Raw genomic sequence first — 51,164 nt, 5'->3', positions numbered from 1 at the left:
GGTCAAGCGGTCAAGACACCACCCTTTCACGGTGGTAACAGGGGTTCGATTCCCCTAGGGGTCACCATTTTTTATTTGGGCGCATAGCTCAGCTGGGAGAGCACCTGCCTTACAAGCAGGGGGTCACAGGTTCGATCCCTGTTGTGCCCACCAAATAAATATGGCTCAGTAGCTCAGTTGGTTAGAGTGCCGGCCTGTCACGCCGGAGGTCGAGGGTTCGAGCCCCTTCTGAGTCGCCACAAAAAAGCTTTAGATTTTTCTAAAGCTTTTTTTATTTATAATTAGATATGGTGATACGGCAATACAGTAATAATTATCTAATTAGATAATTATTTGATAAAATCAAATAAAGATTTATAAATACAAGAAAGCTAGAATTATAATAGATTATAGCTTCTTGTATCTATCGTAATTCTAGCTTCTATTTTTCTTTAAATTAATTTGTACTCTAATATCATCTCCATAAAATTTATGAAGTTTAAAATTTCCTATAAGCCTAGAACCTATTCTTTCAGTATAGGTTTTTGTTATATCAGTTAAGGTAAGATTTGTTGATATTATCATCTTTTTCTTCCTTAATAGTTTGACATTTAATAAGTTAAATAACTCGGCTATAGAGAATTCTGTTATTTGTTCAGTTCCTAAATCATCTATAATAAGCAAATCACAGTTAATAAGCAATTCTTCTAAGATTTTATTATTATCAAATCTAACTTCCCTAAGATTTTTGATAAGCTCATCAGCTGTTCTATAAACAACTAAAACTCCACTATCTAAAAGTTCTCTTGCTATACAGTTGGTTAAGTACGTTTTGCCTGTACCTGGATCTCCATAAAACAATAGATTTTCATTATGATGTTTAAAAGAGGGCATATACCTGCTTATTATATCTTGAAATATACTTTCCATATTTTTTCTAGGCGAAAATTTTTCATCGCCAACTCTATGGGAGGAAAATAAAGATAAATCGAAGTTATCAAAATTATTATTTCTAACAGTATCAGATAACTCGGAGTTTTTATAATATACTTCAATAAGTTTACGTTTATAGCATTCGCATTGTTCAATTCCTATATAACCGGTATCTTTACATTTACTACATGTATAACGTATATTTAAGTAATTTTGAGGATAACCGTTTTGAACAAGCATTTCATATTTTTTAGCTCTTAAATCCATTATTTTATTCTTTAAGTTTGTAATTACTGGAGCTATATCATCATGATTTTTTAAAATATTCATAGAAAGACTCAAAGATAGTTTTCCTATTTCTTGGTCTATAGCTATAATTTCTGGATGAAGCTCTTGAATTTCTTTTTTTCTAGTTTTAAGGGCATTAGATTCTCTTTCTCTTATTAACTCATAGAGAGATAAAACTTCTGACCTGTATCCTTTAATCATCATTATCCCATCCTAATAATTTTTTTTCTAAGGAATCATAATCATAATTTCTTCCTTGAAAATTATCAAACCTAAGCTTAGGTTTTTCATTTTTTTGAGTATACTTGGTTTTATTTGAGTTAGTAGCCTTATAGTTAGCCTCACTCTGTTCTATGTCTTTAAGGGTTTTAAGATTACTTCCATACCATTTAGATAATATCCCATCAATATATTTAAAATCAGAGCGTCCTAATCTATCAAAACAAATTTGTACAGCTTTATATATAACTTCTAGAGAATAATTGTATTTAGTAATCCACTTATCTAAAAGCTCCTCTTGAGGTTTCATGATATCTGTATTTTTAATTCCCAAATAAGAAAGAATACTTCTTATTTTTACCCATTTGTCCTCGGATTTAGTTATATAGCTTTGAGCTGCTTCTATAGTTTTAATATTGTTATCATTCCAAGCAAGAGCAACTTTTTCAATATACCTGGAATCTTTTTTTCCTTTAGATACACAGTATTCAATTAGAAGCAAAATAAGTTCTGATGAAAAACCAAAATCTTTTTGCCAACCTAAATAAGAAGACATTTCTTTAGGAGACAGAGGTCTTCCTATAAGTTTTTCTATATCCTTAAGCATATCTTTAGTTCCACTAGAATTTAAAGCTTCTAATAGACTGAGCTTAGGATTTGTTTCTTCTATTTCCTCTGATAAAGTAGAAAACTCAATACTGTAGTTACCCATTTTGTCTATAGGAACTATTTTTAGTAATCCTTCATCTTGCCAATAATAAAAAGCATTCATAATATCTGACTCTAAAAGATTAAGTTTAGAGGCTATTATAGAAGAACTTACTCCAAGCTCTCCAGATAAAATATATTTAAGCATTAATATATAAACTTTAACAAATTCTCCTCGCGCTTTTGGCATATGTTTTTCAATAAAAATATTACTAATAGGAGTAAAGGTAACAGGTGAATTTTTTAGCATAAAAGTACTCATATATTTATTTACACCTTCCCCATAAATTTAATAACACTCATAAGTGTAAAATCATTATAACAAAGCAGAAAACATCTAACAACTTAATTCAGTATAAAAAAATGTATAGTATTTTTAATTTCGGGAATAGTAGTATTTGTATTTCAAAATTAAAGTAAATGAGGAAATTGCATGGAAGATAGTCTGAAAAATTGTAATAAGGAAAATATTATACTGAAAAGGGTTGTGATATATATATGTTTTATTGTAATTATGCTCACAACATCTATAGGAATAATCACATATAGAGCATATAGTAAAAATAATTTAAATTATTCTGCATATATAAATAACAGACTTATAGGATATGTAGATAATAAAAAAGATTTTAAAGAGTCTATTAAAAGTATAGCTAATGGGCTTGTAGATCAATACCCAACCATTAATATAAAAAAATATAAGTTAAGTTTCAAAAAAGTTAAAAAAAGTGATACTACAATAACTAATGATATAGAAGTTAAAAAAAATGCACTTAAGAGTCTAGAAGGTACAGTTAATACCAATAGATTAATTATAAATGGTATTGAATTTGGATATATATCATCGGAAGAAGAAAAAAAGAGTGCACTAAATTCATTAGTGGGAAAATACTTAAAAGATATAAATGTTGATAAAGACAATGTTTTATCTGTAAATATAAATGGAAGCATAGAACTTAAAAAAGAGACGATTAATATATCTTCTTTAGATCCATTAGAAATTATTGTTGAAAGACTATATGAAACAAATAAAGGAGATAAACCTATTTTAAATATAGATATAACACTAAATGAAACTGTTAAAGAAGCTATAATGCCAAAAACAACAATATTATCTACAAACGAAATATATTTAGGACAAAGTAAAAATCAAGAAGGCCTACCAGGAGAGAAAGAAGTATTAAAGGAGGTAACATATTCAAATGGTAAGAAGCTAAATGAGAAAAACATATCTGAAAAAGTTATAGTGGAGCCTAAAGATAACATAGTTTATAAAGGTGTAAAAGATCCTATTGCTGGTGGAGTAGCATTCTTAGAGAATCCATCCAGAGGGAGTATTACATCAAACTATGGAGCTAGATGGGGAAAGGTACATAAAGGAATAGATATTGCAGGAAACATAGGGGAACCTATAAAAGCTGCTTTGGATGGAAAAGTAATAGAAGCATATTATAGTAGTTCTTATGGTAATGTTATTACCATAGAGCATGGAAATGGAATACAAACTTTATATGCTCATTGTAGTAAATTATTAGCTAAAGAAGGTCAAGAGGTAAAAAGAGGGGATATCATAGCGAAGATTGGTAACACTGGAAGAAGCACAGGTCCACATTTGCACTTTGAATTAAAGGTAAATGGTAGTGCTATAAATCCTATAAAGTACATAGATTAAAAAAATCCACCGACATCATCGGTGGATTTTTTAATTCATTATCTTAGATAAGTTAATGTACCCTTCACCTCCAAGAGGTTTATCATAAGGGAGTTCTTCGCAAGATAGTTTTAGGAGTGATAATAAGTCACTAAAAGAGAGGTTTGGATTGTTTTCAAATATAAGCGCACAAACTCCGGTAATATAAGCACAAGAGCAAGAAGTTCCGCTAAATGTTAAGTATGACTTTTCAAGTTTAGGTGGATAGATCTTTATTCCAGATTTTTCTGGTATATAAGAGACTTCAGTATTTAAAGATAAAATATCTTTAGCAGCCGCCGATAAATCAGGCTTAAGTGTTTTTCCTATAAAACCACAGGAAGAATAGGTATAAGGTTTTAAATCTTTTGTGGTATCTATCCCACCGACCGTTATACAATTATCTAGTCTACTAAAACCAATTATACTTTGAGTAATATTGGGTAGGCTTCCAGAAGGAACTATAGGAACTATATTATTGTTAATACATCTTGAGAAAAATTTCGAAAATAAGTCTAAAATTAAGGGGTTGTTCCCTAAGTATTCAAATGGTAGAGATAATAGTTTTATGTTAGTTTCAGATTTCTTATTAATAACATCATCTATAGCCAATAGTATATCAGAAATATAACCTTTCCCTTTTGCATCAAATGATTTATAAACATAAAGTGATGAATTTTCTGCTATGCCTTTAAAAATGTTTTTAGACATATATCCGCTACCACTTATTATTCCAGCTACCATAGTTCCATGCCCATTGTCATCATAAGCATAATTATAGTTATTTATAAAATCCTTAAACCCCGAAATCTTATTCCAAGGAAGCGTTAGGTCTGTATGAGGATAAACCCCTGTATCTATAACACCAATAGATACACCCCTTCCAGTTAATCTATATTTATCTGGAAAGTTTACTCTATTGGCAGTAGAAACGGACATACCACCACATATATGACAAAACTCATCAAAATGTATAGATGATACTTCAGGAAATTCAAGAAGTCTATCGAGACCTCTTTTATTAACTTCAGCAAAGATAAGTTTTTCAGAAGAAATTGAGCCTATATGAATACATTTATAACTATTAAGTTTCTTTTCGATATCTTTTAAAAAGTTTTTGCACTTTATTATGACTCTGAAGCTTTTATATAAAGGTGAAGTATAAACTTGTTTAAGTTGAGGATCTAATTTGTTCTTTAAAGAAAACATTAATAACTCCTTTAAATTAATACACTATATAGTATATTTATATTCCACCAAATTAGATACTATAAATAAAAAGCAGCCTAAGCTGCTTTAAAATTTTGAGACTTCTCCAATATGAAGTACATTAATAGTATTATCATTTAGTGATTTTAAAGAGGTAATAGTCTCATCAAAATTTTCTAAAGATAAAATAAAAGTTTTATAGTGTATAGGAATCATTAATGGACAATCCATCATTTTAAACATTTTATAACTCTCTTCAGGATTACAATGCATTTTAGAAAATCTCTCTGGTTTATAGCACCCCACAGGTAATAGTGCAACATCAGAAGAAATTCCTTTAAAAGCCTCTGTATAGGCGGTATCTCCTGCAAAAAAAACTTTTTTAGTTTTACCACTAATTAAAAATGAATGGCTTTCATTATCTATTCCAAGATAATATCTTCTTCCATCATGATTAGCTTCAAAAGATTTTATAGTTAAATAAGAATCTTTATATGTTTCATTATGGCGAATTACATGAACATTTTTATAACCCAAAAGACTTATTAATCTTTTATAACCTTTTGGAACTATTATTACAGCATCTTTATTAAGTTTTTTTAAAGATGAGAAATTCAAATGATCCATATGACCATGTGATAAAAGAATGTAATCAAATTTTAAATTAGTAATATCCATAGGAATTTCTGCCTGTCGTTTAAAGTATCCCAAATTTTTAGTGATAACTGGATCAGTTAAAATGAGCTTTCCTTCAATATTTATAATTGTAGTTGCATGACCATACCAATATATAGAATTTTCTTCGATTTCTTGACTGTTGGTAAGATACGGTTTAGTTCTGTATGTTTTTATATTATTTAAAGTGAGTGCGGTAAGAAATTTAATATTTTTTAAAGTATCCATCTATAACCCCTTAATTAAAATTTCCATTTAAAAATAACTATACCTATAATCATTAGAATAATGCCTATTATCTCATTAACTCCAAATGTTATCTTGTCAGTATCAAATAAACCAAATGCATCTATAAGAGCGGCGGCTGTTAATTGAGCAACTAATATAATGGCAATTGAGCAGGTAGTACCTAAACTTTTAATTCCCATCATAACCGTGAAGATAATTACTACACCTAAAATTCCACCTAAAAGATATATTTTTTTAGCTGTGGTTATATCTTTAAAACTTCCTTTACCAAAAAAATATGTGATTATTAAAGTAACAATAAAAGCACTTCCTTGAACAAAGGTATTAGTTTCCCAAAGACCTATTTTTTCGGAAAGTTTTGTATTAAATACTCCTTGAAAAGACATAGCTACTCCAGCAAGTATAGAAATTAAAACACCTATCATAATATCACCTCTAGAGTAGTATTTCTCAAAATAAAAATTAATATAATTAAAGCTAAGAGAAATTAAAAAGTATCTTTTCTCTTAGCCGTTAACTTTAATTCTATTTAGAAGAAATAAATGAGTGCATTTTTGAGTGATATTTATCATCAATAATACTTTCAGAATAACCTAAGCTGATTCCTAGACTCATAAAATCTTCAAACAATGTTTGATAGTGATCCTTTGAGGGAGAAATAATTATGTCATTTAAATCTATAAATAGATTTAAAAACTGGTCACTTAAGCAATCATCATTAGGGTTTAAATCAACTTCTTTTAAGTCAGAATAATTTTTATCCAATCCTATAGTTAATATGTGACTTAAGCAATCAATATACTTTGTCATAATAGCGTCCTTAGAAGGGGAATTATCCTCTTCCTCCCAGTATCTAAAACACTTAGTTTCATTTGCTAGATCACTTAATTTAACATGAAGAGATAACAGTTTTCTAGCAGTTAACTTATAATCATTAAGAGTTTTATCCATAACTAATAGTTTATTTGCTTCATCTTGTACTTTAAAAAAGTTTTGTAAATTCATTCTATAAATCCCCCTATTCCATTTAGGAACTATGTCTTTTATATTGTACAAAAAGTTTTTGATATTGAAAAGACTGGGTAAACGAATTCAAAGATTTTTCTATAAAAAATTTATGAATATTCTCATAATTAAAATTTAAAAGGTTTTTAATTCATAAGATTTAATAACCATTTCCTTTTTATTATTTATAGGTTTCCATAGTTCAACCTTTGATATTTTAGCTAAATTATAAAATCCTTCAGTTTTAGCAGTACTGCAAGCAATTTCATATTCATTCTTTTTCCACTCTCTTTGGGCAAAGTTAGTATTAGCTAAGGAGACATGTAAATCCCAGTTATCTATGTTATCTCTAACACGGAAGCCATGTAGTTTAAGAGTATCGTTGACATTTCTAGTTATCTTTTTTATATAACCTTTACTTTCAACCTTAAGATTCACAGATTTATATGGTTCATTAAAACAAAGAATATCTTTAAGCTCAACTTTAAATCTTTTATAAGGCTTAAAAATCTTCGATAGAACAATATCTAATTTTTCTATGTCTGGATCTTCTATTACTTCTAAGGTTATGTGTAATTTAGGTAAATTTCTATATAATTTATATTTTTTTGATAAATTTTTTTGTATAGGCTCTATTTGTTTATAAGAGTCATCATCAAATAATGCAACTAAGTAATATCTCATATTTAACCTCACCAATTGGAATAAATTTAACTATTATTTTAGATTATACCATATTTGAATAATCAAAACACTAGTATAAATTATTTTGTAATGCCAATACTAATTTTGTGTGAAAGGAGGTAGATTGTAATGGATCAAAAGAATAAGAGTATAGGTTGTAATGTTTCTGAATGTAAATTTCATGCTAGAAGTGAGGAGTTTTGTACTTTAGACAAAATAATGGTGGTAAAGCATGATCATAAAGCTGAAACAGTTGAATGTACAGATTGTGGAAGTTTTGAAAAAGGAATGTACTAATAAAATGAAGTCGAACTATTAAGTTCGACTTCATTTTATTATAAGATTAAAACCATATGAATCAAATATTTATGCTAGAAGTACAAAAGCAATAAATTACTAATAAAAACAGTTAAAAAAATATTTAAATATTTATGCTTTATGTTATAATGGGAACTATGGATAGAATGAATAAAATGATTTAATGTTATAATATGGATAAATATTTTTTGTTTGGGAACTTTAATATATATAAATAAATTGGTAAGGGTGAAAACGGATGGAAAAATTAGTTATCGATGGAGGCAAAATCTTAAGAGGCGAAGTTGATATTAATGGCGCTAAAAATGCAGCAGTAGCAATTTTGCCAGCGGCAGTACTAGCTAGTAATGGAAAATGTTTGATTGAAAATATTCCTGATATTGAAGACGTACATTGTTTAGAAAGAATATTAACTGACTTAGGTTGTAAAATAAATAAAATTGATAGAAATACATTAGAAGTTGATGCAACAACTATACAAAGAGTTGATGCTTGTACTGAAGATGTTAGAAGAATGAGAGCTTCTTATTATTTTATAGGGGCTTTATTGTCGAGATTTAAAGAAGCAAGAGTAGAGCTTCCAGGGGGTTGCCCTATAGGTGTAAGACCTATAGATCAGCATATTAAAGGTTTTGAAGCACTTGGAGCAAAGGTAAGCATAGAGCATGGAGCTGTAAGAGTTCAAGCGGAAGAATTAAAAGGTGCAAATATATTTTTTGATGTTGTAAGTGTTGGAGCAACTATAAATGTTATGATAGCAGCTACTTTAGCAGAGGGAACTACAAGTCTTGAGAATGTTGCTAAAGAACCACATGTTGTTGATGTGGCAAACTTCTTAAATTCAATGGGTGCAGATATTAAAGGTGCGGGAACTGATATTATAAGAATTAAAGGGGTTGAATCTTTAAAGGGTTGTAATTACAGTGTAATTCCAGATCAAATAGAAGCATCAACATTCATGATTGCAGCAGCAGCAACAAAAGGAAATATTTTAATTAAAAATGTAATACCAAAACATTTAGAATCTATTTCTGCAAAACTTATAGAAATGGGAGTAAAGATTGAAGAGGGAGATGACACTGTTAGAGTATATGTAGATGAACCTTTAAAAGGAGTTAATATAAAAACTGCTCCTTACCCAGGATTCCCTACAGATATACAACAACCTATGTCAACTTTATTAAGTTCTGTTTCAGGAAGAAGTATAATAACTGAAACTATATGGGAAAGCAGACATAAGCATATAGATGAATTGAAGAAAATGGGTGCAGATATTAAAGTAGAAGGAAGAACTGCTATTATAGATGGAGTTAAGAGATTAACGGGAGCTATAGTAAAAGCTACTGATTTAAGAGCTGGAGCAGCAATGGTTATAGCGGGATTAATAGCTGAGGGAGTCACTGAAATTCATAGTATCGAGCATATAGATAGAGGATATCCTCATATAGAAAATAAATTTAAAGACTTAGGAGCAAGTATTTGTAGAAAAGAAGTCGAATAACATTGGGGGAAATATATTATGATTTTTTGCCCATTATATAGTGGTAGTAGTGGAAATTCGGTTTTTATAGGAACCAAAAACACAAAAATTTTAGTAGATGCAGGTCTTCCGGGAAAGAGGATAGACGAAGCAATTGTTTCGATTGGGCAAAATCCAAGAGATTTAAATGGAATATTTATAACACATGAGCATTCAGATCATATTAAGGGTGTAGGCATAATTTCTAGGAAATATGACATACCTATATATGCAAATGATGCTACTTGGTGTGCAATGGAATCATCCCTAGGAAAAATAAAAGAACATAATATAAAAGTTATGGATAAAAGAACAGTGGTGGAAGTAAATGATATGCAAATAAAGTCATTTTGTATACCTCATGACGCTGCAGGCCCTGTAGGATATACCATACAAGCAGAAGGAAAACAGTCAAGTGTAGCAACTGATTTTGGAGTATTTACAGATGAAATTCTTGAGAATATAAAATCTTCTGAAGTAGTGTTACTTGAAAGTAATCATGATGTTGAAATGCTTAAATTTGGACCTTATCCATATCCTTTAAAAAGAAGAGTTCTAAGTGAAATAGGACATTTATCTAACGATGACTGTGGTAAAGCTATAGTAACTCTGATAAACCACGGAATACTTAGAAACCTATATTTAGGACATTTAAGCAATACGAATAATCATCCAGATTTAGCATATCAAACAGTACTTAATATATTAAATGAGAATAATATTTATATAGGTAAAGATGTTGCTATTTCTTTAGCTGAAAGGCACAAACCTAGTAATTATATAGAATTCTAGTAAGGAGAAGATACTCATGGAAAATAAAGTGTTGGCATGTAAAGAACACATAGACGAGGCTTTAGATGAATTCTTAGTAGTTAATGAGACCTTTCCAATAATGAACGAAGCAAAAGAAGGAAAATGTAATTATTGCAATGATAAAGCAGAGTATTCTTTAGAGAAATAGAGAAATTGTCTATATTAAAGGTACTTGGTATAAATTAATACATATAAGAAAGAGGAGAAGATAATATGAGTCTATATAAACAATGGACAGACATGGTTGTAGAATATGTTAAAAGTAAAGGGGAAGAAGCTTTCTGGGCTGAATATAGCGATATAGAAACTAGAATATATAAAAAACTTTTATCAAACCACAAGGAAATAAAAAAATCAACTATTGAAGAGTTAGCAAAAGAATTTAATGCTACTAATGAGTTCGTTATGGGATTTTTAGATGGAATAAATGACAGTTTAAATAATCCATACGATTTAGAAACAGTAACTGCTGAACAAGAGTTAGTTTTTGATATGGATCTAGAAAAACTATATTTTAATATGTTAGATGCAAAAGCTGAATACCTTTATACTCTTTCTCAATGGGAAGGTATATTCTCAGAAGAAAAGAGAAAAGAAATATCTAAGTCATATAAAGAATCTAAGACAGTAAGAAATGAAAATAAAATAGGAAGAAATGATCCATGTCCATGTGGTAGTGGAAAGAAATATAAAAAATGTTGTGGAGTTAATGCGTAATTAATTTGACAAAGCAATATAAAAGTGTAATAATACTAATAAATTAAAAAACTTATCAAGAGAGGTGGAGGGACTGGCCCTATGAAGCCCAGCAACCAACATAAATTTCATTCAATTTATGTAGTGGTGCTAATTCCTGCAGTTTTTAAACTGGTAGATGAGGGTAGATTTCTGTAATTAGCATATTTGTATGCCAGAGTTTATCTCTGGCATTTTTTATTTTATAAGGGGGTTATATTATGTGTAAAGATAAATGTTTATCCTTTGAGACAATAGCGGTTCATGGAAAAAAAGGAGTAGATCCATTAACAGGATCTTTGAGTTTTCCTATATATCAAACAGCTACATTTAAGCATAATGGTTTAAATGAGAGTACGGGGTATGATTATTCAAGGCTTCAAAATCCAACTAGAGAAGAAGTTGAGGGAACAGTAGCAAAGTTAGAAGGTGGAAAGTGGGGTATAGCTTTTTCTACTGGAGTAGCTGGGATAACAGCAATTATAAATCTTTTTAAAAGTGGAGATCACATTTTAGTTTCAGACGATTTATATGGAGGAACATTCAGGTTATTTGAGGAAATATATAAACCTTATGGAATTGAACATGATTTTATAGATACTACATGTATTGAGGAGGTTTTAAGTAACCTTAAGGAAAATACTAAAGCAATATTTTTAGAAACACCTTCAAATCCTATGATGAAGGTAACTGATATAAGAAAAATAGTTGAGATAGCTAAAGAAAGAGATTTAAAAGTAATTGTTGATAATACATTCTTAACGCCATATTATCAAAAACCTTTAGATCTAGGAGCAGATATAGTAGTTCATAGTGGAACAAAATTCCTTGGTGGGCACAATGATGCTTTAGCTGGATTTGTAGTAACAAATAGTGATGAGATAAATGATAAGATAAGATTTTATCAGAAATCTACAGGCGCGGTACTAGCACCATTTGATTCATGGCTTTTATTGAGAGGAATGAAAACACTACATCTAAGAATGGATAAAAGTCAGGAAAATGCTATAAAGATAGCTAACTATTTAAAGAATCATCATAAGGTAAAAGAGGTATTTTATGTAGGTTTACAGGATCATAAGGGGTACGAAATATCTAAAAGTCAAGCAACTGGTTTCGGCGCTATGATTTCTTTTAATGTTTATGAAGAGGAACAAGTAGCAAAGATATTAAAAAATGTTGAAGTTATAACATTTGCAGAGAGCTTAGGTGGAGTAGAAACTTTAATTACATATCCTCAGACTCAAACTCATGCTGAAATTCCAGAGGAAATAAAAAATAAATTAGGTATAACTAAAACTCTTTTAAGGCTGTCTGTTGGAATAGAAAATGTTGAGGACTTAATTAAAGATTTAGAGAAAGCATTGGGGTGATAAATATGAAATTTGGAACAAAATTAATTCATAATGGGAATGAAATAGATGAAGAAACAGGGGCTTTAAGTATACCTATATATCAAGCATCTACCTATCATCAAAGAGATATAGATAGTTTTGGAAAATACGATTATTCAAGAAGTGGAAATCCTACAAGAGAGGCTTTAGAAAATACTATTGCTCAATTAGAGAATGGGTATAGAGGATTTGCTTTTTCATCAGGAATGGCTGCTACATCATCGGTGCTTTCAATATTTTCAGCTGGAGATCATATAATTATTTGCGAAGATGTTTATGGCGGAACTTATAGAATCACTACTAAAGTTCTTAGTAGATTTAATATTGAATTTACTTTTGTGGATGCATCTAGTTTAGATAATATAAAAGCAGCTGTAAGAGAAAATACTAAAGCTATATTTTTAGAAACACCATCAAATCCATTATTAAAAATAACAGATTTAAAAGGTGCTATAGAAATAGCTAAGAGTAACGAATTAATTGTTATAGTTGACAATACTTTTATGTCACCATATCTTCAAAAACCTTTAGACTTAGGAGCTGATATAGTAGTTCATAGTGCAACTAAATTTATAGGAGGACATAGTGATGTAGTAGGAGGTTTAGCTGTAGCTAAGACAGAAGATTTGGCAAATAGAATATATGCAATACAGAATTCCTTTGGAGCAATTTTAGGACCTCAGGATTGTTGGCTTTTGCTTAGAGGATTAAAAACCTTAAAGGTAAGATTAGATGTTCATCAACAAACAGCAGAAAAATTATCTAGGTGGCTTGTAAAAAGAGAAGAAGTTGAAGCTGTATATTATCCATCACTAGAAGGACATCCAGGTAGAGATATTCATTTAGCTCAAGCATCAGGGGGGGGAGCTGTTTTATCTTTTAGACTAAAATCTTTAGATTTAACAAAATATTTTTTAAATAATATAGAAAATGCTGCTTTTGCAGTTTCATTAGGTGGGGTTGAAACCATAGTGTCTTATCCAGCAAAGATGTCTCATGCTGCTATACCTAGGGAAGAGAGAGAAAAGTTAGGTGTAACAGACACACTAATAAGAGTTTCTGTAGGGCTAGAGGAATTTGAGGACTTGATAGAAAGTTTTGATAAAGCATTAAATATTTAATTTTTTTCTAAAGTATTAATTTTAGTATTTGAATAAATAATAGAGATATATTATAATAATAAAGAATAGTTGCAATCGCAACTATTCTTTATTAAACAGTGAAAGGATAAATTATAATGGAGAATAAAGTTGATAGTAAGAGATGGGTAATACTGCTTACCACGGTTATGCTAACATTTATGGCCACACTAGATAGTAGTATAGTAAATGTTGCATTACCTGTCATATCAAATAAGTTATCTGTAAGTATGGCTTCAATAGAATGGGTAGTAACTATTTATTTAATTGTCATAGTAGCAACTATACTTATATTCGGAAGACTTGCAGATCTTAAAGGTAAAGGAAATATTTTTAAGTTAGGAATAATTATTTTTACAATTGGATCATTAGCTTGTGGAATATCTAATTCTTTAGTTATGTTAGTAATATCTAGAGCACTTCAAGCTATAGGCGCTGCAGCATCTATGTCTACAAGCCATGGAATTATAACACACGTATTTCCTCCCAATGAAAGAGGCAGAGCCCTTGGTATAAATGGTACATTTGTAGCATTAGGTTCTATGGTGGGTCCCCCTCTTGGTGGATTAATTGTAGATGCGTTAAGCTGGCAATATATTTTTTTAATAAATGTTCCAATAGGAATAGTAGCATTTATTCTTGCGAGTAAAACATTATCAAAACATAGTGAAGTGGTTAATGAGAAACTTGATTTGAAAGGTGGAAGCTTATTTTCTCTTACGATTATATTATTATTTGGAGCATTAACTCACGGTCAAGAAGTTGGATATAATAATACTATAATTATTATGTGTTTTGCACTTTCAGCAATACTATTTGTAGTTTTTATAGAGACAGAGAAAAGAGTTAAAATTCCACTATTAAATCTTGAGATATTTAAAAATACATTATTTTCACTTAGTATATTCTGTGCATTTATATCATTTGTAGCAATAAGTTGCTCAAATATAATACTGCCGTTCTATTTACAATATGTAATGAAATTAACACCTTCAGTTACTGGATTACTTATGATGGTATCACCTATAATATTGGCAGTTGTAGCACCTTTAAGTGGATATATATCAGACAAGATAGGTTCAGAAATTCTTACCTTCTTAGGTCTTTTGGGAACTAGTTTAGGATTATTTTTAATGTCTACATTAAATCAATATTCTCATTTAGGTGTATTAATTTCATTTATAGCAATAATGACTATAGGAAATGGAATGTTCCAGTCGCCTAACAACTCTTTAGTAATGTCAACTGTTCCTAAAAATAAGTTAGGTATAGCAGGAAGTATCAATGCTTTAGTTAGGAATCTAGGACTTGTATTTGGAATATCATTTTCTACTACCCTTTTATACAATAGAATGAGTAATAAAATAGGTTACCATGTTACTGGATATATATCAGGAAGAGATGATGTATTTGTATATGGAATGAGATGGGTATATATATCAGCAGCTATAATTTGCTCAGTAGGCGCTGTACTTACTGCATATAGATTGTATGGCTCAAAATTAAAAGAAAAAGCAGAGGTTTTATAAAGGTTGATGTTAAGCATCAACTTTTTTCTTTTCTGTGCTATTGTATTTTGCAAATAAATATAATAAACTTATATCAGATACTTTTAAAAGTATCTGATATAAGTTTATTAAGGGTGATTAGAAATGAACAACTTATCAGCAAAGCCACAAATAATGAAAAGAGTAAATAGTGCATTAATTAAAGATTCATTAAAGAATAATGGTTCTGCTACTAAAGCCGAAATATCTGAAATCACTGGAATTAGTATAACAACTGTAAGGACGTTGATTGAGGAATTACTTTTAAAAAAAGAGATAATAAGCTTAGGATTTGATGATTCAAGTGGAGGTAGAAGAGCTGAGAGATATTCACTTAATTTGGATTATAATAATGCATTATCTTTTTATATTAAAGATAGTTATATAAATTACGCAATAACAAATCTACTAGGAAACATTATTGAGGAAAACAAAGTAAAAATATATTCTGATTATAATGAAAAGATTATAGAAGACTTTATAGATACTGTGGTTAATGGTTTTATAAACAATATAGTTAAGGATAGGGATATAAGAGCTATAGGGATAGGGGTTCCTGGAGTAGTTGAAAATGGAACTTTTTTTAGTGGAAAAGGGCTTAATGACTGGAGAAAATTTGAACTTGGAGACTACATACAGAAAAAAATAGGCATACCTGTAGTGTTAGAAAATGATCTAAATTCTATGGCATTAGGATTTAGTTTAAATTATTCTCAAAGCATAGAGGTATTAGATATAGAGAAATTAAATCTTGTATATATACATTTTACTGAAGCTGGAGTAGGGGCTGGAATAATAGCAAATGGGCAATTAATAAGAGGTGGAAATAATTTTGCTGGTGAACTAGGATTTCTTCCTATAAATAGCATGGGACATTTGGAAAAAGTTTTAGATAATAATATTGATGACGATACATATGTAGATATTATTTCTCAAACTATAGCAATTTTAAATTGTGTTACTAATCCATCTTTTATAGTTATAGGTGGAGAAACATTAAGAAAAAACTTAATAGAAAAAATAAGAAACACTTGTGAAAAATATTTAGCTAACAATATAAAGCCAACAATACTTTTATCAGAAGACAGTGAAAGAGATTATTTAACAGGTATAGCATATATAACTTCTGAATTTATGTATTCAGATATAAAAATTACAAAAAATTGATTATCAGTTTATTAAGGCGCAATAACGTAATGGTTAGCGTAACTTAAAACTTTTAATAATGCTTGGGATGATGCATACTAAATGAAATGCACATCCCTTGTTTTATGATATGATTAAGTTGATAAAGAAAAAGCTCTACAGCGATAAGGAGAATATAATGAACATAACCATAATAACAGTAGGAAAATTAAAAGAAAAATACTTAAAAGATGCAATAGATGAGTACTCAAAAAGACTAAGTAGATACTGTAAATTAGATATAATAGAGCTTCCAGATGAAAAAACACCAGATAATGCTTCAGCAAAAGAAGAAGAAGCAATTAAAGAAAAGGAAGGACAAAACATATTAAGTAAAATTAAAGATAATATGTTTGTAATAGCTATGGATTTAACTGGAAAGCAACTATCCTCAGAAGAATTTTCAGATTACATAGATAATCTTGGAATAACTGGTAACTCTAATATAGCTTTTATAATAGGGGGAAGTTTAGGTATATCCAAGGCCGTTTTAAATAGGTCTAACTATAAGATTTGTTTTTCTAAAATGACATTTCCGCATCAACTTTTTAGGGTTATGCTTTTGGAACAAATTTATAGAAGCTTTAGGATTATGAAGGGGGAACCGTACCATAAATGACGTAGACTTTTTTGTAATAATAGAAACTATAAATATATATTATAGTATTGAAAACTCTTACCTTAATAATTAGGGTAAGAGTATTTTTATTTTCAAGGAGGTAATAACAATGATAGAAGTTAGCTATTTGAGGGAGCAAGAAAAGCTAAAATTCTTACCAAAGGAGGTACAAGAAACCATTCAAGGTATACTGCAAATACTGGACAACGAATACGGAGTAGACAGAAACAAATACGAAGATGATGGAGGATATGTCATAACAGTAGAGAGAAAAGAAGACCTTGAAGAAATAAAGGATAAAACCTACATAGATTGTAATGATATTATAGCTGAATATGTTGACAAAATAGTTTGCAGTAATGGCGAGATTTTTACAAATAGCTTGATACTATGTAATAACGATTATGCCATATCACTAATAATTCCAATGGAACTAACACCACAGAATCTAAAAGATTATATAATTGATTAACAAGCCTTAATTGCCGATAGAATGGTGATTAAGGCTTATATTTGCAGAAAAATGCGAGGTTAATAATGACTAGAAAAGTAATAAAAGATACTAAATACTGCCAGATATTGAATCAATGGAAATTAGTTGATGAAGAATACACTTACTGTATTGAAAAGATATTCATTAAAGGCATAAAGAGAGATGAAATAAGATTCAGCCTGTACAAAGATACCAGAAGGTCGAAAGAAAGATACATTCCACGCTCATTGGATGTAACAGAACAACAGTTATTGCAACTAATAAAAGAATCAATAGCAGGAGGTGTATTCTCAAAGGAATTTATAAAAAACTTAGCTGAAATATTGAATCAGAAATAGGAGGCCTAAATGAAGTATTTATGTCTGAAAAAAGATATTGATACTTCATTTTTATTTGTAACTAATTGAGCTATGAGAGGAGATAATGCAGTGCAGGAAATTGTAATTTTAGTTTTGGAAATTATATTACTGATAATAAAGTTGGGTGCGAGTCCTGAAGAAGCCACAAGAGCTACTGCTATTAAGCATGGAATAGAATTCTCAAAGTTATGGAAAGCTGTGCCTAAACGTTGGAAATAATATGAATAAGAATAGCAATTATCATAAATGGGTAATTGCTAATTTTTTTTGCATTTTTTCAGTAGATAATGTTAAATATTATTTATGAGGATACTGACAGGAGGTTAATTCAATGGAAAAAAAGTTTCTGACATCTAAAGAATTATTTAGAGATATAAAAGCAAGGGAAATATACAAAATAGAGTATTATAAAGATTTAAATCAAGAGCAAAAGGATGATGTATTATACTTTATTGAAGGTAATTACAAGCATATGAAAAGCAAACTTGATAGTGCTATTGATAGTCTTGGATTAGAAGTTGATAGATATAAAGACAGTAAAAACCAATGGAAGATTCCTATTGAAGAAAAGGAGTTATTTATAAGAGCTTATAATGAAAGTACATCACCAGCAGGAAAAAAGCTTAGAGGTGTAAAAAAGGATGAATTGAATATTAGCGAAATACACAAAGAAATTAAAAGCATGGAGGAGTTAATTGATAAAACCTATAGTTCTGATGATGCACAAGAGGTAAAAGGGTATTTAGAATATACTACAAATTTTAAAATCTTAGAAAAAATAAGTCAGGTAAAAGAACCAATAAATAAAATGATTATTGAAAACATGGAAAATATACTTAATGGAAGAAAAGATAAAAAGATTATTGAAGATACGGAAAATTTATTTGATTGGGGAGAAGATAATCTTAGATTTTTGAATATTGATGAAGCGGTTTATTTATTAGATTACTATAAAGAATTAATAGAAAATACGACTAAAATGTGGAATAGCATTGTAGATATATTTTGTGAAATAAGAAACTCGGAAAATGAGGTTACTGATGAGAATGACAAAGTTAAATGTGCCGAAAGTGAAACAGTATTAACCGAGGCAATTAAAATATATAACAAGAGACTTAGAAGTCCAAAATTAGAAGATAAGCAAATAGACAGGAATTCAATAAGAAAAACAAATAAAGAACATACTGATGAGGAGATGAAAGCAGTAAAAGAAGTACTAGAATCATATTTAAAAGCGGGTAAATAGTTTACACTATTTACCCGCTTTTTTCAAGGGTATATTTTCGGTTTTAAAACCTACTTTTTCAGAAATTCTCAAGATGATTTATTATATAAAACATAGACGAGCAGTAAATATCGTCAATGCAAATTAAAGGAGGAGTAAAAATGGCTTTAAAATCTGTGAAAAAACCTGAACTTGGTGCAACAATGGCGAGTATGCAACAAAATAATATTACAACAAACTATAACACTCAACAAGGGGGAAACTATGATTATCTTAGAGGAGATGGCAATAGCAGTGATGATGAATTTTTCAAGCCTAATGATAGCTTAGCTGGAAATATGATACCGCTTCAATCTCTTGAATTAAACTTTACGCCAGAAGTACCCGAAGGAAAATATAACTTTGGCATAAGTAATCTTAACATGGAACGTGGGGTAGATACTCGTTATGGGACTAAAGACAAGATAGTTGTGGACTATCATCTTCATCGTAATGTAGATGGTGAAATTGAAGAGTATCACTTGAAGCAAAAATATAACAAATCTAGCAGTCCATCTTCTTCTTTTTATAAAGTTTATAAAGACCTAACAGGCAAAGTTCCGAAAGGAAAAGTTGATTTAAGAGAGCTTTTGAGTATTATAGGAACTTGTGAAGTAGAATATGTTGAGTTAGATGATGGCGGAGTATTCCCAAGGATAGTTAACATAAACACTCGAAGAGGAAATAATTCTTCAGTTTAATACTAAATGGAGTCACCCCCGAAAAAGGGGGACTCCATCAATAAGTACTGGAAATGGAGGGCTTTTAGATGAATCAATTTGATACTTTCAAAGAGCTGGGAAAAAGAGGGGTAAGAATTAATAAACATGGAGATGTTTATTATTGGAATCCTAACTATTTTCCTAGGCATATAAAGGACAATTACCTAATAATATTTGCAAAAGATAAAGCTTTCTATGTTTACGATGAAGGAGTTTGGGAGATACAGGATGATAATAAACTCTTAAAGGAATTGAGAGATATATTCCAAGAACCTATGTTTGGAATATGGAAACCATCCTTTGAAAAAGATTACATGGTTGGCATGGAGAGAGAGCTTTACTATGAAGGTGAATTGAATTCGAATAAGAAGCTGATGAACCTAATAAATGGAATGTATGATATTGAAATATTTAAATTAATACCTCATGACCCTAAGTATTTCAGTACCATTCGAATACCAATAGAATTGATACCAGACGCAAAATGCCCCAGATTCCTTAAATTCCTTGATGAGATATTTCAGGGTGATGAGGAACGTAAAAGAATTGCACAGGAATGGGCTGGATACGCTCTAACAACGGAAACCAATGCACAAAAGGCTTTGATACTTGTTGGCGAAGGCGAAAATGGAAAAGGTGTTTTTGTAGATACTCTTAGTGAGTTAATTGGAAAAGAGAATATCTCTAATATACCTCTAAATGAGCTAAGTAGACCATTTTCAAGAGTAAAACTTCATAACAAAACTGCTAATATTAGTGGCGAAAATGAGATGAATGGTAAGACATTAGAAACACAATACTTTAAAGCTTGTGTTGGTGAAGATGCTATCAGTGCAGAAGAGAAGCATATGCCAGTTTTTAGTTTTAAACCTACTGCTAAAATGATAATGACCATGAATAGTTTACCAGATACAAGAGATACAAGCTATGGGTATTTTAGAAGATTATCCATATTAGCTTTCAATGCTAACTTTAGTGGAGAAAAAAGGGACAACAAACTAAAAGAGAAGCTAAAGGAAGAGTTGCCTGGCATATTCCTATGGGCTATGGAAGGACTAAGAAGATTGAGAGCTAATGACTATAGGTTTTCTCCATGTAAAAGTATGGACGAGATGCTTAAGAGATATCAAACAGAGCAAAAACCTATGTATGAATTCTTTGAAGATTGCATCGCTCAAGCAGAAGATACAAGCCATAGAGAGGATAACAAACTTGTGTACAATACTTTCAAAAATTGGGCTATTGAAAACGGCATCGAATACTACTATGCCAAAATGAGTTCCCAAAAGTTTTGGAGTGAATTTGAAGCTGTTGCCAAAAAGAAGGGCTATAAGTGCAGTTCAGGGCGTTCCAATACTTTCAGATACCATACTGGAATCAAAGTTGTTGGAGAATATAAAGCAATAATGGGCATAAACCCTAATAATAAATTTACAGTTTCATTAGATGATGAACTTAGTAACTTATAATAGCAATCTGGTCGTAGGTTGGTCACATCTTGGACGCAGTTTGGGCGTAGGAAATCCATGTAAATCAACGGGTTGGTCGTATAGGTCATAGTTTTCTTCTAATTGTACTAGAGGAAAAAAATACTAAGAATAAAATAAAGTTGGGTTCAAATGCGACCATACGCCCAAGCCTAGTGAAACCACCGAAAGCTGGGATTTGGATTCGACCTAACTCCGACCTGCTGAGACCAACATCAACCATAAAGTAAGCAATAAAAAATTATTCAATAGCAATCATAAAAGTAAAGTAATGGCAAATACAGATTGTAATAGATAACAATGGTAGTTAGAAACTTATTAGGAATTCATTGAGAATTAAGTAGAAATTAATTTTATTAATTTCCTAAGTATATCTAACTATCATTGCTGGAAATTCAGCAACTCATAAATATATATTATTAGATTGTACTAATGATTATGGAGGGGTTTCAGATGAAAAAGGAAAGTGTAAGCTATGAAATAATGATAGATTTAATTGCTAATATAGTTAAAAAGTATATTGATAATAATGGACAAGCAACTAAGGAGGATGATGATAAATGCTTAAACGTAGGATAGCTGCTTATCTAAGAGTATCTACTGCCGAACAAGCAGAGGAAGGCTATAGTATTGATGCACAGGAAAATGTAATTAGACAAAAGTGTGAAGAAGAAGGCAAAGAATTAGTTGTAGTATATGCTGACAAGGGTATTAGTGGAAAATCAATGACTAATAGACTTCAATTACAGCAGATGCTTCAAGACGCTAAGGAAGGTAAATTTGATGAAGTATGGGTATGGAAGACAAACCGTTTAGCTCGTAATCAGTATGACCTACTTACAATAGTGAAAGAACTTGAAAGTTATGATGTAGCTTTTAAAAGTTGTTCAGAAGCTTTTGAAACAACAACATCAGCAGGAAGGCTAATGTTGCATCTTTTAGCTTCAATAGGAGAATTTGAAAGGGAAACAATAGTAGAAAATGTAAAAATTGGAATGAAGCAAAGGGCAAAAACTGGAAAATGGAATGGTGGTATTGTACTTGGTTATAAGTCAGTAATACTAAATGAGAATAATACAAGATTAGAAGTAGTTCCAGAAGAAGCAACTACAGTTAGAAAGATATTTGAGTTATACTCTTCTGGTAAAGGATTAAAAGCTATTACTAATCAATTAAACCATGAAGGATATAAAACTAAAAAGAGTAATATGTTTGGTACTGGTGGAGTTAAAGACATTCTAATGAATCCTGTTTATACTGGTAAGATACGTTACAATGTAAGGGAAAATTGGAGTGAAAAAAGAAGAAAAGGAGTCAATAAGAATCCAATAGTTGTTGACGGAGAGCATGAAGCTATAATTCCAATGGAATTGTGGGAAAAGGTGCAAGAGATGTACAAGCTCAAAGCAGGTAAGCCTAAGAAAGCTTTTGAAAGCAACTACCTTCTAACTGGACTAATGAAATGCCCTGTCTGTGGGGCTTCAATGGTAGCAGGAAGAACCAAGAAGAAGCGAAAAGATGGCACATACAACGTAACTAGGTACTATGTCTGTGGCAATTGGAGGAACAAAGGGACTGCAGCTTGTAATTCCAATGGAGTTAGAGCCGACCATGCAGAAGAATACGTACTATCAAGGATTAAAGAAGTAGTATTTAATGAAAAGGTACTAAAGGATATTGTAAAGAACCTAAACAGAGAAAGAAAAGACATAATAATACCACTAGAAAAGGAACAAGAACAATTAACAAAGAGCCTAAAAGACCTAGAAAACAGGAAGAATAGGATCTTTGAGCTGTACGAAGATGGTACAATAGATAAGCCAACATTGGCACAAAGAATGGAAAAAATAACTGCTGAAATAGATGTCCAATCTAAGCGTAGAATACAGATACAAAAAGAATTGGAAAGCAATGATTCCGTAAACATACCATATGAGGTGGTAAAGAATACATTGAGTAACTTCCATAAGCTACTAGAAATCACTGCTCCAGAAGATAAAAAAACTTTACTACAATTAATTATAAATAAGATAACTATAAAAAACAAGAAAGATATAGAAAGCATAGAGCTTCACTTTGATGAAAAGGTACAGAAATATTTCATAAATAATAAAGAAGGAGAATCCTCTGATGATAGGGGTTCTTCTTCTTTTGTTTTGTTCACTATTAAAATATAGTTGTTTACTACATATAGTTATCAGGTATGATTTTTGAAATATGGTATAATTATAATAAATTTACAATTAAGTTACTACGGGATAGTTAATTATGGTTTATCAATCGTAAAGTCATGATATATGAATATTAGTAATTTATGATGGCTTAACTATATTAAAGTATTAGAATTAGGAACGCTGAGTTATACCATAAATTATGTAGACTTTTGTTTATAGAAGTTTAATGTGAGTTACCTCCACCAATGAAATTCATGAATACATAACGAACACATTGGAGAAATTTGATACAATTTTTTAGTTGAAATTGAGAATGTATCATAATTGATATAAAATAAACTGTTGAAAAAATACTAAATTCATGTATAATATAAATAGATTTAAATATAAACATGAAAAAAATATAAATGAAAAGGTGATGTAGATATGCGCAAAGAGGTAGTTTTTAACTAAACTAACTGAATAAGGATTGTTTTTAGAAAGTACGTTTGAAAAATCTTGAGTTATCAAGATTTATTAGTGGTGGAATTAATTTGAAAAATATTAATGACTACCATGTTTATTTGTGTACTTCTAAAATAATCAGTATTAAAATGAGCATGCTACACCTTATTTGCATAAGTAGGAAAGCCGTGTTTTAAACACGGTATTTTTATGCCTATTTTTGCTGCATTTATAAATATGATATAAGATTTTAGTCTATATAACTTAGTAATAAGTTGTATAAATTAAAGTTCTATATTTCATGTTTATATTTATGTCATACAATTATGAGGCTGTAAGTGAACCGATGTTCATTTGCGGCTTTTTGTTTTTTAAAGGAGATTATTAGGATGATTAAGATATCTAGAATACAAAGTACAAACAAACTTTTTCATAATATAGGGATGGTGAATAATTAATGGTTAAAAAACTTTCAGCATATAAAATTTATTTGTTATTTTCAGCTATTACGGCGATGTGTTTTTCGTTGGTTGCTACAGTTATGATAGTATACCACATTGAAAAGGTTCATTTAAATCCACTTCAACTTATACTTGTGGGCACTACATTAGAGGCGGCATGCTTTATATTTGAAATTCCTACAGGGATAGTTGCAGACGTATATAGCCGTAAGTTATCTATTGTTATTGGTGCAGTTTTGACAGGAGTAGGATTTATTTTAGAAGGTTCCATTTCTAGTTTTGCTTCTGTGCTTGCAGCACAGATAATATGGGGATTAGGTTCAACTTTTATTAGTGGGTCTGTTGAGGCATGGATTGCAGAGGAAGAAAAAGAACAGGACTTAGATAAAATATATATAAAAGGAGCACAAGCAGGACAAATAGGAGCAGTTATCGGGATAATACTAAGTATCGTAGTAGGTAATTTGTCTGTTAGATTACCTATTATAATCAGTGGATGTTTATTTGTGATTATTGCATTATTTTTAGCATTGTATATGCCAGAGAATAATTTTACACCATCTGCTCCAGAAGATCTAAACACTTTTAGAAAGATGGGATATACCTTTAAATCTGGCTTAAAGTTTGTGAAAAGTAAATCTATAATGATGATTTTACTTTCTGTAACTCTATTTTATGGTTTATCCAGCGAAGGTTATGATAGACTTTCCAATGCACATTTCCTACAAGACACTACGCTTCCTAAGATAGGAAACCTTCAGCCTGTAACTTGGTTTGGGATATTTGGTATTGCTGGAATGGTATTAAGTGCTATAGCAATGCAGTTTATAGCTAAGAAATTAGAAGAAGAGGATAAGAATCAGAGTGGGAAGATATTATTGGTTGCAAATATATTTTATATATCCTTTATGTTAGCATTCGCACTTACAAGAAACTTTAATTTAATGCTAGTAGCGTATTTATCAACAAGTCTGTTTAGATCTATAAATGATCCTATATTTAATGCATGGCTAAATAATCATATAGATGATAGTGCAAGGGCAACTATACTTTCTATGAATGGACAAATCAATGCATTAGGGCAAATTATAGGTGGACCAATTATTGGGATTATAGCTACAAAATTTTCTATAAGTATTGGTATAGCATGTACTTCATTATTAGTAACGCCAGTATTAGTTTTATATATCCTTTCTTTGATAATGGATAAAAAAGATGTTAAGAGCACCAAAGGGGGAGAGGATACATATGAAAACAATTAATATAGGAATTGTGGCTCACGTTGATGCAGGCAAAACAACTACAACTGAAAATCTTTTATACTACAGTGGAGCTATAAAATCAGTTGGTAAAGTAGACTTAGGAAACACTCAAACGGACTCAATGGAGCTTGAACGTAAGAGAGGAATTACTATAAAATCTTCAGCAATATCTTTCACATGGAATAGTGTTAAAGTAAATATTATCGATACCCCAGGACACGCAGACTTTGTATCTGAGGTAGAACGCTCTTTAAGTGTTTTAGATGGAGCTATATTAGTTATATCTGCAGTAGAAGGTATTCAATCCCAGACAAGAATATTATTTAACACATTAAAGACCCTAAAAATTCCAACAATAATTTTTATAAATAAAATAGATAGAGTTGGGGCAAATTGCAATAAAGTTTTTGAGGACATAAAAAAGGCTATGTCTAATAAGATAGTCAGATTACAAAAGGCACATGGTGAAGGAAGTAGAGAGGTTTATCTAAATAATTTGGATGAAATAAATACAACAAATGATGAAATTATTAATGTTTTATCAGATTTAGATGAAGTGTTTTTAGAGAAATATGTTAACGGGATAGAATATGATAAAAATGAAATACAAGAAAAACTTTCATTGTATTCAAGAGAAGGAAGTTTATACCCTGTGCTTTTCGGTGCAGCATCAGTTGGTCTTGGTATAAAACAATTATTAGATGGAATTTGCAGTTACCTACCATTTGCAAGTAAAGACAGCGGTGGTGATTTATCTGGAGTGGTATTCAAAATTGAAAGAACAAATACAAATGAAAAGAAAGTTTATGTAAGATTATTTGGAGGCAAAATTTCTGTAAGAGATAGAATTGAAGTTCCTAATAAAGATATTATAGAAAAAGTGAAGAAAATTAATGGCTTAGAAAATGGTAAGCTAATTGAAACCGCCAGTATGGAGTCTGGGGATATAGGTATTCTATATGGACTTACAAGTTTTAAGGTTGGGGATGTCATTGGAATTGCAAATGATAGAACTAAAAATATATCTATAGCTAAACCAACATTAAAGACGAATATATCTGCTGTTAATAAAGAAGAAAATATAGAATTATTTAAGGCATTAACCTTCCTTACAGAAGAAGATCCACTATTAGAATTAGGCATGGATGATGAAGATAAAGAGATTTATATTAACTTATTTGGTGAAGTTCAGATGGAAATACTAAGTTCTATATTAGATGATTTCTATGGAATTAAAGTAGAGTTTTCGAATATCCAGACTATTTACAAAGAGACGCCTAAAGATGTTGGTACTGCAATGATGCTTATGCAGGAAGGATTAAATCCTTTCTGGGCAACGGTAGGTCTAAAAATAGAGCCTGGGATAAGGGGAGAAGGATTAAAATATATTTCTAATGTATCAATAGGATCATTACCAAAATCTTTTCAAAATGCTATTGAGGAAGCAGTTGTTAAGACGAGTAAACAAGGTCTTTTGGGTTGGGAAGTCACTGATATAAAGGTTACACTTACCTGCGGAGAATTTTTTAGTCCAGCCAGCACCCCAGCGGACTTTAGAAATGTAACTCCTATGGTATTTATGGAAGCATTGTATGAGGCTAAAACTGACTTATTGGAACCTCTGCATGAGTTTGAACTAAGGATTCCGCAAAATGTTTTGAGTAAAGCTATTTGGGACTTGCAAACTATGAGAGCAACCTTTGATAATCCGATTATTGTTGAGGATGAATTTTTAATAAAAGGGTTAATACCAGTAGAAAATTCAAAAGAATACAAGCTAAAAATAGCTTCGTATACAGAAGGAAAAGGTATGTTTTTAACAAAGTTTTTTGGATACAAGAAAGTTCCATTTGAATTTGCTAAAGCCCGCCAAAAATCAACCTATGACCCTTTAAACAAAAAAGAGTATTTACTTCATAAGTTAAATGCAATTAGAGATTAATTGGAATAAAACACTTAATTTAATGTAGGGTAGACAGTAGATAACTTTAAGGTATTAAACTTTAAAGCATAACCAAAAAGGTATTGATGACTTTTGAGTTATGAGTAATATTTTAAGATATATATATTATAGATACTCTTACCTTGAAAATATGGTAAGAGTATTTTATTTTTTTATCAAATATTTAAATGAAAAAGTATGTTCATTCAGAATTTTTTTATTGGACAGGTCAATATGACTATAGAATAAGAAATAATATAAATATATAGATACGACGCATTCTTCCTATTAGACGTCATAAAAGAACAAATTTATCAATTTGTAATAAGATATACGAAATAGCTTATACTAATGAGTGTAAGTCATATATTTATTTTCAAAAATAGCTAAAAAGTCTACGTTATAACCGTTACGGTGAACCGTACCATAAATAAATGCGAAACTTACTAAAATTGGATTTGATAAATACCTTAATAATAAAGTTATTAAGGTATAAAACACTATTGATTTTATGTTGGTGATGGTATAATAATCCTTAGGAGGGTTATATATGAAATTGAATTTGAGTAATAGAATAGTAATGTTTTCAATTTGTACTGCAATAGAATATGATTTGAAAAACTTTATATTAGGGAGAACGATAGAAATAGATTTTACTCCGAAAATGATTGAAAAGGGTGAATTGAGAAGCAAAACTACTAAAAATTTTGAAAAAAATGAAGAGATACTAAATTATTTGGATTTAGGAGATTATGTTGATATCATTTCAGAAAAACCTATGAAATATTCTATAAATAATGATAAATCTAAAAAACTTAAGGAATATTTCTTCAAAATAATTCCAATAAGAAATAGAGTTATGCATACTAAACCTTTGGAATTAGGTGATAAAGCGATATTAATCGAAGTAATGAATACTTTAAATAGCGAAATAGATTGGATAAATTGGAATGAAGTTCAACATGTAAAGACAACATTAGATAAAGACCCAAGCAAACTTTTAATTAATGAATATAATAGACAAATAGACTATGATAGTAAAATTCTACATAATCTACCTGAACCTGAATTTGATGATACAGGATATATAGGTAGAAAAAAAGACATAGAAGAGATAATTAAATTAACAAATAATAACAAGAATCAGATTATATCAATAATAGGAAATGGTGGAATTGGAAAAACTGCAATTGTAGTAAAGGCATTATATGAGTTAATTGAAAGTAATTCAAATAGATTTGAAGCTATAATTTGGATTTCACTAAAAACTAAAACACTGTCTAAGGGAGAATTCATAGAAATAAAGGATGCAATTATAGAGGTCGGAGATGTTTATAAAAATCTTTGTAAAGAAACAGTTATTTCTGATAAACTTTCGCCTAAAGAAAATATATTGCAGTTTATGGAAAATTTTCCTGTGTTACTTGTTTTAGATAACTTAGAAACTATAAATACAGAAGAAATGAATCAGTTTTTCAAAGATATTCCAGAAAAATCAAAAGTACTGATAACATCAAGATTAGGTATAGGAGAATTAGAATATAGATATAAACTTGAAGGTATGTGTAAAAAAGATTCAATTACATATTTTAGAGAATTATCGCAATATTATGGGTTAGATGTTCATAAAAGGTCAGATGATGAAATAGCTGAACTAACTAAAAATAAATTATACAATAATCCTTTATCAATAAAATGGTTTATATCAGGTATATATAATGGTGTACCAGAACAACAATTATTATGTCAAAAAGAAAAATTAATTGAGTTTTGCATGTCAAATGTATATAACAAGTTAAGTGATATTTCAAAGGAAATATTGCAAATATTTTTAATTGAAGATAAGTCATTAACTCTCGGGGAAATAGATTTTTTTATGGAAACAGATGAAATTAATTTAAAAAAGTCAATTAATGAGCTAATAGGAACAAATATGATAACATTAAAAGGTGGTAAATATCATCTAAATGACATGGCTAGAGATTATCTTACGCTATATTTTTCTCCTTCAAACTTGATAGTAAAAAGAGTATTTGCAAAAAGAAAGAAATTAAATGAAATTTTACAAGAAGTTAGAGTAAGATGTGAGAATGATGCTTATAGTCCTAAAGCAATTTTTGCAAATACTGATGATGATAATAGAAGATTAGCTTCGTATTATTTGATAAACTCATTGGAATATAGTTCAAAAGGAAAATGGGATTATGCATTTGCTGAAATAGATAAAGCACAAATAATTTCACCTGAGTATTTTGAAATATATAAAATACGAGCATTTATAATGGCAGAAAAAGGCGAAGGATTTTTAGCTATAACGAACTATAAGACAGCTTTATTAAAGACAGAAACAGATAAAGAAAGAGCAATTGTACTATATTTATTTGCAGTGTTTTATACAATAAAGTTAGCAAATTATGACGAAGCATTAAAATGTATTGATGAAGCTTTACAATTAGATAGTAGCTCATACCAATTGCAATTAGAAAAATCAAGAATTTTAATGATGATTGGAAATTATGATTCTGCAGAGGAAATTTTAATTAACTTAAAAGATGTAAAGAAAGATTTTAGTCTAAAAGATTTAAATATTTATTCATGTAGATGGGGAGAATTATATAGAAGAAAAGCAGAGAAACTAGAAACAAGGGATTATAGAAATAAATTACTATACTATAAAAATGCTATGAGGGAAATACAACAATTGGAACAAGTAGATAAAAAGACATTGGTTATAATAACTAATATATTAAAAGATATAGCATATTTATTTTTCTATAATGAAGCCATGGAATATATGAATGAGCTTTTAATGAAATATTCAAATGAATTAAGGTCTTTAAATCATAATAATATAAAAAAAATTGTGGAAGTTATAGATGGGCATAAGCAAGAAATACCAAATGAATTGTATGAAACAACAAAGAAATATATCTACAATTATTCATATGATGCTAATAATATTGAAGATAACAATAAGGGTGTAGTAGTTTATATTAGAGACTATTATGGATTTATAGCCAACAAGAATAATAAAAGCATTTACTTTAAGGTAAATAATGCATATAATGGAATTTTAATTGGGGACTATGTTAAATTTAATACTTATGATGGATTTAAAGGAATTGGAGCTTGTGATATTCAAAAGGTTTGAATATAGTATTTAATCAATATATAAATATATATTATAGTTATAGAATAATAAAATGGAGGAGTACTAGAGCTAAAAGCTTGAGTATTCCTCTTGTTTTTAAGGAGGAATAAGGATGCTGAAATTATACAGAAAAGAGCAACTAGAAGTAGTAAAACAAAAATACTCAAAAGAAATACTAGAGGAGGTGGAAGAGATAATAGTAATATTAGATGATAACTATGGTGCTAATAGAGATGTAGAGAAAGAACTAGGAGGATATACATCAATATTGGAATCAAAGGAAGATGTTGCAGAAATAAAAGCTAATAGTATAAAAGGATTACTTCCAGAGTATACAGATAGTATAAAGAGTGATGATGGTATTGATTACTATTCATCACTTTTTCTATTATCCGATGATTATTCCGTTGTAGTATTTTCAACTAAGGAGCTTCATGAAATTCTAATAGAAAAGGAGTTGTAATTGAAATGGCAAAGCAAACTGACACTAAAATAATAAAAGAAACTAAATACTGTAATATAATAAGTCAAGCGAAAGTTACTGAAAATGAGTACACTTACTCGATAGAAAAAATATATATTAAAGAATTAAAAAGAAATGAAGTAAGGTTCTGTGTATATAAGGTAACTAGAAGAGGTGATGAAACTTATATTCCAAGAAGTCTAGATGTAACTGAATTGGTATTAATAGAGCTTATAAAAGAATCAATAAAGAATAAAGTATTTTCAGAGGAATTTATAACTATGTTAAAACAAGAAATAAGTAAGTCATAAAGTCTTAATTACTATTGATGTAGTGATTAGGACTTTTATTATTTTAAGGAGGATAAATGACATGAAAAGAATTATATGTGTAGGAGTAATTAGAAATGGAAAGATGACCATAAAGACTTGTAATAAGAAGGAGAGCAATCAATGAATATAATAACAATATTAAGATTAATAGTAATGATTTTAAATCTAATTGTTGCAGGGATTGACTCTGAAAGTGCTATATCAAGTATAGCTAGTAGTAATGGGGTTTCTAAGGAGTTGTTAAAGAAATATATGTAGTTTATACAATGCGTTTTACAATAGATACTTCCAATGATATTTCAAGAAATACCAGTTATGATTAAATATGTAAATGAATTAGAAGATAGATTGGTGTTAAATATGAGTTTTAAAGAAGATGACCTTAATGGTATTTATAGAGATATATGCGAAAACTTAGGAGAAGAGGTGGCTAGAGGGTTACATAGATTTTATAAAGGACAACAGATAACATTTCCTATGAGGCTATACTCACAAAAGTATGTTATTAGATACATATCTAATAACTATAATGGGAAAAACTCAAAGAAGTTAGCAAGGGATTTAGGATATACGGAACGGTGGATAAAAGAGATAATCAAAAATAATAATTTGAAAGTGGGGGAAGATTAACATGGAGAATTTTATGTGGGCTATAATTCTAATATTAGGAACAATAGCTTTTGCTTTTGTATTTTTTAAGTGTAACATAATTTACATTGGATGTGGAGGAATCATATTTGTATGGGGTTTATGTGTCTTAGGAGTGGGTATAGTAATAAGTATAATTGGAGAAATAGCAGGTGGATTATTTTCAATTGCATGGGTACTTATAAAGCTTGGAGCCATAGTAGCAACAGTATTAACAATAGGAAAATACATACGTAATAAGTTAAATGGAGCGGATGATAAAGAGAATTAGATAAAAGTAAATAATACATAGACTAGTTAGATAACTAAATTTAAAATTAGAAATAAGTAAAAATTAAATAAATATTCTTTTAAATAAGTAACATTATGGATGTTACTTATTTTTTTTATACAAAATTGAAGTATTCGATTGATTGAAAGTCAAATATAATTAAAAAGTTTATTCTAGAAGATAATTTAAGTAGATATAAAAAATAAAAAAATATTTATGCAAATAAAAGGTATATTTATGAATAACTATTCAAAAATAAGATTATTAAAATAAATGGGAATATATTGAAAAAGATTGTTAAGCCAGTAAAACAGCGGGTTTGGCGAATAGAGGTGTAAGTAAGGAAGTCTTGGGCTATAAAAGGCAATAGGTAGATGAGTTAGGAAGTCCTGGACTGAAAGGTGATTGAAAAGTGTTTAAAAGTGTTTTGTAGATAGAAAAAAAGTGTATATTCTATTCATTAAAATGGCTCTATTTCTAGATTTGAAGATTTTACATTCTTTTTTTTAGTTGTTATAGTATATATACAAACAAATAAAAAACAGTGTTTATGAATAATTATAAACAATATAGAAAGTCTATTCATAAGCCATGTAACAATTCTAGTAAATTAATTAAAGCAAGAAAAAATAGGGAAATTAAGGATGGTGATAATATAGAGAACTTAAAAAATACATATATTATATAAATCTATATACATAAACTACAATCCATTACCTTACTTACTAATTTTAGTAAGGGGGAGATACGGTGTTCACTGAAGAGCAATGTAAAGACATTAGAGCCATGGGAATAAAAATAAATAAAAAGACGGGTAATTTAACTGGAGTTGATGCAAATATCTTCGCTTCGTATGTAAAGAAAAGAGTAGCAATTATATATGTACCACATGATTTTTATGCTTATAAGATAAAGCAAGGAAAGTGGGTAAAAATCCAAGATATGAATCTAAAGGTTAAATTAAGGGATTTGTTAATTAAATACTCTCCCAGCCTCTGGAGTAAAAAGCTAGAAGATGAGTACATAGAAGCGCTAAAAAGGACTGTATTCTATGATGGAAAGCTTGATTCAGATAGAAGGTACATAAATATGTTGAATGGTATGTATGACTCAGTAACTCATGAGTTAGTAAAACATGACAGTAAATTTTATAGTACCATTCAAATTCCAATTTTTTATGACCCTGAAGCAAACTGTCCTAATTTTGAAGAATTCTTAGACCAATCATTTTTAGGTGATGAAGAATCAAAAAGCTTATCAAAAGAATGGCTAGGGTATTCAATGTCTGCTCATACTGAGGCACAAAAAGCTTTAGTGTTATTTGCAAAAGGAAGAAATGGTAAAGGTGTCTTTCAACATATAGTAAGCCTGTGTGCTGGGAAAGAAAATGTATCTAATTTAACTATTACAGATTTAAGCAGTTCTTTCATGCGTTCTAGTTTACATAATAAGCTTGTAAATATATGTAGTGAGATGGAGTTAAGTGGAAAAAGTCTAAATACTCAATATTTTAAGATGATAACTGGTCAAGATGAAATAATGGCAGAAGAGAAATATAAACCTCAATTTTCATTTAAGCCTACAGTAAAGTTGATTTTTTCTACTAATAAATTACCACATACTAAGGATGTTAGCTTAGGATTCAGGAGAAGATTGAGTATACTTCATTTCAGAAATACTGTGGCAGAGAAAGACGTAGATGTAAATCTGAAAGAAAAGTTAGAAGCAGAGCTTTCAGGAATATTTAATCTAGCAATGAAAGGATTACAAAGGTTGAGAAATAATAATTTCCAGTTCACAAAATGTAAAGTTTCAGAAGCGTTACTTAAGGAGTACGAGAAAGACTTAAATCCTATGATTTCTTTTTTTGAAGAATGCATTGAAGAAGCAGATGAAGATTACAGAGAAGATAAAAAGGTAGCATATAATACGTTCAGAATCTGGGCTGATGCTAATGGAATGAGAGGATATTCTGATATAAGTACTAGAAGGTTTTGGGATAAGTTTAAAGAACAAGCAGAAGAATTAGGATATAAATATAAGCTTGGACATTCTAATAAGTTTAATTACATCAAAGGAATAAGAGTGATTGGAGAATATAAGATTGATATAAACAATCCAATCTACAGGAATTACCCACTGGGGGGATAAGGTGGAGTGTAGGGGATTTTTTAGGAGAACATAAAGCTAACAAAATCAATGTGTTGGGGAGGTGGGAAAAGAAATACCTTAAAAATATCCCCAAAAGGATATTTTTAATAAAAGAATAAAAAGACTTTTGCACAAATAAAGTACCCAATCACCCAAGGCGAGACCAATCAATAGAAAAGGAACTCTCAAATAAGTCCACAAAGCAACCATAAGAAACAAAAGTAAGGTAATGGGTAAAGAAACTAATAATAAATCAAGAAGGAGAATGATAAAAATGACAGTAACAAGGAGAAAATCAGCACCAAGGTCAACAGACCTAATAAAAAAGAAGGATGAAACAGAAGTAAGAAAAGAAGAGACAATCAACACCAGCAAAGAAATAAACGCAGAAAAATCAGAGCATAAGGATGAAAAAGCAATGCAAGAACATGAGAAGATAGACAACGATAAGCTAGAAGTTGAAAATGAAGAAGAAATAAATGAAATACAGATAAAAGAAGAGGTTGTTAAAAGTACAGGGAAGCCTTCAAAGACAAGATTTTTAAGTAGTACAATAGTAGACCTGGAAGAATCAGAACACAATGAGGAAGAGGTAATGCGAGACTCTGAAAATCTAGAGAAAAAGAACCTAGAAGATGAGATTGAAGAAGAGCAAGAAACGGAGGAAACAAAGCAAGAGCATAAGAAGTACGATTTAGGCAACTTTCAACCAGCATTAAGCAAGGTGACAAATAGAAGTGAACTAAAGGCTGGAGTTATATCAGTTGTTAACTCTAACTGTGGTAAAAGAATTACATTATCAAAAAAATTAATGGATGAGTTAAGTAACCCTTCTAAAGTAGCTATATCATTTTCAGATGAAGTGATTGCAATAGGGGAAAAGCTTATAAACAATAATAATCAGCTAATTATAAAAGTAAGTGGAACTAAAGGAATAATTTATTCAGCTGGGATTGTTTCAGAGATTACTGAAAGATATGATTTGGACTTCAGTAATAGAACCTCAATAACATTTTCAGAGGTTGAGTACATAGAGGTTGATGGAAATACAGTTGCAATGATAAGTGTTGATAAAGATAACTAGGAGGTAAACAAATGGACAAGACTAAAAGAGTAGAGGAAATAATGGATATACTGGCAAAGGTAATAAGTGATTACATAAAAGAAGATAAAAAGAATAAGAAAGCTAAGAGTATATAACATAAATAACGCTTGATATTAACTATATTAATTGATATCAAGCGTACCAATAAAAATTACATATAAAGAGTAGGGGAGAAGAGCGAAATGATAAATAACTTAAAAGGAAATGTAGAAATTAAATTAAACTTTGATATAGAGGCACTAAAGTACTGGCAACAAAAGGATGGAGTTACTATAAAGTCAAGTGCATTAAAGATTCCTGTATACAAGATTAAAAAATACTTAGATGTAAAAGCTTTAATAAAAGAATTTGATAGCTATCTATATGATGTTGGGGTGGTTGATAATTATATGGAGATAAAATTCTCATACAAGAATTCTGAAAAAATAATAACTATAAAAGATATATATGATGAAGTAAGTATCATCAAGGAGTATATAAGTTCAATTGTAAATAAGTTCATGATTGAAGATTATAAGTTAATATGTGACATTCATCCAAATATAAAGCCAATGGGTGAGTATAGCAAAATAGAGCATGAGAAATTAATGCTAGAAAATAAGTTGTTAAGAATGCAATCAGATGAGATGAACTCCCTATATAATTATAAGCGTGTTGTTGTATAAGATAATCTTTATATTAAATGAAGAATAAAATAAAATTTTGATATTAGAAGGAGAGATTTAATATGGCATATGTAACAAAAAACGATGAATATGTAGATTTAGAAGAAGGATTTGAAGAATGTGAAGTAGTAGATTATCAACCAAAAGGAATTAAAGTAACCAAAAATAAAAATGTATTTAATGAAGGATATTTATTACTTAAGCTAAGAGATAATATTATGGTAGAGCAATATATGCTATTAACACAAACAAAAAGATTTCTGTTTTATCAATTACTTAAAGCAACCAAAGAAGATTTTGATATAAAAGAAGAGTGTAAAAACTTTGATTTTGAGAGCATAAAGGGGAAGAAAGTAGTTATAAAGTTAGAGCATAACTTTGACGGAGTAAAAACATATACGAATGTTGTTAATATATATGATATTGAAGATGGAAGAGCAATAATTGAACATGTAAAACAAGAAGAGCTTGAAAATGATGAAAACAACATATACAGCGAAGAATTTTAGTTTAATACATAGACATATTTTTAATTATACAAGCGGACGTGAAATTATGGATTAAATAGATAACTTATTACACTTGATATAATCAAAATATCAAGTGTAATAATACAACTTTCATATATATATTATAGATTTGATACTAGTTACAGGAGGGATAAAGATGAATAAAATTAGAAGTGTAGCAATTTATAGCAGAGTCTCAACCATAGAGCAAGCTGAGGCTGGTTACAGTATTGATGAGCAAGAAAGATTACTAATAGAATACTGTGATAAGATGGGTTACGAAGTTTATAAATGCTATTCAGATAGAGGAATTAGCGGTAAAAATATTAAAAATAGACCTGCATTGAAAGAGTTACTAAGAGATGCAGAAGATAGAAAGTTTAATTTAGCCATTTTCTGGAAAATAAACCGTATAAGCAGAAAGCTCGCGGATGTATTAAAAATAGTTGATATTTTAGAGAAGAACAGCATAACATTTAAGTCTTTTTCAGAACCATTTGAAACTGACACACCAGCAGGTAAAATGCAGTTTCAAATGATGGCATCAATAGGTGAATTTGAGAGAGGGACAATAGCACAAAATGTAAAGATGGGATGTCTAGCACGTGCTAGAGATGGACGTTGGGGAGGTAATAGAGTATTAGGATACGATATAGTACAAATAAAAGGAACTGAAAATAATAAAAGAAGAGATACAGAGCTTATTATAAATGAAAAAGAAGCAGAAGTAGTTAGATTTATATTTAATGAATATGCTAATGGAAAAGGATATAAAGCTATTACTAGTAAAATGAATAAGATAGGCTATAAAACCAAAAGAGGTAATGACTTTTCTGTTGGCTCAATAAAGGACATATTAACTAATCCTGTTTACATAGGAAAGATTAGATACAATGTAAGACGAGACTGGTCAGAAAAGAGAAGAAGAAACATTAATCCAAATCCAATAATAGTAGATGGAATACATCAAGCTATAATAGAGGAAGATTTGTGGGATAAAGTACAAGCTATATTAAAGAGTAAGAAAGGTAAGCCATCAAGAATATATGATGGAGAATACCCACTAACAGGAATTTTAAAATGCCCTAAGTGTGGTGCTGGAATGGTAATAATGAGAACAACAAATACCTTAGCAGATGGAAGTAAAAGAAGGCTAGTATATTATGCCTGTGGAGCATGGAAGAATAAAGGCACAGCTGTATGTAATTCAAATGCAATAAGAGTAGATAAAGCTAATGATTATGTGTTCAGTAAGATTACAGAATTACTATCTAATAAGAGGATGATTAAGGCAATAGTTGAAAATGTAAATAAAGAAAGACATAACAAGGTAAATCCAGCTAAAAAAGAGTTAGAGAAAATTGATAAAGAGCTAGAGAAGATAGATAAAAAGAAACGAAAGCTTTTTGAAGGATATGAAGAAGACTTAATATCAAAAGAAGAGTTTAAGCAAAGAAAAGAAGAACTAAATAGAATAGCACAAAATCTTCAAGAAGAAAAACAACCACTACTTGTAACACTTTCAGATGATGTAAGTGAGGCGGTACCTTATGAGTTCATTAAGGATATACTAGAGAATTTTAGTAAGGTTTTAACGGAAAGTACGAGTAGAGAACAAAAGAAAAAATTACTACACATGATAATATCAGAAATAACAATCAATGAATTGAGAGAAGTTGATTCAATAAAACTTAATATAAATGATAATCTAGCTAATTATCTAAATAAGGAAGAAGGAGTATCTATGAAGGGTACTCCTTCTTCTTTTATGTTAAGAAATATTGGATTAAATGTATTAAATTTAGATATTGCTATATAAGGTGATTTTCATGAATCAACATAGAGGAACTAATAAGATGTATTTGTTAGAAATTAACATCAATAATTTTAAAGTGCATATGTTTACAAATATTAACTTATGATATATAATAATGTGCATAGATACAAATCGATATGAAGTGATACTTACAAATATAAGGAGGAATGTTTATGAATAATGAGTTAATATCTTTTCAGAATATTATATCTTCAGTAGAAAAAGATGGCTTAATGGAAAATTACAATGTTTCTCAAACACTGGAGGGGTATAGAAAATTAGAACTTCAAATACTTCATAGCAATAATTATAGAAGCTTCTTTGTAATAACAGATAATGGACTTATGATAGATAAAAGACAAATAACAATTAAGCCATTTAATAGCATGCAACAACGCAACCAAGAAATAAAAAGATTATTTTTTGAAGAAAGAATGACTCAAGTTTTTATTGGAAAAATTTTTAGGTTATCACAATCTACTATATCCGGAATAGTAAATTCTTAAATTGAAGCAGGAATTTAATTGTTCCACTCTAAATATTAATGTATTAAAAAGTATACTAATCAGCATAAGTAGATAGTAATATTTCACAATACAGATGTACTTAGAGATATAGAAGTATAAGTAAACTCAATTTAAATATTGATATATAAAATATCTTAAATATTAATATAAAATTGTAGTAAAAATAGGGGGATGAATTATGAGCTTAACACAGAGAAATCAAGAAATTATTGAAATAGTAAATAACATTATTAAGAATAAGGGATATGAAGGAAGGATATATCTAGAGCCTATTGAAACAACTACAAAGAAAAGACCATCATATGGTAAGTACAAAGATGGAACATTAAGGTTTACAATTCATATGTGGGATGTAAACAAAATTGAAGATAGAAGTGAATTAATCAAAGATTTAGATAAAAGAGTAGATGATGCTATAATATACTTTGTAAATGAAAGATTATTATAAGAACTCTATATGGTAGAATAATAGAACTGTATTAAAGAAATATAAATATATTAGTAAAACATAAATATGAGTAACGGCAATATTTAATTTCGTTACTCATATAAGTATGCATTGTGATAATTATGAATTATAACCAAGACATAGCAGTATGCTTATTTGATATATTATTTGCACTAATATTACTTAATAAAAAACTATAAAGATTGTATTGACCTAACTTAAATAAACCAAGTGTATAAGTATTATATATCAATTGTTGTGTATTTTTTGAGTGTAAGGTATTTAAGCCACAATATCGTATTACGTCTAGCTTATTATTACAATAAGCATAATCCCCATTATATGGTGTCTTTTTGTATACCCAATCCCAGGTGGCTGATGATATCCCATTTTCACGCATTACATTACAATAATCAGAAACAGTTAAACTATAGGTAGTACCTTTAGCTAGCAACTCATCTGCAAATATAGCCTCTTCCACGAACATTGTCTTACAAGAATTATCCTCAAATGGATGTCCTCCTGCAAATATACCACAATCAAACTTGATGGATTCTGTTAATCTAAGATATACTAACTTAATTATGGCTTCTTGTACTATTTTGGGTACTTTATAAGAATTATCATACTTCATAACCTTGTATAAATTATATAGATTATCTAACAAAAGATTACGATTAAACTCTGTATGATGTTCAATTCTGTAATTATCTTTGGTTTTTACCCTATCATGTTTATCTTTACTAAAAGTAGATTTCCAGGTAGTACCTACGATTGGTAAAGTGAATTCCTTAACAACTTTATCGAAATAATCAATTAAGTCGTTAGCCGTATAATTAGTTGATACATTGGGGCTACTGCATTTAGAAAATGATTCAATAATAACCTGTTCTTCATTAGCTCCTTTCTTATTAGAAAATATTATCTTTAGTTTATCACTTAAATCCTTGTTAAAACATTCTTCTACATAATTAAGTGTAACTATATCAAATGCTCCCATTGGTATAACTTTGCCAGAAGGATTTAATACTTCTAATGATGTATTTAGCACTGAATCGCCTACTAGTTCTGATAAGTCATCAGTAAAATCTTCAACTGCAATTTTTACTTGTCTTAATACTTCATTGTATCCTTCTAATGTTGTATATGTGTTACCATTACGATATATAAATAACACGTTTGAGCCAGCTATTTTAGGTATTATTTTTTCGATTGATAAGCGAAATTCTTTATCGTTATCATCTCTCATCATTAATAAATATACATCAGAGTCACTAGAAACATTAAGAGGAACATCACCTGAAACACCAGGAGTATCTGTAATGATTAAACAATCAATGTTATCACCCATTATTTCTCGTGCTAAAGAGCTTGCTTCGGTTACGATTTCTATACTATCGGTTGAGAGATTCAACTGTCGTGGATTACCTGCTAGCTCAGCTTCTGCTTTTTGAGAATAAGTATTTTCTTTTTCAATCTTTTTTAAGAAGTTTTTCACTTCATTTTCATGCTCATCATCAAAAGGTACTTCAATTCCATTTAAACTAGAATCAGCGGCTAAATAACGCATAAAGCTTTTTTTCTGTAAGCCTTTTGTAAGGTAAAACTTAAAATTAAGCTTCGTGCAATCTTTACCGCTTGCTTCCAAATATCTACGTACTAATTTTGAGTATTTTAAAAATCTTGAGATAAGCCTTGATTTACCAACTCTTGCTCTACCAACTATGCAGATTTTTCTTGTAATCATGGTATCATTCCTCCCATTTCTTCTTAAAGATTTAAATTTACTTATATCTTTGCCTTTTTGAACCATCCATTCCTCTATTTCATATAAGTCAAAAATCGGTCCAGCTTTTATCTCTTGAATAGGCTTGGGAAAGCTGGATTCCCTTGCTCTCCAATTTGCTACTGATGATGAAGATACTCCACATATATCAGCGATTTCTCTCAAGCCAACTAACCACATAAGTTCAGCTCCTTTCTATAAGTTACACTAAGTTGTGAATAATGTTCACATAATATGTGAATGTTTATTTATATTCATTTTAATTAAGTTTTAATAAGATGTCAAGAAATTTATGGAAATATGAAAATCTTAATTAATAAAACCTCACTTGCAACTGATACGGAGAACCGTACCATAAGTGACACCCCAAATCTTCGATTTGGTAGGTGGAACTTACTCAGCGAACGTATGTGAGTCGAGTTTCCTTATAAATTATGGATTTAGCCTTAACTATAGAATTTACTTGGTTAAGGCTATTTTTGTGTAAAAACTATATCACAAGTAATGCTTTATTTATAAAGCGTTCTATAAAAAGGAAAATATTTTTAGTATAAGATAAATATAAAATTAAGATGGTAAAAGAAAATTATTTTTAATCAGATGCACTGTCTCCTTTTATTCAAAACTCCACTTTGAAACCATGCTATCATCCTTATCTAAAGGTATATATACATCACTAAAATTACTTATATCACCATCTATAAACCCTTCATCTGTATCAATAATATCTATTACGGTATCTTTCTTTTTTCTAGTTTTCTTTTTGCTTTTCATAGTATCAAATAATAGTTGGGTATCTTTAAGGGTACTATTTCCTTTAATATTATTATCTTTGCCATTTGTTACTGTGGCAGTATCTTTACTTTCATTGATAATATCTAAATTTAATCCAGTAACATCCTCACTAATGGATGATCTGTTTTCACTTGTTTTATCCTCTGACTTATTATCTTTTGTATCAAGAATTTCAGGGGTTAAGTTTTCACTTAACGTTGGATTATCCTTAACCTCAGATTCTTTATTCTTAGATATTTCTTTTTCTTTCACCTTGATATTTTGATGTTTAGCAAAGTTTCTCACCTTATAAACATTATCTAAAGTAAGTTCAAGCATTTCTAATTCTATAAATATATCTAATGCCAATTTAATTTGAGTAATATCTCTATTAAACTCTATTGAGAATGTCTCCATAGTATATGGTATACTCTTAGAAAGATATAGCTCCCCCTCCAAATTAACTTTACCTGCTAACAGCAAAATTCTGCTCCAGATATAATAAATAACATCTCTTTCCGGCTTCATATCAATTATTTTAAATTTAGTATCCTCATACATATCTACTCTTAATTTTACATATTTTCTCTCTTTCATGTTTTTCACCCTCCTAATATTTTTGTAAAAGGAAACTTTTCTTGTCTTTGCACTGCAAATTAAGATAGAAGAAATCCTTACAATTAATATATATACAATAATTGAAATAATTAGCGGGTATTATAGTAATTTTTTAAAAAATAAATAAATTTGCAAGCTCCATCAATAACTTTTCAATCTCCATATTGGATTAAGTATTGGTTCTATAAAAAAAGACGGCTTACACTTAGTAAATCGTCTTTTTCTATAAATAATAATTTAAACTTTAAATCTATTAACTTCCTCTATCATTTTATTAGTCATATTACTAAGGTCTTGAGCGGAGGAGGCTACTTCTTCTATGGAGGCATTAAGCTCCTCAGAGGATGCTGAGATTTCCTCAGATGACCCTGAAATTTCCTCGGAAATTGATGATAATGTATTTATTCTATTTAGAATAATATCCTTATCGTTATCTACATTATCAGCGGAACTTTTAACTATTTCTATTTTAGGAATTACCTCATCCACAGCTTGTATTATTCGCTTAAAGGAAACTATAGTCTTGTCAATAATTCCAGCTTGATTAATCATCTCACTATCCATTGTTACAGCTTCTTGTACTATAATAGATGTATTATTTGATATTACATTTATTAAATTACTAATATTTTCTGATGAAGCCTTTGATTGTTCAGCAAGTTTTCTTATTTCCTCAGAGACTACTGTGAACCCTCTGCCTGCCTCACCAGCTATAGCTGCCTCAATAGCTGCATTTAGTGCTAATAAATTAGTTTGTTCAGCAACACTATTAATCATATTTGTTATCTCATTTATTTCGTTTATATCTTTTCCTAGATCCATTATTTTTGAATTAAATGCCTTAAATGAATTACTTATATTTTTTACAGATTGATTTAATCCATTCATTTCAGTACTACTATCATTAGCCATTATACTTATTTCTCTAGAATTTGAGTCTACAACTTTTATTTCTCCAAGCATCTCTGATAGCTTATTACCAAACTCATTTAGAATTTCTGTCATTTGCATTAAATCTTGAGATTGAGTATTTATACCCTGAGCTATTTCAGATGTTGATTGTACAGAACTTTCAGATACGCTTGCTATCTCTTCTGAAATGGCAGATAAGTTTTCTGATTGAGTATTAATAGTTAGGGAATTATCTTTAATTTTTTTAATCATCGTTCTTAGTGAATCCTGCATTGATTTCATAGAATTAATCATGATCCCAATTTCATCTTTTGAATTCAAATACTCAGTAGGAACTTCCACAGATAAATTTCCGTCTGATAACAATCTCAGATGATTTGAAGCTGATTTTATTCCTTTTGATAAAGCATTAGAGATTATGTAAATTATGATAAACGCTATTACAATAAATATTATTGACGTTAGTATAACTAAAGTTTTTAAACTATTTAATTCTGATAATATTTCATTTTGAGTTACAGAGATTCCTACGGACCAATCAGTTCCGCCTACTGGAGCATACCCAACATATTTTTCTTCTCCACCGTATTCATACTCACCTAGGCCAGCTTCTTTTGCAAGCATTTTTTTATGTACATCAGCTAAGGCTTGAAAATTGGAATTTTTTTTTGACTCTTCTATTATGTTTGACATTTGTATAACTAAATCTCTATTACTATTTGCAATAGAAGTTCCGTTTTTATTTAGCATAAATGCAGTGCCTGTTTTCCCAACTTTTACTTCATCAGTCATATCACTTAAATAATTACCATCTCTAGCTTGAACAAGTACTCCTACAACTTTATTATTACTTTTAATTGGAACTGCATATACAACGATTATCATACCGTCTGTTTTGCTAACTATTGGGTCTGATACACTAGCTTTGCCTTCCAGTGCTTGTTTAAAATATGACCTCTCATTAAAGTTTGATTTTGAACCATCAGTAAGGATTGAATCTCCATTAATATCAACAATACCCATACTAATGCTTCCAATTCTTTTAGATTCATCTGTAAGAATTGATATTTTATTATCTATTGAATTGTTTGGATCTTTTATATCTGATCTTGCAGCAATAGCTTCTAGTGTATTTAATTCTCCTTCAAGCTTACTTTGAATATTACTAGCTGTTTGCTCAGCAATTCTAGGCATAGTGTTATTTAAGTTAGATTTTAGAGCATTTGATGAGTTAATGAAAGAAATTATACCTAATCCTATACACACAACACAAACTAATGATCCGAATAATACCATTAATTTTGATTTTAAACTTTTCATAATATCTCCTTTTTAGATATATGTATTTAAAGATGGCTAACCATCTTTAGTTATAATTTATAATCTGCTTTTATCTGTAAAATTTACATTATATAAGTATATTCAACTGATAATAAGAGAAACTTTAACAAATTTGTTAATATAATTATAAAAAAGCTAATAAAACCACTTTCGAAGTCTTATTAGCTCTTTTTCATACTAAGATAATCTAACCTTAAAACATTGATGTAACAACTTATGCTGCAAGTTTTTTATTTGCTGATTTTTTTTCTATTCTTATAAATAATGTTGTTAATGCTATACCTACTAAGCTAAGTGCTAATGCTATATAAAATGCATTTGTAAAGCTACCATTATTAGCACCAGCAACTTGAACTGCTATTTTAGGTCCGAAAAATGCTGCTGCTGAGTATCCTATAAATGTGATTCCATAATTTACTCCATAATATTTCATACCAAACTTTTCAGCTACTATTGAAGGGAAAATACCTAAGGTTCCACCAAAGCATAAACCTATTCCTATCAATCCAATTGCAAATCCAACTACAGAGTGTGTTGTAGCAAGAACTAGCAACATAGCAGCTACAACAGTATATATACAAATTAATGCATTGTAACGACCAAGTTTATCCGAAACAGCTCCCCAGAATATACGGCCCATACAGTTACTTAATGAGTATAGACTTACATATAATGCAGCTACCGCTGCTGATAATCCAAACATTGTTTGTCCAATAATTGAAGCATTAGATGTTATCATCATTCCTGATAAAGCTCCAATTGTAAACATAGATGCAATTATATAGAATTTTGAAGTTTTTATCATATCTATCCAATTGATATTTACATTTGATCCATTAGCTGAACTAGGAGTTGGTGGATTCCAGCCTTCTGGTTTATAGCCTGCTGGGGTAGCTGTTATAAGTAGACCAAAAACTACTGTAATCACCATATACGCTATTCCCATGATTTTAAATGTTGATAAAACTCCGCTATTTTGAATTAAGTTATTAGCTATTGGAGCGGCTAGAATTGTAGCTCCACCAAAACCTGCTGTAACTATACCAGTCGCTAATCCCTTCTTATCTGGGAAAAGTTTAACAGTATTACCTATAGTACCTGAATATGCTATACCTTGTCCTAAACCTCCAAGTACTCCATATGCTAAGTATAGATGTATAGGTTCTTTCACAAAACCTGTTAGCATAAATCCTAAACCAAACAGTGCTCCACCACCTATAATAGATAGTTTTGCTAACCCTCTGTCTAATAGTTTTCCACCTAAAATCATTGGAATTGGTGATATTGCTGCGTTTATAGTAAAAGCTGTCATTACTACCGCCTTAGACCATCCAAACTTTTCACCAAGTGGTCCCGCAAGTACACTAAAAGCATAAACTGCACCTACACATAAATTTACCATTACAGATGCTAAAAGAACTAAATTACGATTAATCTTTTTATCTACCATTACTAATCATTCTCCCTTTTTTTATGTATATTTTTGTCATTTTATTTGCTCTATAATTATATTTTTAACAAATATTTTTGTATATATTTCTCACAAATAGTAATATATAAAACAAGAGACTATGAATACATAGGAATTTTATACATGTCACTATTTACATGTATAAAATATCATATATTTTGATCTAAATCAATATATTTTTGTTAAAAAAAAAACAATTAGTTAAAAACTAATTGCTTTTATAAAAATGATATTAATTTAAATGATTTATTTCATCAATTGTAAGGAGTCTTCTAACCATTCACAGTATCTATTTTCACGTTTTAGAGCATTGGTTAAAACTAAGTAATTTCCAAACTCTTTTGATTCATATGTAATTTCATCACCTATAACTACCTTTAGTTTTTCAAACTCCTCTTCTAAAAAAGATAGCCTATTTTTATGTTTTTCTAACTCATTTAAAAATTGTTCTCTAGCCTCATCTTTGGGTATAGATGAAATAAAATAAGCCTTTAACATAAACTCATCTTTTAAAGTAATAAATTCTTGCTCTAGTGTACTTAACCATTTATTTAACTCTTTTTTCCCCGCATCAGTAATTGAATAAACTTTCTTTTCTAATTTTTCGCCTTGTATTTCTATTTTGAATTCTATTAGGCCTTCATCTGTTAATTTTTTTAATTCTGGATATATTTGACTATGCTTTGCACTCCAAAAGTGTCTGATTTCTTTATCTTTGAATTCAGTCATAATATCATAACCGCTCATTTCGCCTCTATCTAGTAGACCTAAAATAGCGTGTTTAAGAACTCTCATATTTATCCTCCATTACTTTAACAATTATTTTTCATATTTGATTATCTAGAAATAATTTTTATATTTTTATAGCAATATAAAGGTGTTACTGTTTTGGTAACACCTTTATCAAATTCGAATCTTTAGTTTAGTATTTCTTATCTTGTAAACAGTAAAATTATTACCTGTATATTATATCACATAAATAGTTATTATGATGTTTTTAATAAAGTTATTCGATTATTAATAGGTTAAGGATATCTCACAAATAATCTTTTACACTTTGATTAAATGCTTAAATTCACCAGATAACTATATTCTGAACTCCAACCCAGTGAATAAAAGAACTATCTTTAAGTTTTAATAGATCTTTACTGTCAGCAGATATATACATACCAGCATATTCAGCACCTTTATCTTCAGTTTCTTTAATTAAATCGTCAATATTAATATTTTCAAACATATCCTGATAGTACATAGACCTCAGAAGGCTTAGATTGTTCTTTATAAGATATAGATTTCCTATAAGAGATTCTTTATGAGCTTCGTTATCCATATTTTCATATTGAGTTTGTTTTCCCCTGTTATTCTCTAGTTGTTTTGCATTCTTATTGTCATATGGAAAGACTGTTGTACGTAGAAAATAAGAAGGATTTGCTAATACAAAGTTTGAGTTAAATACAGCTATAGGTGAGATATCAAAGGTTGACATATCGGCATCTGTAGAGTCAAGCTTATCCACAAAAGATTCTTTTATTTCTTCAGCGGTTAAGGGTTTATTAAATTGTATAAATATTTTTGCTTTAGTTCCTTGAGGAGCATTTTCAAGTACATTAAAACCAGCTTTTGGATCAGATTCATGATCAAAAAAAGGAGTGAATTCTTGAAATATTAGTTGAGGTGCCGTTGTTTCTTTTGATTTAGAAGGCTCACCAAAACTGTATTTTACATTTAAATCCATTTCATCTATTTTAGTGTTTCCGATAGTATTTTCAAGAGAGATATCGATATTTTGTTGTGCAAAAAGTGATGAGCTAACTCCGCTACGATTTGATTTATATTGAGGTTGAAACATCTCTGCAAATTGAACTATAATCTCTCTTTTTACATATAACTCCTTATAGTCTAATCCAAACAAAGATGTAATTAATTTAGATGAAGTAAAATATAGAAATATAAAAAATAAAAAAACACAAATAGATGAAAATGCGGTTATTAGTATAATTCTTAAATTTATTCTAAGTTTTAATGATTTATCTGTTATATTACCTTCAGATATATTTTGCTGTTTAAGTTCTTCAAAAAAATCCTTTTCATCACTATTAAGATAATCTGATATAGCAATGAATTTATCAATAGAGGATTGTATTTCAGAAACTTCTTCTTTATTTAATTTACCTTCTTTATATAACTTGAGTTTTTCTTGGAATTCGCTATTCATCAATTTCCCTCCTTAATTCTCTAAGTGTTTTTCTGGCTCTGTAGATTAAATTAGTAACTGCTGAAACGCTTATACCTAAAATTTCTGATGCTTGATGATAAGATAACTCGTTTACTAGGCATAACAGCACTACCTGTCGTTGATTCTCTGGAAGTTGTTTTATTAAAATAAAAGCAGAGTTGACACTTTCCTTAAGCATTAACTTGTCTGTGAAATTTTGTATGTTTATTTTATTTAAAAAGTTATCTTCATGAAAGCTTAATCTACTATTTTTTTTAACATAGTCTACGTAGAGGTTATGAGCCACTGTGAGAAGCCAGGATTTTATGCTTTCATTAGAAATTTGAAGAATACTTAAAGCCTTAACAAAAGATTCTTGAGTCAAGTCTTCTGCTGTTTGGTGGCTATAGGTAAGTCCATAAAGGTATCTATATACATAAGGAAAATATTCTTTATAAATTTTAATAAATGAGTCCCTCTTCAATCAGTCACCTCCATACTTTTATTTAAAGTCTGTCATTATATATACGATTAAATTGGAAAAATATCGTACTATTTTATAATAATATTATATAAAATAATCAAATGAAAGAATTACGCAATACGAAGTATTTCTGATAAATATTATTTATCATATAAGACTATACAAAGAATTATCTTACAAAAAAAGAGTATGAGATAATTGAAAATAGGACTATAACGCTAAATAATTAGTGTTACAGTCCTATTTTTATCATATATGTAATTTTAACTATTTAATGAATAAAAATCTTGAAGAACTGAATAAATGCATATATAATTAGTACATAATAGTTATATATGGAAAACAGTGATTATAAAAGCTACGATTTATAAATTTCTTAAGAGAGCCGATGGTTGGTGTGAATCGGTGAAAGGTTAAATCTTTCCACTTTTGGAGCTGTCGGTGATGAATCGAAAGGTTTGTACTCTTTATTGTACTATTGTCGAGTGGCTAGTTGATTAATAAACTAGCAAGTTGGGTGGCAACGCGGATATCTCCGTCCCAATATATATATTTTTATATATGGGATGGTTTTTTTTATTTCAATTTATATTAAATGTATCAGGAGGATAAAAATGTTAGATTTAAAATTTGTTAGAGAAAATCCAGAGTTAGTTAAACAAAATATAAGGAATAAATTCCAAGATAACAAACTTCCATTAGTAGATGAGGTTATTGCGTTAGATGCAGAGCTTAGAGGGGCAAAGGTAATAGCCGATGGACTAAGAGCTGATAGAAATAAATTTTCTAAACAAATAGGTGGATTAATGGCTCAAGGAAAAAGAGATGAAGCCGAAGAAATGAAGAAAAAGGTTACTGAGCAATCTGAAAAGTTGGCTGAGTTAGAAGCAAAAGAAACTGAGTTAGAAGAAAAAGTAAGAAATATTATGCTAGTAATTCCAAATATAATTGATCCAAGTGTACCAATAGGTAAAGATGACAGTGAAAATGTTGAAGTTCAACGTTATGGTGATCCATTTGTACCAGAGTTTGAGATTCCATATCACACAGAGATAATGGAAAAATTACAAGGAATAGATTTAGATAGTGCTAGAAAGGTAGCCGGAAATGGCTTCTACTATTTAATGGGTAACATTGCAAGACTACATTCAGCAGTAATTTCTTATGCTAGAGACTTCATGATAGATAGGGGCTTCACATACTGTATTCCTCCATTTATGATTCGTAGTGAAGTTGTAACTGGAGTTATGAGTTTCGCAGAGATGGAAGCTATGATGTATAAGATAGAAGGCGAAGATTTATATTTAATCGGAACAAGTGAACATTCTATGATTGGAAAGTTCATAGATACTATATTGCCTGAAACTTCACTTCCACAAACGTTAACTAGTTATTCACCTTGTTTTAGAAAAGAAAAAGGGGCTCATGGTATAGAGGAAAGGGGAGTATACAGAATTCATCAATTTGAAAAGCAAGAGATGATTGTTGTATGCAAACCAGAAGAAAGCATGGAATGGTACGATAAATTATGGAGAGATACTGTAGATTTATTCCGTTCTTTAGATATTCCAGTAAGAACATTAGAATGTTGTTCAGGTGATTTAGCAGATTTGAAAGTTAAGTCAGTTGACGTTGAAGCTTGGTCTCCTAGACAAAAGAAATACTTTGAAGTTGGAAGCTGCTCCAATTTAGGTGATGCACAAGCTCGTCGTTTAAAGATTCGTGTAGATGGAAAAGATGGTAAATATTTTGCACATACTTTAAATAATACAGTAGTGGCTCCTCCAAGAATGCTAATTGCATTTTTAGAGAATAACTTAAATGAAGATGGCTCTATAAATATTCCTGTAGCATTAAGACCGTATATGGGTAATAATGAAGTAATTAAATAGTATATATTAGCGCATTGAATTTATTTAATTCAATGCGCTATATTTATTTGGTAAAGAAGTGTCAAAAAT

The 51,164-nt window shown here is 29.6% G+C and carries 49 protein-coding genes, 2 tRNA genes, 1 riboswitch and 1 other annotated feature; of the genes, 37 read left to right on the top strand and 14 right to left on the bottom strand.

Features of this window, described 5'->3' with window-relative positions:
• The first annotated feature begins 77 nt into the window (after window positions 1-77).
• Window positions 78-153: transfer RNA gene (locus tag L1S49_RS11230), tRNA-Val, on the top strand.
• Window positions 154-162: 9 nt separating this feature from the next.
• A tRNA-Asp gene (locus tag L1S49_RS11225) sits at window positions 163-239 on the top strand.
• A 175-nt stretch (window positions 240-414) separates the two neighbouring features.
• On the opposite strand, the gene L1S49_RS11220 is transcribed toward L1S49_RS11225, so the two are convergent.
• Both L1S49_RS11220 and L1S49_RS11215 read right to left on the bottom strand, forming a co-directional pair.
• On the bottom strand, window positions 415-1,401 hold the full coding sequence (locus tag L1S49_RS11220) for an ATP-binding protein (protein ID WP_238904448.1): 987 nt from the start codon (window positions 1,399-1,401) through the stop codon (window positions 415-417).
• Window positions 1,394-2,389 (bottom strand): DnaD domain protein, encoded by a 996-nt coding sequence (locus L1S49_RS11215; RefSeq protein ID WP_073021223.1) that lies wholly within the window; start codon window positions 2,387-2,389, stop codon window positions 1,394-1,396. Before L1S49_RS11215 ends, L1S49_RS11220 begins: the two co-directional genes overlap by 8 nt.
• Window positions 2,390-2,641: 252 nt before the next feature.
• On the opposite strand from L1S49_RS11215, the gene L1S49_RS11210 reads away from it, so the two are divergent.
• Window positions 2,642-3,799: a peptidoglycan DD-metalloendopeptidase family protein gene (locus tag L1S49_RS11210; RefSeq protein ID WP_238904442.1), complete on the top strand. Its 1,158-nt coding sequence runs from the start codon at window positions 2,642-2,644 to the stop codon at window positions 3,797-3,799.
• Window positions 3,800-3,829: 30 nt separating this feature from the next.
• Here the strand turns inward: L1S49_RS11210 and L1S49_RS11205 are convergent, their stop codons facing one another.
• The 5 genes from L1S49_RS11205 to L1S49_RS11185 form a co-directional block, all read right to left on the bottom strand.
• Entirely contained in the window at window positions 3,830-5,026 is a 1,197-nt protein-coding gene (locus L1S49_RS11205; RefSeq protein WP_238904440.1) for a S8 family serine peptidase, read from the bottom strand.
• Window positions 5,027-5,113: 87 nt separating this feature from the next.
• Window positions 5,114-5,929 (bottom strand): MBL fold metallo-hydrolase, encoded by an 816-nt coding sequence (locus tag L1S49_RS11200; protein WP_238904438.1) that lies wholly within the window; start codon window positions 5,927-5,929, stop codon window positions 5,114-5,116.
• Window positions 5,930-5,943: 14 nt separating this feature from the next.
• Complete coding sequence (locus L1S49_RS11195) at window positions 5,944-6,375, bottom strand: DMT family transporter (protein ID WP_021804043.1); 432 nt, start codon at window positions 6,373-6,375, stop codon at window positions 5,944-5,946.
• Between the two features lie 100 nt (window positions 6,376-6,475).
• Window positions 6,476-6,955: a dUTP diphosphatase gene (locus tag L1S49_RS11190; RefSeq protein WP_021804044.1), complete on the bottom strand. Its 480-nt coding sequence runs from the start codon at window positions 6,953-6,955 to the stop codon at window positions 6,476-6,478.
• A gap of 135 nt (window positions 6,956-7,090) precedes the next feature.
• Window positions 7,091-7,639 (bottom strand): 2'-5' RNA ligase family protein, encoded by a 549-nt coding sequence (locus L1S49_RS11185; RefSeq protein ID WP_021804045.1) that lies wholly within the window; start codon window positions 7,637-7,639, stop codon window positions 7,091-7,093.
• Between the two features lie 129 nt (window positions 7,640-7,768).
• Between L1S49_RS11185 and L1S49_RS11180 the strand changes: the two genes are divergently transcribed.
• The 33 genes from L1S49_RS11180 (at window position 7,769) to L1S49_RS11025 (ending at window position 39,602) form a co-directional block, all read left to right on the top strand.
• A complete protein-coding gene (locus L1S49_RS11180; RefSeq protein ID WP_021804046.1) occupies window positions 7,769-7,936 on the top strand; it encodes a DUF1540 domain-containing protein in 168 nt (55 codons plus the stop codon).
• Between the two features lie 259 nt (window positions 7,937-8,195).
• A complete protein-coding gene (locus L1S49_RS11175) occupies window positions 8,196-9,458 on the top strand; it encodes a UDP-N-acetylglucosamine 1-carboxyvinyltransferase (RefSeq protein WP_021804047.1) in 1,263 nt (420 codons plus the stop codon).
• Window positions 9,459-9,476: 18 nt separating this feature from the next.
• A complete protein-coding gene (locus tag L1S49_RS11170; protein WP_073021213.1) occupies window positions 9,477-10,268 on the top strand; it encodes an MBL fold metallo-hydrolase in 792 nt (263 codons plus the stop codon).
• Between the two features lie 16 nt (window positions 10,269-10,284).
• On the top strand, window positions 10,285-10,437 hold the full coding sequence (locus L1S49_RS11165) for a CxxH/CxxC protein (RefSeq protein ID WP_021804048.1): 153 nt from the start codon (window positions 10,285-10,287) through the stop codon (window positions 10,435-10,437).
• Between the two features lie 65 nt (window positions 10,438-10,502).
• Window positions 10,503-11,006: an SEC-C metal-binding domain-containing protein gene (locus L1S49_RS11160; protein ID WP_073021211.1), complete on the top strand. Its 504-nt coding sequence runs from the start codon at window positions 10,503-10,505 to the stop codon at window positions 11,004-11,006.
• Window positions 11,007-11,055: 49 nt separating this feature from the next.
• A riboswitch (SAM riboswitch) is annotated at window positions 11,056-11,170 on the top strand.
• Between the two features lie 75 nt (window positions 11,171-11,245).
• Window positions 11,246-12,397: a PLP-dependent aspartate aminotransferase family protein gene (locus L1S49_RS11155; protein ID WP_073021208.1), complete on the top strand. Its 1,152-nt coding sequence runs from the start codon at window positions 11,246-11,248 to the stop codon at window positions 12,395-12,397.
• Window positions 12,398-12,402: 5 nt separating this feature from the next.
• Window positions 12,403-13,539 carry an aminotransferase class I/II-fold pyridoxal phosphate-dependent enzyme gene (locus tag L1S49_RS11150; RefSeq protein ID WP_238904436.1) on the top strand — a complete coding sequence of 379 codons (1,137 nt, stop codon included), beginning with the start codon at window positions 12,403-12,405 and terminating at the stop codon, window positions 13,537-13,539.
• Between the two features lie 116 nt (window positions 13,540-13,655).
• Window positions 13,656-15,086 (top strand): MFS transporter, encoded by a 1,431-nt coding sequence (locus tag L1S49_RS11145; RefSeq protein WP_238904434.1) that lies wholly within the window; start codon window positions 13,656-13,658, stop codon window positions 15,084-15,086.
• A gap of 123 nt (window positions 15,087-15,209) precedes the next feature.
• The gene (locus L1S49_RS11140) at window positions 15,210-16,271 is read left to right on the top strand and encodes an ROK family protein (RefSeq protein ID WP_238904432.1); all 1,062 of its coding nucleotides are present in this window, start codon (window positions 15,210-15,212) and stop codon (window positions 16,269-16,271) included.
• A 157-nt stretch (window positions 16,272-16,428) separates the two neighbouring features.
• Window positions 16,429-16,908: a 23S rRNA (pseudouridine(1915)-N(3))-methyltransferase RlmH gene (rlmH, locus tag L1S49_RS11135; protein WP_238904430.1), complete on the top strand. Its 480-nt coding sequence runs from the start codon at window positions 16,429-16,431 to the stop codon at window positions 16,906-16,908.
• A gap of 109 nt (window positions 16,909-17,017) precedes the next feature.
• On the top strand, window positions 17,018-17,380 hold the full coding sequence (locus L1S49_RS11130; protein ID WP_238904428.1) for a hypothetical protein: 363 nt from the start codon (window positions 17,018-17,020) through the stop codon (window positions 17,378-17,380).
• Window positions 17,381-17,445: 65 nt separating this feature from the next.
• Complete coding sequence (locus L1S49_RS11125) at window positions 17,446-17,739, top strand: hypothetical protein (RefSeq protein WP_238904446.1); 294 nt, start codon at window positions 17,446-17,448, stop codon at window positions 17,737-17,739.
• A gap of 90 nt (window positions 17,740-17,829) precedes the next feature.
• The gene (locus L1S49_RS11120; RefSeq protein ID WP_238904426.1) at window positions 17,830-17,979 is read left to right on the top strand and encodes a hypothetical protein; all 150 of its coding nucleotides are present in this window, start codon (window positions 17,830-17,832) and stop codon (window positions 17,977-17,979) included.
• A 112-nt stretch (window positions 17,980-18,091) separates the two neighbouring features.
• Window positions 18,092-19,006 carry a hypothetical protein gene (locus tag L1S49_RS11115; RefSeq protein WP_238904424.1) on the top strand — a complete coding sequence of 305 codons (915 nt, stop codon included), beginning with the start codon at window positions 18,092-18,094 and terminating at the stop codon, window positions 19,004-19,006.
• A gap of 140 nt (window positions 19,007-19,146) precedes the next feature.
• Entirely contained in the window at window positions 19,147-19,725 is a 579-nt protein-coding gene (locus L1S49_RS11110) for a hypothetical protein (protein ID WP_238904422.1), read from the top strand.
• Window positions 19,726-19,793: 68 nt separating this feature from the next.
• The gene (locus L1S49_RS11105) at window positions 19,794-21,215 is read left to right on the top strand and encodes a DNA primase family protein (RefSeq protein WP_238904420.1); all 1,422 of its coding nucleotides are present in this window, start codon (window positions 19,794-19,796) and stop codon (window positions 21,213-21,215) included.
• Between the two features lie 471 nt (window positions 21,216-21,686).
• Entirely contained in the window at window positions 21,687-21,812 is a 126-nt protein-coding gene (locus tag L1S49_RS23245; protein WP_275299578.1) for a hypothetical protein, read from the top strand.
• Window positions 21,794-23,410: a recombinase family protein gene (locus L1S49_RS11100; protein WP_238904417.1), complete on the top strand. Its 1,617-nt coding sequence runs from the start codon at window positions 21,794-21,796 to the stop codon at window positions 23,408-23,410. The genes L1S49_RS23245 and L1S49_RS11100 overlap by 19 nt, the downstream gene beginning before the upstream one ends.
• A gap of 898 nt (window positions 23,411-24,308) precedes the next feature.
• Complete coding sequence (gene tetA(P) / locus L1S49_RS11095; RefSeq protein ID WP_238904415.1) at window positions 24,309-25,574, top strand: tetracycline efflux MFS transporter TetA(P); 1,266 nt, start codon at window positions 24,309-24,311, stop codon at window positions 25,572-25,574.
• The gene (tet, locus tag L1S49_RS11090) at window positions 25,561-27,516 is read left to right on the top strand and encodes a tetracycline resistance ribosomal protection protein (RefSeq protein ID WP_238904413.1); all 1,956 of its coding nucleotides are present in this window, start codon (window positions 25,561-25,563) and stop codon (window positions 27,514-27,516) included. Before tetA(P) ends, tet begins: the two co-directional genes overlap by 14 nt.
• Before the next feature lie 550 nt (window positions 27,517-28,066).
• Window positions 28,067-30,667, top strand: coding sequence for an NB-ARC domain-containing protein (locus tag L1S49_RS11085; RefSeq protein WP_238904411.1), 2,601 nt, complete (start codon window positions 28,067-28,069; stop codon window positions 30,665-30,667).
• Window positions 30,668-30,779: 112 nt separating this feature from the next.
• Window positions 30,780-31,130 carry a hypothetical protein gene (locus L1S49_RS11080; protein WP_238904409.1) on the top strand — a complete coding sequence of 117 codons (351 nt, stop codon included), beginning with the start codon at window positions 30,780-30,782 and terminating at the stop codon, window positions 31,128-31,130.
• Window positions 31,131-31,135: 5 nt separating this feature from the next.
• On the top strand, window positions 31,136-31,441 hold the full coding sequence (locus L1S49_RS11075) for a hypothetical protein (RefSeq protein ID WP_238904407.1): 306 nt from the start codon (window positions 31,136-31,138) through the stop codon (window positions 31,439-31,441).
• A gap of 141 nt (window positions 31,442-31,582) precedes the next feature.
• Window positions 31,583-31,720 carry a hypothetical protein gene (locus L1S49_RS11070; RefSeq protein ID WP_238904405.1) on the top strand — a complete coding sequence of 46 codons (138 nt, stop codon included), beginning with the start codon at window positions 31,583-31,585 and terminating at the stop codon, window positions 31,718-31,720.
• A 33-nt stretch (window positions 31,721-31,753) separates the two neighbouring features.
• Window positions 31,754-32,092, top strand: a complete 339-nt coding sequence (locus L1S49_RS11065) for a Mor transcription activator family protein (RefSeq protein ID WP_238904404.1) — start codon at window positions 31,754-31,756, stop codon at window positions 32,090-32,092.
• 1 nt (window position 32,093) lies between these two features.
• On the top strand, window positions 32,094-32,381 hold the full coding sequence (locus L1S49_RS11060; RefSeq protein WP_238904402.1) for a hypothetical protein: 288 nt from the start codon (window positions 32,094-32,096) through the stop codon (window positions 32,379-32,381).
• A 750-nt stretch (window positions 32,382-33,131) separates the two neighbouring features.
• A complete protein-coding gene (locus tag L1S49_RS11055; RefSeq protein WP_238904401.1) occupies window positions 33,132-34,532 on the top strand; it encodes a phage/plasmid primase, P4 family in 1,401 nt (466 codons plus the stop codon).
• Window positions 34,533-34,806: 274 nt separating this feature from the next.
• Window positions 34,807-35,616, top strand: a complete 810-nt coding sequence (locus L1S49_RS11050) for a hypothetical protein (RefSeq protein WP_238904399.1) — start codon at window positions 34,807-34,809, stop codon at window positions 35,614-35,616.
• Window positions 35,617-35,819: 203 nt separating this feature from the next.
• The gene (locus L1S49_RS11045) at window positions 35,820-36,302 is read left to right on the top strand and encodes a hypothetical protein (RefSeq protein WP_238904397.1); all 483 of its coding nucleotides are present in this window, start codon (window positions 35,820-35,822) and stop codon (window positions 36,300-36,302) included.
• 62 nt (window positions 36,303-36,364) lie between these two features.
• Window positions 36,365-36,811: a hypothetical protein gene (locus tag L1S49_RS11040; protein ID WP_238904395.1), complete on the top strand. Its 447-nt coding sequence runs from the start codon at window positions 36,365-36,367 to the stop codon at window positions 36,809-36,811.
• A 157-nt stretch (window positions 36,812-36,968) separates the two neighbouring features.
• The gene (locus L1S49_RS11035; RefSeq protein WP_238904394.1) at window positions 36,969-38,630 is read left to right on the top strand and encodes a recombinase family protein; all 1,662 of its coding nucleotides are present in this window, start codon (window positions 36,969-36,971) and stop codon (window positions 38,628-38,630) included.
• A gap of 170 nt (window positions 38,631-38,800) precedes the next feature.
• Complete coding sequence (locus L1S49_RS11030; RefSeq protein WP_238904392.1) at window positions 38,801-39,133, top strand: hypothetical protein; 333 nt, start codon at window positions 38,801-38,803, stop codon at window positions 39,131-39,133.
• A gap of 199 nt (window positions 39,134-39,332) precedes the next feature.
• Window positions 39,333-39,602, top strand: a complete 270-nt coding sequence (locus tag L1S49_RS11025) for a hypothetical protein (protein WP_238904390.1) — start codon at window positions 39,333-39,335, stop codon at window positions 39,600-39,602.
• A gap of 127 nt (window positions 39,603-39,729) precedes the next feature.
• Here L1S49_RS11025 and L1S49_RS11020 read toward each other — a convergent pair whose 3' ends face one another.
• From L1S49_RS11020 to L1S49_RS10990, 7 genes are all read right to left on the bottom strand, one after another.
• Window positions 39,730-41,568, bottom strand: a complete 1,839-nt coding sequence (locus tag L1S49_RS11020; RefSeq protein ID WP_238904388.1) for a hypothetical protein — start codon at window positions 41,566-41,568, stop codon at window positions 39,730-39,732.
• A gap of 435 nt (window positions 41,569-42,003) precedes the next feature.
• Window positions 42,004-42,759, bottom strand: a complete 756-nt coding sequence (locus L1S49_RS11015; protein ID WP_238904386.1) for a phage replisome organizer N-terminal domain-containing protein — start codon at window positions 42,757-42,759, stop codon at window positions 42,004-42,006.
• A gap of 258 nt (window positions 42,760-43,017) precedes the next feature.
• A complete protein-coding gene (locus tag L1S49_RS11010) occupies window positions 43,018-45,012 on the bottom strand; it encodes a methyl-accepting chemotaxis protein (RefSeq protein ID WP_238904385.1) in 1,995 nt (664 codons plus the stop codon).
• Between the two features lie 235 nt (window positions 45,013-45,247).
• Window positions 45,248-46,483, bottom strand: a complete 1,236-nt coding sequence (locus L1S49_RS11005; RefSeq protein WP_073021165.1) for an OFA family MFS transporter — start codon at window positions 46,481-46,483, stop codon at window positions 45,248-45,250.
• A gap of 267 nt (window positions 46,484-46,750) precedes the next feature.
• Window positions 46,751-47,299, bottom strand: a complete 549-nt coding sequence (locus L1S49_RS11000) for a PadR family transcriptional regulator (protein WP_073021163.1) — start codon at window positions 47,297-47,299, stop codon at window positions 46,751-46,753.
• Window positions 47,300-47,579: 280 nt separating this feature from the next.
• The gene (locus L1S49_RS10995) at window positions 47,580-48,719 is read right to left on the bottom strand and encodes a hypothetical protein (protein WP_238904383.1); all 1,140 of its coding nucleotides are present in this window, start codon (window positions 48,717-48,719) and stop codon (window positions 47,580-47,582) included.
• Window positions 48,712-49,203, bottom strand: a complete 492-nt coding sequence (locus L1S49_RS10990) for an RNA polymerase sigma factor (RefSeq protein ID WP_238904381.1) — start codon at window positions 49,201-49,203, stop codon at window positions 48,712-48,714. Before L1S49_RS10990 ends, L1S49_RS10995 begins: the two co-directional genes overlap by 8 nt.
• A gap of 339 nt (window positions 49,204-49,542) precedes the next feature.
• Window positions 49,543-49,749, top strand: a binding site (T-box leader).
• Window positions 49,750-49,817: 68 nt separating this feature from the next.
• Here L1S49_RS10990 and serS point away from each other — a divergent pair.
• Window positions 49,818-51,095, top strand: a complete 1,278-nt coding sequence (gene serS / locus L1S49_RS10985; RefSeq protein ID WP_238904379.1) for a serine--tRNA ligase — start codon at window positions 49,818-49,820, stop codon at window positions 51,093-51,095.
• Window positions 51,096-51,164 lie beyond the last annotated feature (69 nt).

It is taken from the genome of Clostridium sp. YIM B02506 (genome assembly GCF_022324845.1).
GTDB classification, from domain to species: Bacteria; Bacillota; Clostridia; order Clostridiales; family Clostridiaceae; genus Clostridium_T; species Clostridium_T intestinale.
This window is presented reverse-complemented; position numbering and strand designations above follow the sequence as displayed.

Bases quoted from the DNA above. Each gene is read 5' to 3' on its own strand.
- L1S49_RS11220 (WP_238904448.1), bottom strand. From the start codon at position 1,401: ATGATTAAAGGATACAGGTCAGAAGTTTTATCTCTCTATGAGTTAATA.
- L1S49_RS11215 (WP_073021223.1), bottom strand. From the start codon at position 2,389: ATGAGTACTTTTATGCTAAAAAATTCACCTGTTACCTTTACTCCTATT.
- L1S49_RS11210 (WP_238904442.1), top strand. From the start codon at position 2,642: ATGCTCACAACATCTATAGGAATAATCACATATAGAGCATATAGTAAA.
- L1S49_RS11205 (WP_238904440.1), bottom strand. From the start codon at position 5,026: ATGTTTTCTTTAAAGAACAAATTAGATCCTCAACTTAAACAAGTTTAT.
- L1S49_RS11200 (WP_238904438.1), bottom strand. From the start codon at position 5,929: ATGGATACTTTAAAAAATATTAAATTTCTTACCGCACTCACTTTAAAT.
- L1S49_RS11195 (WP_021804043.1), bottom strand. From the start codon at position 6,375: ATGATAGGTGTTTTAATTTCTATACTTGCTGGAGTAGCTATGTCTTTT.
- L1S49_RS11190 (WP_021804044.1), bottom strand. From the start codon at position 6,955: ATGAATTTACAAAACTTTTTTAAAGTACAAGATGAAGCAAATAAACTA.
- L1S49_RS11185 (WP_021804045.1), bottom strand. From the start codon at position 7,639: ATGAGATATTACTTAGTTGCATTATTTGATGATGACTCTTATAAACAA.
- L1S49_RS11180 (WP_021804046.1), top strand. From the start codon at position 7,769: ATGGATCAAAAGAATAAGAGTATAGGTTGTAATGTTTCTGAATGTAAA.
- L1S49_RS11175 (WP_021804047.1), top strand. From the start codon at position 8,196: ATGGAAAAATTAGTTATCGATGGAGGCAAAATCTTAAGAGGCGAAGTT.
- L1S49_RS11170 (WP_073021213.1), top strand. From the start codon at position 9,477: ATGATTTTTTGCCCATTATATAGTGGTAGTAGTGGAAATTCGGTTTTT.
- L1S49_RS11165 (WP_021804048.1), top strand. From the start codon at position 10,285: ATGGAAAATAAAGTGTTGGCATGTAAAGAACACATAGACGAGGCTTTA.
- L1S49_RS11160 (WP_073021211.1), top strand. From the start codon at position 10,503: ATGAGTCTATATAAACAATGGACAGACATGGTTGTAGAATATGTTAAA.
- L1S49_RS11155 (WP_073021208.1), top strand. From the start codon at position 11,246: ATGTGTAAAGATAAATGTTTATCCTTTGAGACAATAGCGGTTCATGGA.
- L1S49_RS11150 (WP_238904436.1), top strand. From the start codon at position 12,403: ATGAAATTTGGAACAAAATTAATTCATAATGGGAATGAAATAGATGAA.
- L1S49_RS11145 (WP_238904434.1), top strand. From the start codon at position 13,656: ATGGAGAATAAAGTTGATAGTAAGAGATGGGTAATACTGCTTACCACG.
- L1S49_RS11140 (WP_238904432.1), top strand. From the start codon at position 15,210: ATGAACAACTTATCAGCAAAGCCACAAATAATGAAAAGAGTAAATAGT.
- rlmH (WP_238904430.1), top strand. From the start codon at position 16,429: ATGAACATAACCATAATAACAGTAGGAAAATTAAAAGAAAAATACTTA.
- L1S49_RS11130 (WP_238904428.1), top strand. From the start codon at position 17,018: ATGATAGAAGTTAGCTATTTGAGGGAGCAAGAAAAGCTAAAATTCTTA.
- L1S49_RS11125 (WP_238904446.1), top strand. From the start codon at position 17,446: ATGACTAGAAAAGTAATAAAAGATACTAAATACTGCCAGATATTGAAT.
- L1S49_RS11115 (WP_238904424.1), top strand. From the start codon at position 18,092: ATGGAAAAAAAGTTTCTGACATCTAAAGAATTATTTAGAGATATAAAA.
- L1S49_RS11110 (WP_238904422.1), top strand. From the start codon at position 19,147: ATGGCTTTAAAATCTGTGAAAAAACCTGAACTTGGTGCAACAATGGCG.
- L1S49_RS11105 (WP_238904420.1), top strand. From the start codon at position 19,794: ATGAATCAATTTGATACTTTCAAAGAGCTGGGAAAAAGAGGGGTAAGA.
- L1S49_RS23245 (WP_275299578.1), top strand. From the start codon at position 21,687: ATGAAAAAGGAAAGTGTAAGCTATGAAATAATGATAGATTTAATTGCT.
- L1S49_RS11100 (WP_238904417.1), top strand. From the start codon at position 21,794: ATGCTTAAACGTAGGATAGCTGCTTATCTAAGAGTATCTACTGCCGAA.
- tet (WP_238904413.1), top strand. From the start codon at position 25,561: ATGAAAACAATTAATATAGGAATTGTGGCTCACGTTGATGCAGGCAAA.
- L1S49_RS11085 (WP_238904411.1), top strand. From the start codon at position 28,067: ATGAAATTGAATTTGAGTAATAGAATAGTAATGTTTTCAATTTGTACT.
- L1S49_RS11080 (WP_238904409.1), top strand. From the start codon at position 30,780: ATGCTGAAATTATACAGAAAAGAGCAACTAGAAGTAGTAAAACAAAAA.
- L1S49_RS11075 (WP_238904407.1), top strand. From the start codon at position 31,136: ATGGCAAAGCAAACTGACACTAAAATAATAAAAGAAACTAAATACTGT.
- L1S49_RS11070 (WP_238904405.1), top strand. From the start codon at position 31,583: ATGAATATAATAACAATATTAAGATTAATAGTAATGATTTTAAATCTA.
- L1S49_RS11065 (WP_238904404.1), top strand. From the start codon at position 31,754: ATGATATTTCAAGAAATACCAGTTATGATTAAATATGTAAATGAATTA.
- L1S49_RS11060 (WP_238904402.1), top strand. From the start codon at position 32,094: ATGGAGAATTTTATGTGGGCTATAATTCTAATATTAGGAACAATAGCT.
- L1S49_RS11050 (WP_238904399.1), top strand. From the start codon at position 34,807: ATGACAGTAACAAGGAGAAAATCAGCACCAAGGTCAACAGACCTAATA.
- L1S49_RS11045 (WP_238904397.1), top strand. From the start codon at position 35,820: ATGATAAATAACTTAAAAGGAAATGTAGAAATTAAATTAAACTTTGAT.
- L1S49_RS11040 (WP_238904395.1), top strand. From the start codon at position 36,365: ATGGCATATGTAACAAAAAACGATGAATATGTAGATTTAGAAGAAGGA.
- L1S49_RS11035 (WP_238904394.1), top strand. From the start codon at position 36,969: ATGAATAAAATTAGAAGTGTAGCAATTTATAGCAGAGTCTCAACCATA.
- L1S49_RS11030 (WP_238904392.1), top strand. From the start codon at position 38,801: ATGAATAATGAGTTAATATCTTTTCAGAATATTATATCTTCAGTAGAA.
- L1S49_RS11025 (WP_238904390.1), top strand. From the start codon at position 39,333: ATGAGCTTAACACAGAGAAATCAAGAAATTATTGAAATAGTAAATAAC.
- L1S49_RS11020 (WP_238904388.1), bottom strand. From the start codon at position 41,568: ATGTGGTTAGTTGGCTTGAGAGAAATCGCTGATATATGTGGAGTATCT.
- L1S49_RS11015 (WP_238904386.1), bottom strand. From the start codon at position 42,759: ATGAAAGAGAGAAAATATGTAAAATTAAGAGTAGATATGTATGAGGAT.
- L1S49_RS11010 (WP_238904385.1), bottom strand. From the start codon at position 45,012: ATGAAAAGTTTAAAATCAAAATTAATGGTATTATTCGGATCATTAGTT.
- L1S49_RS11005 (WP_073021165.1), bottom strand. From the start codon at position 46,483: ATGGTAGATAAAAAGATTAATCGTAATTTAGTTCTTTTAGCATCTGTA.
- L1S49_RS11000 (WP_073021163.1), bottom strand. From the start codon at position 47,299: ATGAGAGTTCTTAAACACGCTATTTTAGGTCTACTAGATAGAGGCGAA.
- L1S49_RS10995 (WP_238904383.1), bottom strand. From the start codon at position 48,719: ATGAATAGCGAATTCCAAGAAAAACTCAAGTTATATAAAGAAGGTAAA.
- serS (WP_238904379.1), top strand. From the start codon at position 49,818: ATGTTAGATTTAAAATTTGTTAGAGAAAATCCAGAGTTAGTTAAACAA.